The following is a 56776-nucleotide window of genomic DNA, read 5'->3' on the forward strand; positions in this document are numbered from 1 at the left end:
TTAATTATTGTTACTTTTCATCACCAAAGTACCAGTCAAAACTTGTTAACCAGTAGCTTGTTCGCTTGTTTTGATTCATCGCTGCTAATTGCTTCATATCGTCCTCATCCAAACTAAAATCAAAGACATCAGCATTTTGGCGAATATACTCTGGATGAACTGATTTAGGAATTGTCACTAACCCATTTTCCAGATCCCAGCGAATGAGTATCTGTGCAGCCGATTTACCATGTTTATTAGCGATCGCTTGGATCACGGGTTCTTTCATCAAAGAACCGCCGGTACCGCCTAATGGTGACCACGCTTCTTGTTGAATGCCAGTTTCAGCTAAGTACTTTTTCAACTCCGGTTGTTGCAGCCAAGGATGAAATTCCACTTGATCGACCATTGGCGCAATTTCGCTTTGTGCAATTAAAGATTGCATTGTTGCCATTGAAAAATTGCAGACACCAATTGCGCGAACCTTGCCTGCTTTGTACAAATCCTCAAACGCCCGCCATGTTTCAGCCCACTTGCCAGCAACAGGCCAGTGAATTAAATACAAATCCAGGTAATCAAGACCTAAACGTTGTAAGCTAGCGTCGAAATTTTTCAGAGTTGATTCATAACCTTGATCCTCATTAGCTAACTTCGTCGTCACGAATAAATCGGAACGCTTTTTACCAGTTGCTGCCAAGCCCTGTTTGATTCCTTCACCAACTTGTATTTCATTGCCATATGCCTTCGCTGCATCGATCATTGGATAGCCAGCCTGAATTGCCGTACTAACGGCTGTCGCTGTTACTTCTGGGGCGGCTTGCCAGACACCAAGACCGAAGCGAGGCATTAGCACGCCATTCGCTAATTTCACCGTATCGTTAATTCCTGTTATTATTTGCATTTTTATTTCTCCTTTACATTGCCAATTTCCATCATAAGCAACCCGACATAAAAATGCAAAATCCATGCCCTGCAAGGAATTCAGCCGTTTCACTATTCATTATTTTTTGAAACGCGTATACTTAATGGGTAAATATTCCATAACAAAAGAAAGAAAAGAGTCTACTCAATGATTACAATTCAATCACCTCGTGAAATTGAAGGCATGCGCAAAGCTGGCGCTGTGTTAGCCGGTATGCACATCGCCTTACGCGATATCATCAAGCCTGGTATTTCTAGTTGGGACATCGAAAAGTTCGCACTTCGTTATTTCGAAGAAAACAATGCCAAGCCTGAAGAAAAAGGTTTTGAAGGCTATGACTTTGCGACTTGTGTCAGCATTAACGAAGAAGTCTGTCACGCCTTCCCACGTAAGGGCTTGCTACTGAAGAACGGTGACCTGGTTAAAGTTGATACAGTTATCAGCGTTGATGGTTACATGTCAGATTCTTGCTGGGCATTTGCAGTCGGTGACGTCAGCGACGAAGTTAAAAAGTTAATGGATGTCACTAAGAAGTCATTGTACTTAGGCATCGATCAGGCCGTTGTGGGCAATCGCATCGGTGATATCGGTTATGCCATCCAACATTATGTTGAAGATGAAATGGGCTATGGTGATGTGCGTGAATATGTTGGTCACGGTATTCAACCAACGATGCACGAAGATCCAATGGTTCCCGCTTATGGTGAAGCTGGCAAAGGTGTCCGTTTGCGCGAAGGGATGACGATCACCATCGAACCCATGGTCAACATTGGTGACTGGCGCTGTGCACCGGTAGCCGACGACGGCTGGACAGTGCGCACCGCGGATGGCAGCCTAAGTTGCCAGTATGAACACACCTTGGTCATCACGAAAGACGGTCCAAAGATCCTGACAAGCCAAGATCCAGAGTTCGATAAGAAGTACTTGTAAAATAAAAGAGTGCGAGTCGCCCCCAGTTTGGCTTCGAGCAATTGCAGGTGCGGTGTTTATGGGCGCTTTTGGCCCATGAACAGCGAACAGGCAATGCACAGAAGGCAGGGGGCAGCGAACACGTTTCGACAATATAACAGCACAACTCCCGAAACTACCGCGTTTATTGCGGTAGTTTTTTTGATTATTAACTTTAAATAGTTAAAACGTGGAACAACAGTCAACTCGCTGTGCAGACTACTAACGACCTGCCGGGTTAAAGCCCAATCCGTACGGCGATTTTAGGTCTTGCTCGCGACTTTTCGACCGTTATTTCGCTCTCTTTTTTATTCGTTCCACCCTCGGTGTATACTTTAACCAACACTCATCACTCAACCAAAGGGGATCCACACCACTCATGGCAAATCGCGGTTTCGACATCAGCAACATTAAGGTCACTACATCTCAAGCTGAACTTATTGAGCAAGGACATGCACTACGCAAAAAAGTATCTTTTGAAGAATTGGGTACCTTTACGCCTGTGCAACGTGATCCCCTGCTTTTAATTCAGCGAATCGCTGACATGCTCGTACCTGAATTATTACCAGAACGTTTTCGTCGGATGGGTGCTTCTTCGTTTACCTTTTTCCGAGGCACTGCCGAATTGATGGCACATGATTTGAATCATCAGGCCAGCACACACATCCCCGTAGTCATCTCCGGTGACGCTCACCTCGGCAACTTCGGGTTCTTCGCCTCTCCTGAACGACAATTTGTGTTTGATTTGAATGACTTTGACGAGGCTGGTGTCAATTCCTGGGAACGAGATGTCAAACGCTTGGCAGTAAGTGCCATCTTGGCTGGTCAAGAGCATGGTTTCGGCGAGAAAAAGTTACACCACCTCGCACGAGACGTGGCTGCTAGTTACCAGGCCGGCATCAGCGCAAGTATGAAACGGACAACATTAGACCGTTTCTACCCCGCAAATGATGTGGCGTCTTTGCTGAAATCAATTCCCGAAAATGATCCAACCACTGCCCTCGTAAATTACTTTACGGAAAAGGCTAGCAAGCGTAACTCAGAACAAGTCGTTAAAAAATTTACGCAGATGACACCTGATGGGCTACGGTTTGTTGATAATGCAGAAATAACTAAACATACTAACGACGATGTCACTAAACATATCGGCGACTACCTAGCAGCATATCGGGAAACTGCCCGGACGGATATCGCCCTAATGCTGTCACAGTACAGCATCACCGATGTCGCTCGTCATTGTGTTGGTGTTGGTAGTTTTGGTTCACGTTGTTACCTCGTCTTATTGACCAGTATTGATGGCAGTCATTTAGTCCTGCAGATCAAAGAAGCCTTGCCAACGCGTAAATCCGGTGCTGAACATCAGCTGCCGCTCTCCGCAACATTTGAGGAAAATGAAGGTCGCCGAATTATTGATGCACAAAAGATTTTACAATCTGCTTCCGACCCGTTTTTAGGTTATTTTCAAAGTAAGAACCGCAGCTTTTATGTGCGCCAATTCCGTGATATGAAAACGTCTGTCGACTTAACTACCTTAGATTGGTCGCAATTTCAGCTTTACGCTGCTGCTTGTGGGCGTTTACTCGCAATTGATCACTGTCAAACGCCGACTGCACCAATGATTGCCGGCTATCTAGGTGACTCAAAGAAATTTCCAAAAGCAATTGCTGATTGGGCTCAGGCATATATCGAACAAGTCACAACCGATTACGCTGCCTTTTTAGCAGTTCACCCAAAAGACATTTAGACAGTTCACTTTACCAACATGAGTCATTCTAATTCACTAAATCACAGGATCATATTAGAATGGAACCATACCGAGAAAGGAGTTTGTTAACATGACAGAATCGTTTCGGACATATGATTTCCCTAAGACTAAGCACCAGCTGAACCAGTTGGTGGCTGACATCAGCCAGCTGATGGTGAATGTGCGTCAGACCCACTGGTACATGCGCGGACCAGAGTTTTTCCGCCTGCACCCACTGATGGATGACTATTTAGACCAGCTGGATGATGAACTAGATGCAATCGGTGAGCGACTTATCGAATTAGGTGGTTCGCCTTTCGCAACCACCCATCAGTTCGTTGAAAATACTGGTCTTCCTGATGAAGAAACTGACTGGAATAAATTCACCTTGCCGGAATATGTACAACGGCTTGCCAATCAATTTAAATACCTACGTGATCAAATTGAATTAGGCATGGAAGTCTCTGATGCAGAAAAAGACTGGCCAACCCAAGACATGCTAAACGAATTCAAAACCAATGCCGACAAGAATATTTGGATGTTGAATGCCTTTCTTGGCAAAGGTGCACAAGAATAATCCTCAGTTCCACGTGAAACAACGTAAAAGACCGCGGCATCAGGAAGTAAATCCTGATGCCGCGGTCTTATTTTAACTATTCTTCTGGTCCAACCCAAATATCAAAGCTGTTTCCGTCCAGTTCATTTGGTTCTTTGAACAGTTGGTCGACAACCCAATCCATCTTCGGATCATCTAGGTCAATACGTTTGTGGGGCTCGCAAACTTTACTCAAATGGACCACATCCCTTACTAAAAGGCCGAGTTCTTTTCAACAACTATTAGTATACAGAAGATAAGTAAGCGTCGCCATTCATTCAACTCGACCTTAAACAAGTTTTACGCAATTAAATGCTAAGACGCTTTAGTTGCGACGTATACGGCAACGCGGTATCTTGATGTTAGTAAAGCCACTGCACTGTTTGAGAGGAGTTACTCATCATGCCAAGCAATAATATTGAAATCAAATCTGTTAACTTTGCCAACTTGTCAAAAAATGAACTTAGCTTTTTCTTTGCCATTATGACGCGTATGCATCATTTGCGGTCAACTGGCGCTATTTTTAACTTTGATGAACTTCAATGGTTACCTGGGGATGATCGCATTTCATTTGCCGACCATTTAAAAACTGTTGTGACGCACCTGCAGCAAACCAGTGCCACATATGATACTGGGGATGGCGAAGCACAACATGACTTCTTCACCAAAGTACAGATTGTGGATGAGCAACAAATGGTTTCCATTCAGCTTAACCCAGACTTCGAATTCCTGGTTAAGGTGGATGAAGCACACTGGCACGAACAATAACCTTTAAACTTTAACAAAACGTGTTTGGGACATAAGTCATCTTGTTCCAAACACGTTTTTGATCTACGAGCTGAACTAGTAAAACCGTGGGCTATTCATTATTAAGCGAAGTAGCATCGGTATTATCGGTTCGATAAGCCCACAAAACCATAACTAAATTAACCAACACTAAACCAGTCGTCATAAGGAACACATAGCGATAATCTAAAACTCCCGCCACGCCGGCTGCCAACATAGGGCCAATTACTGAGCCAATCGCCTGAGCAGACTGGTTATAACTGAAAATACGGCTAATGGCATCTTCCGGTGTGTTCAATGTCATAACAGTTTGTGTCACCGGCAGTAATGCTGCGTCGGAAATACCCACCAAAAACCGGAATACTCCTAACATCACAACCGTTGTTACGAAAAACATTGGAATAAACATGAGTCCACAAAAAATCAATCCAGCAATCAACACACGTTGTGGCCCGACATGATCTCCCAATGCCCCTAAACGAGGTGCTGCAACCAGTGTCGCAATTCCTGGTAACGCCGCAATTACCCCACTAGCCACCGCGACATTGCCCCGTCCTTGCATCAATTCCTTTACAAATAAACTAATAATCGGATTGATTGAGGTTGTCGCTGCTTGGATCAACATTGAAGACAAAATCATCGCCCACACCACACGAACATGTTTCACATTCGCAAAAGCACTGGTCGCCTTACCAGTCTTGGTCGAGGACAACGGTTTAAAGTCTTCTTTTACATAAAAGAACGTGACCAACGATCCGATTAACATTAATGCCCCAAATATGAAAAATGGCACCCGAAAGCCGAATAAATCAGCGATATAACCACCAATGATGGGACCGACCAGTTGCCCACCAACCGCACCTGTCGTCAACGTTCCCATCGTCTTACCGCTTTTCTCCATGGGTACTTCGCTGGCAATCAGCGCGTAAGCATTATTAATATACCCAGAAAAGGCACCTTGAATTAAACGTAGACCAATCAATACCCATACATTTGGTGAAAACCCCGTCAATGTCGCAGTAATCGTCATTCCAATGGATGCTCGTAACAGCATTGGTTTACGTCCAGTGCGATCCGCTAGTTTCCCCCACAATGGGGAGACAATAGCTTGACTTAAAAAAGTGATTGAAAACGCGAGCCCGGCATATAACGTCAGCTCCCACTTTGGGAAATGCCCCATCGTACTGATAAACAATGGTAAAAAAGGCAAACTCATGCTAGCACCGGCACCTGTTACAAAGTTCCCAATCCATAGTGCATTTAGATTTTTCTGCCACTGCTCTTTTTTCGCCATTTGCTAATTTACTCCAATTAAATTAAATCGTTAAAAACACTATACCACTAAAAAAACCGCACTCGATTTGAGTGCGGTTCATTCATTTAGACTAGTTAGTTCATTTCCAAAGACTTGTTCAACCAATCTTCATCGTTTGGATCAGCTGACCCACGTTGGTTTTTATCAATACCAGCAATGGCTGTCATTTCGGCATCGCTTAAAGTGAAATCAAAGACATCAATATTCTGCGCAATCCGTTCTGCATGAACTGACTTTGGAATCACAATAATGTTGCGTTGTAAGTGCCAACGTAAGATAACTTGCGCAATACTCTTATCGTGGTCAGCAGCAATTTTAGTTAACGTTGCATCTGTGAACACGCCGCTCTTACCTTGTCCCAGTGGACCCCAGGCTTCATGAGCAATGTTCAAGTCAGTTAGGTAGGCGTTTAAATCCTTACGTTGGAAGTAAGGGTGCGTTTCAACCTGGTCAACCATTGGCTTAATCTTCGCACTAGCCAACAACTTATCCATTTGTGGTTGTTCAAAGTTTGATACACCAATCGCCTTAATTAAGCCATCATTGTACAAGCTTTCCATTGCCCGCCATTTTTCTTCATAGCCGTTACTTGGCCAGTGAATTAAATAAAGGTCCAAATAGTCAGTTTGTAACTTCTTCAAACTTTCGTGAAAGGCTGCAATCGTTTCGTCGTAAGTTTGAACACTGTCCCAGACCTTCGAGGTAATGAACAAGTCTTCGCGCTTAACGTCGCTTTCTGCGAGTGCTTCACCAACACCAGCTTCATTATGATAAATCGCAGCGGTATCGAAATGACGGTAGCCATCCTTCAAAGCATCGGCAATCGAATTCTTTAAATCATTTGCATCTTCCACCAAGAATACGCCAAGACCAAGTTGGGGAATTTGTACCCCATTGTTCAATGTTAAATTTTCCATGAGTTTACCTCCTCGTAACTTTCACAATTCATTCTACTAGCTCAAATGAAGCTTTCAAGTCGGCACTTTTAAGTAACCTGGGTACTACGAGGTTCCTAACCCAGCAATTCCTCGCGACTCGGTGCGTCATCACCAAAATGGCGAATCAAGACATGCTCCCCATTGTCTGAGCGGCGTTGTACATCCGCTTCGCCCCACCGACAAATTTGTTGCAGCAATCCGCTCAGCGTCATCCCGTGTTCAGTCAACGCATATTCCACTCGTGGCGGCATTTCATTGTAAACCGTACGGGTAATCACGCCATCACGTTCAAGCTCGCGTAATTGTTCAGTCAACACCTTTTGTGAAATGGACGGAATTGCACGGCGAAGCTCTCCTGTACGCATGGCACCATCATGTAAATCACACATAATGACCGGCTTCCATTTTCCGCTAATAACTTCTAACGTAGCCTCCACACCGACGTTATATACCTTGGTCACAATTACTGCCTCCCTTTTAACTAAATAATTATCACCACTATAACACATACATTTAATTTTAATTGTTTAAAGAACGCGTATCGTATTCGCTATTCAAACAAAAAAAGCTTCCGAATATCAACCTAATGATTTTCGGAAGCCTTATGTTTCACGTGTAACATATTCACTTAATTTCGCTGTACCATAATCGCTGATAATAACGTATAAACAGGATTTTGCGGATTGTTATATCCCTTAGCACTCATTGCTTGGATTAATTCATCCAATGCTTTTTTGCGATCGTTTTCGCCTAACTCTTTTGCGTCTACTTCCTGAAACTGTGTGGCAAAAGCTGCTGCTTCTGGTAAATGATACCGAGTCCAATATTCCGGTGTGAGCAATGTCGCATTTAACTTACCGTGATTTTTCATGGTGGCACCCTCGTTTCAGTATAGGATTAACTTCATTATACCTGAATTTTCATTAATTGGGATACAGAAAGCGCATGGGGTCAAAAGTTGGAAAGTCGTTAGCAAGACCTAGAACTGCCGTATGAGCTGGTCTAAAACCCGGCAGGTAGATTACAGCGGCTTGACTTTTGACCCACATTTTCGCCAGTTAAGCTCGTAAATCTAAAAAGGCGTTTGGGACATGATGATTTATGTCCCAAACGCCTTTGAATTATTATCGATTATTTTTGCTTGTTGATGTAGTTAAATACTTGTTCCCCAGCTTGGCGACCAAAAATCACCGTTTCAGCAATCGAGTTTCCACCAATCCGGTTATTGCCATGTAGTCCACCGACGACTTCACCACCGGCAAATAACCCGTTGATTACTTGACCATCGGTGCCGATAACCTGCGTTAGATGGTTCGCTTTCACACCACCCATCGTGTAATGAACGGCTGGCGCAATGTGAATTGCAAAGAATGGTCCGTTAGCGATATCACGATCCATACCAGTTGTCCGACCAAATTCTTGATCGTTGTGGTCAGCTACTGCTGTGTTCCACGTGGAAACGGTCGCCGTTAGAGTGGCTGCATCCATGTTCAACTTGCCAGCTAATTCATCAACCGTTGCCCCTGTGACAACTAAACCAATGCTGTCGTAGAATTCAATGGCCTTCACCCGTGAACGAATACCCTGGTCAAGAATCAAGTAAGCACCATGTTCAGGTAGATCAGTAATTGCGTTTGAAACAACTTTCCGTGTGTTTAATTCGTTAACAAAACGACTACCCTGTGCATTAACCAAGATGGCACCTTCACCACGAACAGCTTCTCCGATTAAGAATGCATGTGGGTTATCTTGTTGAACAGTTGGATGAACCTGAATTTGATCCATTTGTACTAAAGCGGCGCCTGCATCAGTTGCTAATGACAGCCCGTCCCCGGTTGCACCAGGTTGGTTTGTCGTTTTGTAACCTTTTAAATCAGGACGGTATTCTTCAATCATGGTTGGGTTTGCACCAAAACCACCGGTTGCCAAAATAACTGCGCCACCGTTAATAGTCATTTTATCGCCGTTTGGCAATACTGCCCCTACGCTGGTAACCGTACCACTTGCGTCTTTATTTAACTTCTTAACTGTCACACCAGTAAATAATGGAATCGCTTGTGCCTGAACTTGCTTCAACAATTCAGTCACTAAGAAAGCGCCAATCGGAGCCATGCTAGCAGGCCGGTGGGTCCGCATTTTGCTCATTCCACCAGTGATCGTAATGTCGTCCAAACGAATGTTGTGGTCTGCTAACCAGTCAATGGCCAAAGCAGCATGTGAACTAAAATACCCCAATAGTTCTTTATCATTCATATCACCGCCACCCTTAAGGGTTTCAGCGAAGAATTCTTCATAACTATCAACCACACCATGATGTAGTTGAACATTCGTTTCAGCAGCGTTCATTCCGGATGAAGCACGCATGGTGTTACCACCGGTTTTGTCCATTTTTTCTAAAATAACTGGCTTCAAGCCAAGTTCATGCGCTTGTAACGCACCGACTAAACCAGTGCTACCAGAACCAATGATGATGACATCGTATTGATCCTTTAATTCATTAATATTAGTTGGTTCAAAGCGAAATTTTTCAGGCATATGTCTGCTCCTTTGTAATCTTCATCGAGGATTAATAACGGTTTATTGCGACTTTGTAATCTTTTTCACTTGTTAACAGACAAAATCACAACGCAATCTATACCTGCAGGATAAACGACAAGGAACATCATAGTCAAACGTTTGTGAATTGATTAATTTTATTTATATGAGCAGCAAAATAGAAGCGCGTGGGACAAAAGTCGGGAAGTCGTGAGTAAGACCTAGAACGGCTGTACGGATTATTCTTCAATCCGGCAGGTTGCTCGTAGTCTGCACAGCGGCTTAATTTTTGTCCCACATTTTCACTATTTAAGTTCAAACATCAAAACAGGGAGTTTAGGACAATTGACTCATGTCCCAAACTCCCTTATTTAACTCGTGCTTTTAGATGGCATAACTCAAAGCTAGCGAGTGATACTTATTTATATAATTCAGCAACCTGTTCCTGCACCACTTTATGAGCCAAGAAGTCATCATACTTGGTGTCAGAACGTTCTACAACACCCTTATCACTCACTTCAATGATGTGATTAGCAATCGTTTGAATAAACTCATGGTCATGTGATGTAAAGACAATCGCACCTGTGAAGGCAATTAGACTATCATTCAAAGCAGTAATTGATTCCAAATCCAAGTGGTTGGTTGGATCATCCATCAATAACACGTTGGCTTTACTTAACATCATCTTGGATAACATTGACCGTACTTTTTCACCACCGGAAAGCACGTTAACTTCACGCAGCACATCTTCACCAGAGAATAACATCTTCCCTAAGAAACCGCGAAGGAATGTGTTATCGTCTTCACCCTTCGGTGCAAATTGACGTAACCAGTCCAAAATCGTTAAGTTTGAGTTTTCAAACTCGCCATTAATATCACGTGGCAAGTACGTTTGACTAGTCGTTTGACCCCAAGTAACGGTACCTGAATCGGGCAACATTTCCCCGGAAATAATCTGCATTAATGTTGTCGTTGCTAAATCACTGCGACTAATCAATGCGGTTTTATCTTCTGGACGCAGGGTAAAGGTAATGTTATCTAATACTTTCACACCTTCAATTGTCTTTGAGACGCTATCGACACGCAATAAATCGTTTCCGATTTCCCGATCTGGTGTGAACTGAATAAACGGATATTTCCGTGATGATGGCTTGATGTCATCTAATGTGATCTTCTCTAACTGCTTCTTCCGCGAAGTGGCTTGCTTTGACTTCGACGCATTGGCACTAAACCGAGCGATAAAGTCTTGCAGTTCTTTGATCTGTTCTTCTTTCTTCTCATTAGAACTAGAACGTAACTTAGTGGCCAATGCACTACTTTCCATCCAGAAATCATAGTTCCCGACAAATAGCGTAATTTTACCAAAGTCCACATCACACATATGCGTACATACTTGATTCAAGAAATGCCGGTCATGTGAAACCACAATCACAGTATTTTGATAATCAGCCAGGAAGTTTTCCAGCCAGGCGATTGATTGCACATCTAACCCGTTGGTAGGTTCATCTAATAACAGAATGTCCGGGTTACCGAACAAAGCTTGTCCTAGCAAAACCTTCACCTTTTGAGGTTCTGTTAATTCGCTCATTTTGAGTTGGTGCATGCTTTCATCGATGCCCATTGCTTGCAGCAGTTGGTTCGCCTCAACTTCAGCGTTCCAACCGTCGAGTTCGGCAAATTCGCCTTCTAACTCAGCGGCCTTCATCCCGTCTTCATCAGTAAAGTCAGCCTTGGCATACAAAGCATCCTTTTCCTTCATGATTTCGTACAGTTTTTCATGTCCACGAATCACCGTGTCCATCACTGTTTCATCTTCAAAGGCGAAATGGTTCTGGTTCAAGCTGGACATCCGTTCGTTTGGTCCCAAGCTGACCGTACCAGTTGTTGGTTTTAAGTCGCCTTCGATGATTTTTAGGAACGTTGACTTCCCGGCACCATTAGCGCCAATCACCCCATAACAGTTACCAGGTGTGAATTTTAAGTTGATGTCTTCATACAGTTTTCGTGTCCCAAACTGCATGCTGATATTGTTTACAGTTAACATTGATTACCTCACAAATTTGTCTAATAAAAACCAACCGTGGCAAAACGCGGTTGGCTTTATTTCAGTATTAAGTTGTTTCAGATTACCATATTTTAACCGTTTCGTCTAAGGGGGTCTCGTTTTACATCACGTAAACATATCGTTGACTGGCATCTTGCCAATTCTCTGATGACAATTCGTCAAATGGTAATGTTTGAACAGCTAGCTGAAACGTCCCTGCTGAAATTAGCTGAGCGAGTTTTGGCAGTTCAGTCGCAAAAACCTTACCATTAATACTTCCTTGCCCACTACCTAATAGTCGTAAGTTGACTGATCGTAGATAGGCACTTGGAAGCGTAATATCGCCACCGCTCATACTGCCAATTTCAACCCAGGATAACAACTGACTATGATCATGACGGGCAGGTAAAATTGCTTGCAAGGCTTTCTCTGCAACAGAACCCCATAGGTAATCCAACACCACGTCCACATCCGCTACTGCTGCAAAAGCGGCCTTAACATCTTCATCTGTGCCAGTCAGTGCAATCGTTTGGTCAGCGCCTAACCCACGGACCATCGCTAGTTTCGCTTCATCACGACCAGCCGCAATCACCGTCTTCGCACCTAGGTACTTGCTGATTTGTACAGCCAATTGTCCGGCTGCACCAGTAGCACCCAACACTAATACAGTTTTACCGGTAATATCACCGACACGATCCTTCAGCGCCATCCATGACGACATTGCTGGATTCATCATCGCCGCCACCTGGGCTGCATCGACATCTGCCGGTAATGGAATAAAGCGACGTGCAGACACAACCGTTTGTTCAGCCAATGCCCCTTACGTTTCATCCCCATTTACAAAGTAGCCAACTTGACCCGTGGTCGTTTTCCCCACACCATCTAGTCCAGGAATCAATGGCAACTTCCCTGTACTTGTATAATGCGTTCCATTTGCTTGCGACCGCACCCGTGGATAGACCGCTGCTGCTAATACGTTGATGATCTGCTCATTTTCACCAGCTACAGGTGCTGGAAAGACCTGAAGTGTTGGTGCCTGTTCAAAATTCGTTACAACTGCTGCTTTCATATTAAAGAACCTCCGATTGATTATTCATTACTAGTAATTTATAATTCATTATAATCAAGTCTTCTAAAATAACAATAGATTACCAGTAATTTATTTAAAAGGAGTTTTCATGCCGAACTATTTTCAAGATATTCGAGAAGCCATTTCCCAGTTGGACAAAACCCAGGAACGTTTCAAGGAGTCCTTTTGGCGCTACGCAATCGATAGTGCCCGAGATGCTTTATCACCAGCCGTAGTGACTAAGCTGAGCGCTGTCCATTTAACGCATTCAGAAATGCAGATTCTTAGTCGTGTCGCAGATGCCCCTGAACAAACGTTGGCATACCAAGACTTAGTTGCACAAATAGATTTTTCTCAAGGCATGTTGTCTCGCTATGTAAAACGCTTGGATACGAGTGAACTGATTACCCGGTTTCACCAAGATGATAATAAAAAAGCAGTCTTCTTATCCGTCACTAAGTTAGGTCAGGTGATTGCTGATTTACACGATCAAATGCATGCAGCGGAACGTGCCAAATACAAGGCTGCACTAGACTCCTTTAGCGAACAAGATTTGGCCATTACCGCAAAAGTAATTAATGCACTCGCTGCGTCGCAAGACTAAGAGCACAGCAAGTGCGCCATCTAATGTCCCTTGCGATCGTTGCTGGGATGACAATCATACCTTCGATTAACGGCATAAGGATTGAGCTACAGCAGAGAATGAATCGTAAAAGAGGTGGGGACATAAAATCTTATGTCCCCACCTCTTTTGGCTTACGAGCTTAAATTGTGAAACGTGTGTTAAAAATCAAGTAGCTCTGCTGACAAACCCCAAACTAGCAGATTTGGTTCCCCAAGGCTTTTAAATCAGCCGTTGCTAATGGTTGCTGGTCTGCAAAATGATTAATGGTAACTGCGCCATCCAATAATCCACTATCATTTTTCAGCACTAAGCTGTTGTGTACAAAATCGAGCGTTAGCCCATTACCGAGAAAAGTTGCTTCATTATTACTCGTATAAACAATCTGTCCATCAGACGTCTGTAATTCTACATTAAACTCAGGATCTTTAGCAGACAATTCAACCAGTTGAAATTTATCGCCAATCGCACAAGTACCACCAATTGTTGAATATTTATTAGAACCATCATCCGTTGCCAAAACAAGTACCGCATCTGGTGAAATCTTTGTTGCCAAGTAATCCGCTGCAGCTTCTTTAATGTTAAAGTTCATGCTTTTGGCCTCCATTCTACTGATAGGTTGTGTACAATCTATCTACTTATTTAGAATAGTCGGTTTAACAATATTTCGCAATTAGTTTGCTCATTAGACTTGCAGTGCACGATTTAAATCAATTAATTCTAAAACATCCGCCGCAACATCACTGCCTTTATTGCCGGCCTTACCGCCTGCCCGTTGCTGTGCTTGTTCCAAAGTGTCCGTTGTCAGCACCCCAAACAATACAGGCACATCGCTCGTTAGCGCTAGCTGTCCTACACCTTTAGCAACTTCATTGCAGACATATTCATAATGACTGGTCTCACCACGAATTACTGTGCCAAGCGTCATGATGCCCTGATACTTATTCGATGCAAGCAATCGCCGTGTCATTCCAGGAATTTCAAACGCACCTGGAACCCAAACGATATCAACATCTGCTGGGGAAACTTCATGGCGCGTCAACGTATCCATCGCACCTGCGACCAATTTACTCGTAATTACATCATTAAAGCGGCTGACAACAATAGCGAGCTTTCCGGTTGGTGCCACGTATTGTCCTACATATTCTGTCATTTTAATATTCTCCAATAATTAGTTTATGTGTAACGCATGATGAAATTTTGCTTGTTTCGTTTTGAGATAAGCACGGTCCTCATCATAAATTGGCATTTCAAGTGACACGCGTTCCACCACATCGATCCCATATCGTTCCAAACTGGCCACTTTATCTGGATTGTTGGTCAGTAACCGCACCTGATGAACGCCTTGTGCATGCAACATTGCAGCCGCAATCCCGTAATCACGTTCATCTGGCGCAAAGCCGAGGTGTTCATTGGCCTCAACTGTATCAAAGCCTTGTTCCTGTAACTGATAAGCCTGTAATTTTGCCTTTAGGCCAATACCACGGCCTTCTTGGCGAAGGTACAAAACATAGCCACCTTCAGTTGCGATTTTAGCCATCGCTGCTGTTAACTGTTGCCCACAATCGCACCGTTTGGACCCCAACACATCACCTGTAAAACACTCCGAGTGAAGGCGCACCAATGGGATACCAGTACTGGGGGTAACTGATTTCAATGACAACTGTAACCGCTGATCAGCCACGCTTTCATAATCAGTCAATGTAAATAGTCCGGTCTGAGTCGGTAGCTTTACCGTCACATCAGCATGAACAACATCATCATTAATCAAATAACGATATGAAATAAGCTCATTGATCGTGATTAATGGCACCTGCAATTCTCGTTCTAAGTCTTGAAGATCCTTCCACCGTCGCATTTCTCCTGTAGGGGCAAGCGTTTCACAAATATAAGCAGTGTCAGAAGCTGCGCCAGCCAAACGTGCCAAATCCACCGCTGCCTCTGTGTGGCCGGGACGTACTAGGACACCCCCATTCTTAGCAATCAACGGGAAGATATGCCCAGGCCGTTCAAAGTCAGCTGGCTGTGCGGCCAAATCTGCTAATTGCTTAATCGTGATCGCCCGTTCTTCAGCTGAAATCCCAGTACTCGTATGTGTCTCATCAACGCTAATCGTAAAGGCTGTTTGAAAATGTTCCGTGTTCTGAATTGTCATCAGTGGTAACTGCAGCTTTTTCGCATGCTCTGCCGTCATTGGTACACAAATCAAGCCACGGCCAGCTGTCGTCATCAAATTAACACTGGCTTGCGTCGCAAATTCTGCGATTCCCACTAAGTCACCTTCGGCTTCGCGATCTTCATCGTCAGCAACCAAAATCAACTTGCCAGCTTGTAGCGCAGCAATTGCTGTCGTCATTTTTTCTTTAAGTGTTGTCATTTGTTTGCTCCCGTCATTGCTTGTAAGTAGCGAAAGATCACATCGATTTCTAAATTCACTTTTTCACCAATGTGATAACTGAGTAATTTCGTATCCGTTTGCGTTTGAGGAATCAGGCTGACTGTAAACCAGGTTGGTTGCGCGTCTACGACGGTTAAACTGACACCATCAACCGTAATTGCACCCTTTGTGACCACCTGACCAGTTAACGCCTGTGGCAAATTCACCTTAAGCATGACGGCATTTTCATCACGCCGGCGTTGTGCAATCACACCCACACCATCAACGTGCCCCTGAACCATATGACCTTCAAATCGACCATCAACTGCCAAAGCACGTTCGACATTAACCGTGCTACCGATTTGGAGCTGGCCTAAATTTGTTTTACGAAAGGTTTCTGGCATCACATCGGCCATAAACTCAGTTGTACTTAAGCGAGTACTCGTTAAGCACACGCCATCCACAGATAAACTATCACCTAGCTTTAAATCGCTGAAGCCATTTGTTGGTAGCTGCAAGTTTAGTTGCAGCGTCTGACCGTGGCGTACGATTTGCCTCACTGTTGCTAGGCCACCAACTATTCCGGTAAACATATCAGTTCACCACCCTTTCAAAAACTGACTTACGAGCGTTGCCAATTATCTCTGTGCTCAGCTCATGAAAGGCATACCGCTCACCAGATTGCATTTGAGCAAAGGCTGGCAGAGAATTCCCACCAAACAATTCAGCAACTTGGTAAATGATTAGTTGATCAACTAATCCGGCCTGTAAAAAAGCAGCTTGAATTGTGCTACCGCCTTCGACCAGCAGCGACTGCACACCTGCCTTGGCAAGAACTTCAATCACTGTCTGAATCGTCCATTTACCAACAAAAATCCGTTCGTTTGCTGCCGTAAAACGTGTCTTTAGCTGTGCATTTTCTGTAAAAATCCATAGTGGCGCACCATGCTGCTCATGTAACCGCGAGCTAGTTTGTAACCGACCACGCCGATCCAAAACGATTCGAATTGGCGGATACATCACTGCCTGTTTAACCAATAACTGTGGGTCATCTGCCAGTGCCGTTTCACTGCCGACTAAAATTGCTTGTTGACCAGCTCTGACCTGATCGACATCTGCGTTCGCTAAACCGTCCGTTAGATAAGTCCGCATACCCTCACGTAAGGCGATTTTGCCATCCAAACTTTGTGCCACCTTCACAGTCACCAAAGGACGGCCCTGCTTATAAAAAAGTTATAAGCAGCATTGAGCGCCTGAGCAGCTTCTGTCTCCAAACCCACGTGGACAGTCACACCATGTGCACGTAAATACGCAATGCCACGGCCACTGACAAGTGGATTGGGATCTTGTTGCGCCACATAAACTTCATGTACACCCCAAGTGACGATTTGAGCTGCACATGGCGGTGTTTTACCGTAATGACTACAGGGCTCCAAAGTGACATACATCGTTGAACCAACTACTTCTTCGGGGTGTTCTACATGTTTATAAGCGTCAACTTCGGCATGGGCATGTCCAAAGCCAACATGATGTCCCACAGCTAAGATCCGATCATTTTTAACAATAACCGCACCAACCTGTGGATTTCGATACGTTAAGCCGCTGCCTTTATGCGCTTCTGCTATGGCACGGTTCATATATACGTTTTCCATCATTTAACCACCCCGTTTCTAAAAATTTAGGCAAAAAAAGACCCCGTGAACAAGAAACATTCACGGGGTCGGTAAATTTACCGTAAGCAAAGAGAATTGATCAGTTATCCTGATCAATCAGATGATATTAGGTGTATTACTGATTCGCACACCAAAAAAACTGTGCCAACAACGGCTTGCACCTAATATTATTTCTTCTCCCATCCAGACTATAACTGTCGGTTGCAGATTCACACTGCATCAACCGCTTAACGCGGGTCACGGACTTCAACATCGCTGCTGTTACCGTCGGTCGGGATTTTCACCCTGCCCCGAAGAAATGAGTTATTCAACTGACACTTAAGATATTTGTTTTTATTTTGCTTGTCAACACCCCCTCATAAAGTCAGTTAACGACCAGCGGATACTGCGTTGCTCGTTTAGAATCCTTTATTAACAGTGGTTGACGGAGAATCACTTGCTGACTTTCGCTACCAATTTCTGTCACTGCACTTAAATACAGTGCTCGCTGCCAAACTTTGGTCTGATCAGCTTCAAAGACGCTTGCTGAAATAAATATATTTAATTTTTCAGCAGCTTGTTTTTCCGCCAATCCGTGAAATGCAATCTGTGCTTCAAACCGAATGAACTGGATGTCCAGCGTTTGCGGATAATAAACATAATTGTACGTTTCACGTGAAACAAAAATCCCCGACAACTTCATTAAAGAAGCTGTCGAGGATTTACATTGTATTTATGCTAACGAGCTCAAATCATGTTCGTCAACTGATGCCAAACGGTTCGATAGATCCTTCACAGCAGAACGAGAATCTGCGTAGGTCACGTCATCATATGCTAACAGATCCTGACAATCCGTCACATGTTGGTAAATTTCGTCTCGTTGTTCCTTAGCCTTTGTCGACAAACGAACGATAACTTGTCGTTCATCTGACTTAGAGCGGGTTCGCTTAACCCAACCATTTTGTTCCAAACGACGTAATAGTGGTGTCAAAGTACCACTATCAAGGCTCAACTTTTCACCAATTTCATTAACAGTTTGCTTGTCATTTTCCCACAAAGCGCATAACGCAATGTACTGTGGAAAAGTCAGGTTGTAAGGCTTTAATGTTTCCATGTAAAACCGATTAAACCGCTTATTTGCGTTGTACACGGCAACACAAAGCTGGTCATCTAGTAACCGTGGTTCTGCCATAATCAAATTCTCCTCAAAATGCAATTTCATTTTCGTAACGTGTTTTCGACTTTAGTAAGGGTAGCACAATTATCTTTATATTGCATTACTTATAACACGGGTAAAATTAAATTGCATAGAGACGATTATAAACGCCGTAATTACTTGATGTACGTATACTTATAATTCCATTGTGTTCCGGCCGTATTATGAATAATTCCATGTACATTTTTTTGCTGCAAGTAAGCATAATTAGCCTGATATAACGGTGTAAAACTTTGTACCCGATTCAAATGTTGGCTAGCATCAACCAAATCTTGCCATCTTTTAGCAGCGTCATTTGCATCGGCATTTTGGGCACGATCGATTAAATCATCATAAGTTTTATCAGACCACTTACCATAATTATAAGCTGTGTTACTTTGCGGAATTTGTAAGAAGGTAATGGGATCGTTGAAATCACCACCCCAGCCTGACAAGGACAAGTCAAAATCACCTTTTTGCCCCTGCGTATTGGCAGCTTTACCCGGAATTGCGCGAATATTTAACGTGAACCCTGGTAGTGTCTTTTCCAATTGACTCTTTAGATACTGTGTCACCACCGTGCTAGCTGGATCATCATCAGCCGCCAGTAACGTTAATGAAACCTTGTTTACACCAATTTCTTTTAATCCTGCAGCAAACTTTTGCTTGGCTAATTTAGGATTATACGTCACGGTATTTGCCACCTGCTGCTCGGTTGCAAAGTCTTTGCCATTAGCTGCGTTGGTCGCCAATCCGCCTGGTACAAATCCAGTTGGTACACGTGAACCATCCCCCAGTACCTTTTCAGTCAGCTGACTGCGATCCACCGACAAAGCAACCGCCTGACGAATATTTTGATTATTCGTCGCTAGATTATTGGCGTCATCTGGATCATGAAAATTCCACTTGAGATACGTAATCAGCGAATATGGATACTGTTTAAATTGATCATTCGTACGATAGTTTTTCACTTGCTGATTCGACAGCAACGTTAAGCTAAGTTTCTTTTGCTGATAGATCTCGACACCAGTCGTCGTATTACCGATCACCTGATAAGTGATTTTGTGCAACTTGACGACCTTTTTATCCCAATACTGGTCGTTCTTTGCAAACTGCCAGTGATTACCAGTTCCGTTCCACTTTTCCATCTTAAACGGACCGCTGTAGACCATGTACTTAGCCTGCGTTGCATACTTCTTACCAAATTGCTTCACGACACGTTCATTTTGTGGCGCAAACAACGGGTAGGCCATAAGCAGTTTAAAGTAAGCAATCGGTTTTTCCAGCTGGACGATCACCGTTCGTTTATCTGGCGCAGAAACACCCAATTGGCTTGGCGCGGTCTTCCCCTTATTCACTTGCGTCGCATTTTTGATACCGTCGAATAGATACGCATACTGCGATTTCGTTGCTGGACTCAGTGTGCGCCGCCATGAGTACACAAAGTCTTTGGCAGTCAGTGAATCGCCATTACTCCATTTTAAATTAGATCGCAAATGAAAGGTGTAGGTTTTTCCGTCGGCACTTACGTCAGTCGACTTGGCTAATCCTGGCGTCAGCTTTCCGTGCGCGCCCAGCCGATAAAAACTTTCGTACACATTTCCTGTTTGTCCGTAACCAGTTGCTTTAGCTAAATCGATCGTATCAAGTGGTGCTTGTGCAGATAATTTCAAAGTTTGTTGATCTGATTTGGAGGTTGTTGCTTGTCGACCACATGCAGCCAAGACAAGTCCCAACGTCATGATAGTTCCGATAATCAGTGCAATTTTAGGCCATTTTTTCATTTTGATACGCTCCTTAATTTCTCTGTGTGGTTGCAGATGAAATGCGTCTTTCCCGTGCAAAGACACTTGGAGCATACAAAAAAACGCATTTCATCCACTTCTGGACAAAATACGTTGGTCGCAAATTCAATTAATGATGGCGATATCAGGGAATCGTCCTCATTGAAAAATTTCGTTGCGTCAACAGGCTTCGTTCAGCGTGGTCACTGCTAAATTAGTGAATAAACATGTTGAGCAACAACAAAATTGTTTCAATGATTTCATGACGTAACTCCCCTTCGTTGTTTTAGCACCACCATTCCCGGTTACTAATTGATTGTAAGAATAGCGTACTCCATGGAAACCGTCAAACGATAAATCGTATTTTTCATCGTTTCACACCCACTTCAATTCGAAAGTTCGTTTAGTAAGTTTACCAATTACAATTAGTGAAATTTGGTATTTTTTTGTTCACCGTTTTCAATGAAAGCAAGACGCCAAAGTCATCGGCGCACTCATAACTATGACTATCTTGTGAAAAACAGAACTTTGTATTGATAACTGTAATTTTTAAAGTTATAGTTTACATGTATTTAGTGTTGCAACCGTTTTTATTAATATTTGAAAGAAGGATTTTTCGATTATGGCAGACCGTAGTTATGATTTTTTAATGCCTAGTGTTAACTTTTTTGGAGCTGGTGTCATCAGTAAGATTGGTGACCGTGCTAAGATGCTTGGAATGAAGAAGCCTATCATTGTAACTGATAAGTTCCTTGAAGGTTTGAAAGATGGTGCCGTTCAACAAACCCTCGCTTCATTGGATGAAGCAGGCGTTGATTACGTCATCTACAATGGCGTTGAACCAAACCCTAAAGTTCGTAACATTCAAGAAGTTAAGAAATTATATGAAGCTGAAGGTGCTGACTCAATCATCACTGTCGGTGGTGGTTCTGCACATGATACTGGTAAAGGTGCCGGAATTATCCTGACTAACGGTGACGACATCACTAAGCTTGCCGGAATCGAAACTTTGGACAAAGCTTTGCCTCCATTGATCGCCGTTAACACAACTGCTGGGACTGGGTCAGAATTGACTCGTCACGCTGTTATCACTAACGAAGAAACTCACTTGAAGTTCGTTGTTGTTTCATGGCGGAACATTCCGTTGGTTTCTTTCAACGATCCTACTTTGATGTTGGACGTTCCTAAGGGCTTAACGGCTGCTACTGGGATGGATGCCTTCGTTCAAGCAGTTGAACCTTACGTATCTGTTGACCATAACCCAATCACCGACTCACAATGTATCGAAGCCATCAAGTTGATTGAAACTTCCTTACGTGAAGCCGTTGCTAACGGTCATAACTTAGACGCACGGACTAAGATGGTTGAGGCTGAAATGTTAGCCGGTATGGCCTTCAACAACGCCAACTTAGGTTACGTTCACGCTATGGCTCACCAATTAGGTGGTCAATACGATGCGCCTCATGGTGTATGTTGTGCATTGCTCTTACCTTACGTAGAACAATACAACTTGATTGCCGACCCACAACGTTTTGCTGAATTAGCAGAAATCATGGGCGAAAACACTGAAGGCTTATCAACTCGTGATGCCGCCGAATTGTCCATCAAGGCCATGAAGCAATTATCACAAGATGTTGGTATCCCTGCTTCCATCAAGGAAATCGGTGCAAAGCCTGAAGACTTTGAACTGATGGCTGAAAACGCCTTGAAGGATGGGAACGCCTTCTCCAACCCTCGTAAGGGTACTAAAGAAGATATCATCAAGATCTTCCAAGCAGCTTACGACGCTGAATAATTAAATAATCTTAGATATTAAAACGGTCAATACTCTTTAAAAGCGAGTATTGACCGTTTTAATATTCCCTCAATAATTCAAATTATCCAACTAGTTTTTAAATAATTTTCTGCTCTGCCCAAGCTTTAATTGATTTTTCCTTATTTGATGTAATATCTGTTGTTTTACTTTCACTTCATACTCTGGATGATTAGTACTATCAAATATTTTTTGTGCGCGTATTGCGTAAGCCAACATAGATTTTGCAGGCATTTTCTCCTCCATAGAAAGGTACATCTGAACCGCTTGCTTGTGGACAGTACCGTAAACAGAAGAATCTTTATCCTGCCGTTCTCTCTCTATTCTTTTCAGATACCGTTCCTGTTCCGCAAAGCTTCTATCACGCCATCGCTTCGAACTATGTCTGCTATATTTTAATACTTTGGTTACGACCAATTCAGTACCATGTTGAATATGATACCTATCTCGTTCAATAGTAACTAACTTATTAATAGCTTTTCGTCCTTTGTAAACAAACTTATAAACGCCTTTTGATCTAAGGCGAACATTTTTTCCATCAAATGAGAAACCAAGATAGTCAAATTCTGTACTTGCTCTAACACGAGGTGAAATTTCCTGAACATTTTTTTCATCTCTTACATATTCCAATAGTTTTGTTTTGCTGTCTTCTATTTCCAATCCCAGGTTTCGTTCGCTTTGTTCGATAACAGTATTCTTTAGTTTTTTTACCTCCTCCAGTGAATAATCACCAGGTATAACAATCACAAAATCATCTGAATACCTACGATAAAGCCCATGTTTAGATAAAACCAAGTTTCGTATACTTTCATCAAAAAAAATCATGGACACATTCGCTAAGATTGCACTAATTGCAGTTCCTTGAGGAATCCCGTTATTATTTTCCTTTTTTGAAGGTGTTAAGTTTCCTTGTTTAATCAAATATCCAAGTTGTTTCAAGTTTTTTACGTATGCCCGCTGTTTTCCATGGCGAAATGGCCGTACTATACCAGCTAATTTCAAATTCTTGGTAATATCAGATCTTTTAATCGTCTTCCGATTAATAAGCGAATATAGAACCTTTTCCCAATCTTTACCATAATCATCTGCTAAAACTGTCTTAACACTTTTTTTCAAAACATCGTGACTTATATTATCGAAAAAATGTTTAAAATCCCCTTTTATTATCCACGCTCTATCTTGATTACAGATAAAATCTTCAACTTCTTTGGCACCTGTAATATTTGACATATGTTTTTTACTTCGATATGCAATTGCAATCTCAGATATTTCTTTTCGATTTACATAAGCTTCATAAGCGCTAGCTAACGGAAGTGAATATGCTTTATAAATTAATGCATCATGATGTGCTGGTAAAGAAATTTTTCTGTTTTTATTAGTTAATTTACTTGGATTGTTTTGATATTTTTTGAACTTCATTTCAAAGGAAATAAAGGGTAAAAATCTATGTGTGATTACCTTTTCTCGAGTTAAATTTGCTATTAGTTGTCCCTTTTCATTATCCGAAATAGGAAAATCAAAATGAAGATATCCTTTATCATGATAATCATACAACTGCTGCTTAAACTCATCATTGATCATTTCAATAACTCCTAAAAAATGAAAATCGGGAAGGATCATATGACATAGTAGCGTCAAAACCCATCCCGCCTATCACGATACCTAAGCGGCATATCGCTTAGGTATCTTTATTTTCTGCATTATAAATAATGCCTACTAAACCAAATTACAATGAATCTGTAGATATACTCAACTTAGTGCTGAGTACCATACTGTTCGTAATAACCAAGGGAGGTCAACAAGTTATGCCGATTCCAATGATTCACTTGACGAACTCGAGATTCGTGTGTTACACATCTGTCTCGCCTTTAACGAAATATGCCTCAGGGTTCGGTAATGTAATTATAACATTTTCATTGTTAATTAAGAACTGCTCATAATTTAAGATCCATCACAATTCGTGTTGATACCCAACCTGGCTCCGACCATCAGCACTGGCTGTCACAATCAGTTGGTCTGGAATCTGTTCCTGCAATTCAGTCACATGACTAATGATACCAATCATCCGATGTTGCCCCTCAATCGTCTGCAAAGCTTCCATCGCCGTCTGTAGTGCATCTTCATCCAATGATCCGAACCCTTCATCAATGAACAACGCTTCAATTGCCACCGCGCCAGATTCATTTTGAATAACTTCCCCTAGGCCAAGTGCCAAGGACAAAGCTGCAATAAAGCTTTCACCGCCGGATAGCGTGTGGACACTCCGGACTTTGCCTGCCTGGTCATCGAACACGTTGATTTCCAAACCGGTATCCGTTGCAAATGAGCCGGCACTTGCTTCCAGTTCAAACCGATAACGATTGTTCGTCAACACGCTTAAACGGCTATTGGCTACGGTCAACACCTGTTGTAAGTACGTTTGTAAAACATACCGTTCCAGACTTAAATGTGACTTCGTTCTACCAGCAACTGTGTCGGCCAACTCAGCAATCTGTGCTAATTGTTCGCGTTGTGCTCTACCCTCAACCAATGCAGCAGAGATACTTTCTGCCAGCTTTTGATTACTGGTCAATTGCTGACTTAAGGCATAACTGGCCGCTCTTAACGTCTCCAGCTGCGCTTGCTGTTGATCACGTTTGACAATGGTTTGTTGCACATCTGGCTTCACCTGCTTACCGATTTGGGTAGTCAATGTTGCTAGCTGTCCTTTTACCTGGGCGACTGCTGTTGTAAACACCTGCCAAGATTGCCGCCAAACGGACAGCTTAGCAAGCTGCTGGCGTCGTTCCTTAACGCTCGTCAAAGAATCTTCGCTGTCATGGTTTGTGATCACAGTCGTTAATTGTTCAGTCAGCGATGTCACGTTTGCCGTTGTTTGCGTCTTTTGTGATGCCAATTCCTGCAACTGCGTCTGTAACGTTGTGACCTGCTGTTGCGCTTGATCACGTTCCTTTGTTTGTTGACTCAGTGCTGTCGTAAATTGCGCACTAGCCTCCTGCAAAACAGTTACCTGCGTATCTACTGCCGCTAGGTCAGCAAATCCGTTCGGCAACTGCGCCAACTGATCAGTCAGCTGCGCTTGTTGCGTTGCTAACGTCACTTCAAGCGCATGCTGTTGTTCAGCAACGGCCGCTAATTGTTCAGTAAGTCGATCGATTGTGGTCGTTGTCTCCGTAATTGCGATAGTTGTTTGCTTTTGTTTCGACACCGCCATGGAAACGGCTTGACGGGCCTGCTGAACATCGTTTTGTATTTTTTCGAAGGCAAGCTGGGCGGCTGCTAACGTTGCGGCAGGTGTTTCAGTAAGTTTGTTAACATCTGCACACCAGTCAGCAGCCGTTTCATCATAGCGAACCTGTTGTTCTGTCACACGCTTCGTCGTTTCTGTCAATTGCGCTGTAACTTTTGTTAACTGTTCATGGCTTTGCTCCTGTGTCGCTTGTGCTTGCTTTACTTCATCTTCCGACACTAACGTTGCCACTTGAACCGCTGGTGCAGGATGTTCTGTTGAGCCGCACACTGGACACGGTTCGCCGGGTGCTAATTTAGCACTCAAACGCTGAATTTGTGAGACTGTCCATTCATGATCAATTTTAGCAAACGTCGCAATCGCATCCTGATCTTGCTGTTGCGCCTTCTGAACAGCAGCTTGTAACTGCGTCTCTTGTGTCTGCGTACCAACTAACTGCTCATGTTGCTGCGTTAAAGCTAGTTGTGACTCAGCTAACCCATCTACTTGATGTTGCTGCTCCTGCAGAGTTAACTGCTGATGACTCACATTCCCCAACTCAGTCAAGGTTGCTTGCAACTGACTCAACTGCGTCTGTGCCGTTGTTCGACGCTGATTTAACTCAGCAGCTTGGTCTTGCAGCGTTTTAGCTTGCTGCTGTTGTTTAGTCACCACCAATTTCAGCTGATCAACTTGTGCAAATAAAGGTCGGCGGGCCGTCAAATCTGCAATTTCAGTTTGCCGTTTTTGCTCATCTGCCTGTTGCGCCTGTAACGCTTGTTCCGCCGTTTTAGCGGTTGCTAAGGTCGTCACTGCTGCATCATGATCAGTTTGCGTGTGTTGGATTCGCTGCTCAATTTCAGTTGTCGTTGCTTTTGCACGATCCAATTCATCTAACTGTGATACCAGCGTTTGAACCCATTCCAAATCAGTAATATTTGCCTGCAGGGCATCCATTTCTGGTTGCTGGGCTACTAACTCAGTCTGACGTTGCAAGGCCTGATCACGCTCGCTAAAGTACTGTAACAAGGTCTCCTCAGATTTAACTTGGTCGTTTAACAAATCGAGTTGCTTCTGTGCACTTGTCACCGCTTGCTGTTGCTTGGTAACTTCTGGCTGCATCGCATCATTTTGTACTGTTAGCGCACTTAACACATCTTGGTCATTCGCGTCTTCATCAGGTGCCTGATTATCTTGCCAATAAATTAACTGGCGTAATGCAGCCACTTCATTTTGTTTACCTTGCACACCAGCTTGAGCGGCCTTTAATTGCTCGTTTAACTTTGCTGCCCACCGTGCGTACAGAGACGTTCCAAATAGATTTGCTAATAGCTTTTGCTTGTCATTACTATCCGCCTCTAAAAACTGGCGAAACTGTCCCTGTGGTAGCAACACGATCTGCATAAACTGCGCTGCATTCAGATGGAGTAAATCCGTCACCTTTGCGTCAACATCCCGCCGTTTCGTGAGCGTCGTTTCTTCACCATCTGCCGCAAACATCGTCAGTTCGACACTTGCTTCTTGGTCGTGAACACCAGTGCCACGCTTTTTCGCTAATGTTTGTTTAGGTTTGCGGGTAATCGTATATTGTTGTCCCAAATGCTCAAAAATAAACGTTACGACCGTTTCAGCAGTTGGTTCCGCAAAATCGGAACGCATTTGATCAGGTTGTCGATCACCACCGGAGGAACGCCCAAACAATGCAAAACACATGGCATCAAAAATGGTTGTTTTTCCGGCACCGGTTTTTCCACTAATCAAAAAGACAGGTACGTCATTAAATTCTTCAAAGTCGATTGTTTGATCACGATAAGGGCCAAAATTTTGCAAGGTTAGCTTCAATGGTCGCATCGTTAGTCCTCCTTTCGTGCATCATTTAGGCCAGTCTTTGCCCAATTAGTCTGTTGTTTTGATAACGGTTCATCATTGACATGTTCAAAAAACTTTTCCAGCAGTGTTAGTGGATCCAAGTTTGGGTTCACTTGTACTGCAGTCGGTATATCTTCACGCCCATACTTACGGTCTAAACTGACAATCCGTGGATAAACCGTTCGCAACTGATTCATCACATCAGGAATGATCGCCCGGTCGGTCAACGTTACACCATAATAATTATCGCGATCGAGCTGATCATAATAGGTCGAATCCATCAATGTGGCAAACGCTTCGGTCCGCGTTTCGACATCCCGTAATGGCGTTATTTCCTTGTAAGTCACAGTATGTGCATCAGTATCGACAATCCAAACGCCTTTTTGTTCAGCGGCTTCAGATAGCGAGAACTTGACCGGTGAACCACTGTAACGAATCTTCTCATCATTTAAAGCGTGATGGTTGTGCAAATGTCCTAATGCCACATAATCAAACAGCGCTAACAAATCCAGAGGCACCGCGTTTAACCCACCAACAACTACTTTCGTTTCGGATTCTGTTTGTGAACTACCAGCCGCAAAAAAGTGCGCCACGAGTACATGCTGAAAGTCCGGTTTAAAGGCTGTCTGCATCTTGGCGACAACTCGTTTCATCGCCTGCTCAACCGTGCGAATCTCAGTGTCTTCAAAGACGTTGCGTGCCTGCCATGGTTCAAAGTATGGCAGCAAAAAGAATTGAGTACCGTTCATTTCCACTGGCTCAAAGGCGTTTGCTAACTCCGTATTTAAGAAGTAATTTGTCGCACTATACCATTCACTGCCCGTATGCAATCGAGTCGCGCTATCATGGTTGCCACTGATTGCTAACACTGGGAACTTCCGATCTAGATTCAGGTCAACCAGCATATGATTCAATTGGTGCACGCTGTCCTCACTTGGCATGGCACGATCATATAGGTCACCCGCAATCACGACGGCATCAACCTTTTCATCTGTCGCAATTTGAACAATTTGCTGATAGGCATCATCTTGTTCTTCAGTGAGTTCAAAGCCATGCAATTTCTTACCGATATGCCAGTCGGCGGTATGCAAAAATTTCATTTTCTTCTCCTGCTAGCTACGTCATTACAAATACATACGCAACTAACATTTCTTTTAATTCAGATTAATAGCTTAATTATAGTGAACTACGCAATGATAACCAACCATCACAAATTGTTTCACATGAAACAAAAGAGTTTGGGACATAAGTTATCTTGTCCCAAACTCATTTTTGATTCACGAACTTAAATAGTAAAAACGTGGGATAAAAGTCAAGTCGCTGTGCAGACTACGAACAACCTACCGGATTGAAGACCAATCCGGTAGGCTGTTCTAGGTCTTGCTCACGACTTCCCGACTTTTGTCCCACTCTCTTCAAATTTTTAAATAGATGCCTCGCCAATGTTTCGACTCACATACTTAAGTTCAACAATTGGATACAACATCAACAATCCTAAGAAAATGAAGCCACATTCATAAGCAGTTGCGACGGTAACCACGCGCGTCAGTAATGCGACAATCACCGTGATCAAGGAAACACCCAGCCCTTGCGCCAACGTCATGATGACCGCTGTCAGTGTGTTAGCACTGTTACGTTCATTCAGTGGTACGTCAACGAAATTCAATCCGTTATACGCCGTCAGTGCCAGCGAACGGCCGACTCCAGAGATAAACGCTAAGACCATAATCATGATTGGCCACGTGGTTTGATGCACCATAGCAAAGCTAACTGAGCTCCCTAACACCAATAAAAACGCCAATAAGAGTGCGCCGCGATACCGTAGCTTCGTAATGATTGCTGTCGTGAAAGGCTTGATGCCAATATTTCCTAAGAAAATAAAGATTACATAGCCGCCTGCCTTAACCGGTGACCATTGGAAAATCGTTTGTAGATACACCGTCATCAAATATGGCATCGCCCCAACTGATAGCCACAATACACCACCGCCGGATTGTGCAATCCGAAATGATTCAATTTTAAGGGCTGTAACTGCAAATAATGGTGCCGCAACCGTGCGCAAGTGACGATAAGCAACTGCCACTAGCACGCCGCCGAGGATAATGCATAAACCAGCCCATAGCCATTCGCGCTGACCATGCGTGGCTAACTCTGCTCCGGCTAAAATTAAACCAGAAGCGCCAGCAATTTCAAAAAATCCTAGCAGATCAAATGATTGACTAGCCTTGTCAGTTCCGTCATTTTCAACCAGAAAGATCCCAATTAAAATAATCACAATTCCGATCGGTAAATTAATTAAGAAAATCCACCGCCAGTTCCACCAGGTCACAATCAAACCACCAATAACAGGCGCAATGGCTGGTGCCAACAAAGCCGGCCACACCAGGTAACTAGTCAGCTGCAACAAACGTGACGCAGGGGCCTTCTCCAACACAATCAAACGTGCTGTCGGCGTCATCATTGCACCAGACATCCCCTGTAATACACGCATCGTCAGTAAAACGCCAAAGGAAGGCGCTAATGCACTACCTAATGAACTAACTGTGAATAATGCGACTGCCACCAACCAAATGCGCTTCTTTCCAAATCGATTCGCGAGCCAACCGCTTAATGGAATAAAAATTGCGACTGTAATTAGATAGATACTAACTAACAAAGCTGCAGTAGCCGAGCCAGTTTTAAAGTACTTAGCCATGCTTGGCAGTGCTGTGGTGACAATCGTGCCGTCCATAATTTCCATGAAAAGGCTGGCTGCCATCAACAGTGCCACTTTAATTTCTTTAGTCATATGTTTTAAAATCGACTCCCTTAGTCAGTATTGTTTGAAAGTTTTCTGCCCAGTCTCTGGCAACTTGTGCTTGCTGCAAACGTAATTGCATTTTTTGCGCAGCATACCAGTGATCTTTTGCCACACGTGCTTGCAAGTCAGCAATCTGTGTCTTTGCATCAGCAATTGCCGCCGCCTGCTCTTCAATGTACAAATCCAATTGTGAAAGTTGTTCAGGTAACGTTAAATGTTGCATTGCATCCAACTTGATCTGATAAATATCCTCAGTGTGTGCACCGTCCGGTACTGGTGCTTGCATCAACTCAAGAAAATGCTTAGTCCCGGCTTCAGTAATGGTCGCCATCTTCGTTCGTTTAGCATCATCGCTGTCAGCAAGCTCGATATAGTTTGCCGCCGCCAGCTTATCAAGTAGCGGATAAACGACGCCAAAGCTAATTTTGCGGTGCCGGCCCAACGATAGTTCCATTGATTTGCGCAGGCCATACCCAGACTTAGAGCCTTCCATCAACTCACCGAGTACATACAATTCATTCATCATCGGTCGATTTCCTCTTATATCTTTTAGATGTAATTATCTTATATCTAAAAGATATACTATGCAACCCCATAAATATAAAAAGAAGAGCTTGGGACAAAAGTCAAGTCGCTGTACAGACTACGAACAACCTACCGGATTGAAGACCAATCCGTACGGCAGTTCTAGGTCTTCCTCACGGCTTCCCGACTTTTGTCCCAAACTCTTCTCTTTTAATATCTTACTTTGACTGTGCTTCATACCGTGCAATCACATCATCACAGGCCGCCAACGTTGCTGCTCGTGTCGGCATTTCTGGATAAAAGATTGGTTCATGATCCTGATCGCGTGGCTTCACCTGGTTCACACCATAAGCAACGCTGTTAGCAGGCACGTCTTTCGTAATGATGGCGCCAGTGCCAATGATGCTATTGTCACCAATTACAATTGGTCCAACGACCTTAGCACCATCAGCAATCACAACGTGTTTCCCAATTACGGGATTACCAAGGTTCTCCCATTTCTCAATTGCCTTATTATAAGTTTGATTTGCCCCCACCGTCACATTTTGGAAAATGACAACGCCAGCGCTCACTTTGGCAGCAGCAATCGTACAGCCTTTACCATTGTGAGCAAACTGCACCGTGGGATCAATTTCAACACACACAATTTCGCAGTTATAGAGTTGTTGTAATAAGTCAGCTGCGACCTGCCGTGCATCTGCGTCTTCGGAAAAGCAATTCAGTTTCATTAAAGTTTTAAAATCAGTCATTAATAGTCTCCTTTGATGTAAGTGTGACAAGAACCCGGCCCCGACTATGAGACATCTTCGCGTAACGCTGCGCTTCTTTGACCTGCGTAAACAAAAACTGACGATCTACTGGAATCACTAACTCATGTGCAGCAATTTGACAAATAAACTGCCGGTAACCGGCTGCGTTAAATTCCTCATGGACAAATGTTAAATTATCAATGACATCAGATTCTGTCAGCGCAATCGAAATAACCGGTACTGCCGGCATCCATGTCCTCAATCGTTGTAATAATTCTTCGCTCCCGGCGAGATCAATCACAACAGTCGTCTCCGTTAACACAGGTAGGCTAGTGACGGTGTAGCACACATCAGTTGGGCGTTGCTGCCGAAAGTATGCCTGACTAGCCGACGACACGATTGGCCAAATATGTCCGCTAAAATCGCTCAGTTGCTGCAGGAGAACCAAGCCGATAACTGAATTAGCACCTGTGATCACCACATTATTAACAGCACGTTCGTGAATTGCTTGAACAAGTGTCAGGGCGGTTCCTGGGCCAGCCGTCAATGCCGCGGCCTGCTCGTCGCTAACTGCATCGGGTAATGGAAATACAAACTCCCGCTGGGTCATCACGACATACTCACTGTATGAGCCTTTCGGGTTCATGATTAAAACACGCCGGTTCATCAACGCCTGATCTTGTTGTTCGCCAACCTCAACGACCCGACCAACACCGCCAATTCCAATCGTTCGTGGTAATTTTGCGGCCGCTTCAGCCGTTGCATGTGGATCAAGTTCCCGTTTCCAGTCAGATGGCACAACTGGCAACATGGTCATCTTGATCAAAATCCCATTAACTGGCACTATTGGCCGCGCAATCTCTGCAAGCGCTAAACCATCAATGCCCGAGAAATCCGTTTGATAAATTGTCTTCATTCGTTACTCCTTTAGTTACACGTTGTATTTATGTTAGGAACTATACGCCTCTATTTACAGATTGACAACTTTTTATTTACCGATTGTACTTATAATCAAAGCAAACGGTTCTTTTATGCTATAATGACGGCATTACTTTACTGGAGAAAGCACTCATGACCGAAAAAAAAAGAGCCCCACGGAAGACGACCGCTGAGCTCACTCATAATATTTTTAAAGCTGCTATCGATATTTTAGATAATGACGGCTATGAAAAGGTTACCTTTAATAATATCGCGCGGGCCGCACAAACCGGGCGTCCCGTCCTCTACCGTCGCTGGCAATCTGCTTTTGAATTACTATTAGACGCTGAAGATTACTTCGATGATACTGAAATAAATGACTTTTCAGAACTTGATTTCACTGGCAAATCCTTGCGAGAGAATCTGATTACGAGCCTCGCACACTTTGACAGTTCCCGCCAATTCTTACGGGCTGTCTTAATTGAGCTTGGTAATGATAATCCAGCAGTTCACAATTACTTTGCCGAGTTACATCGGCAACAACTGTACATTATGGAACGCATCATTAGCCAGGCACAATTAGCTGGTGAACTACACCATACAGTGACGGATAACGTTAAGCTGCTGCCATTTAACCTCTTGCTTTATCAAGCAATGGTTGACCAACAGGACGTTTCAGCCGACTTTGTCACCCACATGGTCGACACCATCGTGTTACCTGCCATCATGGCACAACAATAACCTTGCAAGGAGCATTTCATGATTAAATCGATTAACCATAACCTGACAAGCTTAAAGAAGCCATCAACACCGGCGACCAAAGCAGACCTAGCAACAGCCACCAACCTTCTCGATACGCTAAAGGCACACCAAGCGGAATGTGTCGGCATGGCAGCCAACATGATTGGCGTTCACAAACGAATTATCGTCGCACAAATCGGTCCGTTCGCACTCGCCATGATCAACCCAAAGATTACAGCACAACACGATCCGTACCAAACGACAGAGGGGTGCCTATCATTAACTGGTCACCGCCTTACTAACCGTTTTAAAACGATTACCGTATCTTATCTAGATCAAAACTTCAAAACGCACACCGGTGACTTCAGTGACTTTGCGGCACAAATCATTCAGCACGAAATTGATCACTGCAACGGGATCCTCATTTAGTTTATAAAAATAACGGATTTGAGATAAATTTAGCCTTATCTCAAATCCGTTATTTTTATTCTTTAATTCTGGTATGTCCAAGCAACATAATGATGACCAACACCAAGATGTACACTGGTAATACTGTAATCGCACCTGTATGCAAAGCACTCATCAGGTAGGTCAACAAACTGATCAGCAAGTAATAGCCAAAGCTGAACAATCCACTGGCCAGTCCGATGACATCTCCATAACCAACTAAGGCTAACTGTAATGCCATTGGTAACGTGATGTTCAAACCATAGAACACCACAAAGATAAACAATACCATCCACCCAAACTGATTAACGACACTCGCTCCAACCAACAGCACACTCCCAATAACAGCGGTTGTTAAACCAATGCGAGTCACTGCGATTGCTGTATGATTCATAATCAAACGATTAACCGTAATCGCACCGAAAATATTAGCGAATGCCAATGCTAAGCCTAAGGTTCCATACGTAATCGGCGTCAGCTTAAAATGATCGATAAAGATAAACGGCGCTTCTGCATAGTAGCTAAATAAAATACCGTTGATTCCACTGATCAAGATGGCATAGACCCACACCGTTTTATCAGTTAGTAATCGTTTAACAAGTGTCCAAAACTGACCCTTTTTCATTGGTGTTTGGACTGCTGAAATTCGTGTCTCAGGCAATCGGAAGCCTGCATATAAAAGCAAACTAACGGCCATGATAATCAGAAATGAAAAGACACTCTTATAGCCATAGTAGGTTTGTAATAACCCACCAATTAAAGGACCTAGCGCTGGCGACAAAGCCATTGCGGCGGTTACCGCGGCAAATACTTTCGTCGCACGAACCCCATAAAAGGACTCGCGCATGATGGTCTGTGTCACCACTGATCCGCTGCTTGCTCCAAACGATTGAGCCAACCGGAAAAGCAGCAACCAGCCAAACGATGGTGCTAGTAACAAGCCGATATTTCCCAGGAAATACACGGCAATTCCAAGCAGCATCGCAGGTCGTCTCCCAAAACGATCAGACAGCCATCCCCAAAACACGACGCCAATCGCAAAGGCGATGAAATAACTACTCATCGTCAACTGACTTGTTTTAGCTGAAACCATAAGTGCCTGGCTTAACGCAGGTAGTGATGGTGTAAAGATTGACTCACTAATTTGTGGGAAACCCACTAAACAAATAATTATTAAAATAGATGACACACTGTGCCGGACGTTTTTCATGATTAATCTCCTAAATTTAGATTATTGGGAAAAACGTCCTCCATCAATTACGGTCACGCTAGCAATATATGTTACATATAACATACTGGTAACCTCCTCTCGTACAAAGTAATCGCTAGTATAACATGTGGCCATCTGAAAACAACCACCACAATTAAGTGATGGTTGCTGTCTGTTAGCTTCGTAATGGGACTTTGATGACTTCTTCCGAGTCACCATTCAGTAAAATATGTTCTACAGAAATCTGGTCGATTACCGCTGTTAGCTTTAGCTGCATTGCTGTTAACTGTTGGCGAACCTGCTTCTGTCTTTCAGAGTTCACGTGTGCCACAGTAATGTGCGGCTCATAAGGAATATCAGCACGCAAAAAGCTAGTAAATAATGGATTTTGATAGAGTGTTTCATGAAGCTTTCGCAATTCGTTAACCCCTTGCGTTAGTGCTAACCACAAGTAGCCCTGGTCATCTCCACCAAGTTTGGTCGTCTGTATTTCAAATGGCTTATATCCGTTAGTTGCCATCATTATTGCCGCTTTAATATCCGCATCTGTAGCAGAAGATTCAAATGGAAATACTAATGAGATGTGTGGCCGAATATGTGCAGCCAATGGGTCGTATTCATTACGAACTCGTTGAATATCTGAATCATCACTAATCTTTGGAAAGATTAAAATTGATCTTTGCATTGCACTACCTCACCTATTAAAGTCTTCAAGATACGCCTGGGCAACGAGCATCGCTGCTAGTAATGGTCTGGTACGCCGGTCCATCAAGCTATCGACGTCATATTTAGCACGAGCAGTTCTAGTTTTATGAATAATTGAAGCAATCGGCGCTTTGGCTGCCATGACTTGGTCGCCGGTGACAGCAGTTCCATCACCGACAATCAGTTGACGTGCCACCTGCAACGCTTGAATCCGATTCTTCAACAGCGTGGCTTGCGCAGTTCCCTCAGCAAACTTCGGCACCATGCGCTCACATTTTGTAATCGTTTGTTGAATCACTTTAAGTGCGGCTTGTGCTTCTGAATTAAGCGTCATTACTATTTCTCCGTCAGTGCCGTGGTGACCAAATTAATTAGCATTGCAATGGCAGCTGGCAGTAAAACAACGCCTAGTCCAATAACCATTGCACCCGGTGCGTCGCCAAAATCAGCTGCTCGATAAACTAACGGTAAGATGCCAAGTAAGACAACACTCATTTCAATGAATACATTTCGTAGCTGATGTACCTGTTTAACTGCCGCGCTGGTTGGTTTAAGTAAGTGAAAGCCAAGGATTGCCGCCCAAATTGTTAACGCCAAAACAAAGTACCCGGCGACACCAGCTAATACTTGCTGCCAGATCAAGGTACCATCAGCCACTGAATGTTGCAGACCAAATGAAATGACAACCGTTAAGAATGCGACGACAGCAACTGTTGCAATCATCACAGCAGCTGGTAAAATCGTTTTTTTATTAATCATCTGTTTATCCCCCCCGTTGAGCCTTTAGTATACCGATTTCGGTATCTCACAGTGTTGCTCAACCGAATCTTAAGTAAAAGTCCACAATATCCGCTAAACATTAAACAACCGTGCCACTTTCTTCACCGCAGTCTGTACCTCCACTAAATCGGGCAACTGCTTGGTCGCAATCGTATGATTTAAAATTGTCATGACCAAGGCCACATCTACTTCAAGTTGAAATGGCGTCAACGTTTTTGTGCTATCGTACAGTTTGAAAATGTTCGTAATTCGCGTCTGAATCGCCGCATCTAACCCCAGTTGATTCGGTAATACGATTGTCCGTAAAGCACGCACCTCATCATTACGTTGAATGTACAACGCATCAATTAAAGGTAATAAGGATGCACTCGAATCAGCCAAATTCAACTTTGCATCAGCCGTCTGCATACGTTTGGCAAATAACTGATCCATATCTTCGACAAATGCGGCAATCAAGCGCTCGGCTAATTGATATTTATCCGCATAATGTGCGTAAAACGTCTGTCGATTGATCATCGCTGCATCCGCTAAAGTTTGAATTGATACATGTTCAAACCCCACCTGCAAGACTAACTCAATGAATGATTGTTTAATTGCGCGCTCGGTTCGTTTAATTCGTAAGTCTGTCATTGCCGTTGCTCCTTTACCATTAACCAACACTCTAGGATAAAATGTGTGCCTATCTATACATATTTACTAACTCTAATCATATCTTATCCCGAACAAGTGGCTTAAGCTATCACTAATCATCTTTGGAGGCGTTACATAACATGACAAAATACATTATTTTCGGCATTGAACTACTCGCATTTGTACTCTGGGCTGTGTTTGGACCCCGCCAATCGCTACTGTTGTACATCAGCGGCTTCGTTCTGATCGTAATCGTGTCACAACTTTTCCATCACTTTTTAGGAGCCAGATAAATCTCGCTTGACTTAGAGTGACTCTAACGTGTCATACTGCCTATCGAACAAACAATTGGGAGGCAATGACATGACACAAACATGGTTTATTACAGGTAGTTCCCGCGGTCTTGGTCGCGCAATTACAGAAAATGCATTAGCAGCAGGCGATAACGTTGTCGCAACTGCTCGTAACTTAACCGCATTGGCTGACTTAGTTGCCAAATACGGCACTCAGCTCTATCCACTACAGTTAGACGTCAGCGATTCCGCAGCAGTAACTCGCGCAATTACAGCAGCAACACAGCATTTCAATCAAATTGACGTTCTCGTCAACAACGCCGGCTATGCCAACATGGCTGCTATTGAAGAAACTGATCTCGCAGACTTCAAGGCACAAATGGACACCGACTTTTATGGCACGTTATCGACCATTCAAGCAGTCTTACCACAGATGCGTGAACGTCGTGCCGGCCATATTATCAACATCAGTTCAATCGGCGGCCGCACAGGTAGCGCAGGACTAGGCGCTTATCAAAGTGCCAAATTTGCTGTCAATGGCTTGACGGAAGTACTCGGCATTGAGGTTGCACCATTCAATATTCAGGTAACAACCGTTGAGCCTGGTGGGATGAAGACCGACTGGGGTGGAAAATCCATGGCCGTTGCCACTGACTCACATTATCAAGAAACGGTCGGTCAAGCCGTTACTATGATTCATAACGCTTGGGAAACCGACAATACCGTGCGCTATGCCAGTGATCCGACTAAAGTGGCCACAGTAATTTATAAACTAAGTGAGATGACCGCCGCTCCACGACACCTATTGATTGGTAAGGATGCTGCCCAATCAGCAAGCGATAGCGCTAAAAAACTCGCTGAAAGCGATGAAAAATATCGTGCTTTAACGAATGCAACTGGTTTTTAATTACGCATTAACTGAAAAATCGAGAGTGGGACATCTTGTCCCACTCTCGATTTTTTATGAATCACCTTGTAACTTTTCTAACAGCGCAATCAATGTCGTCTGTTCCGTCTCCAACAACTTTCCAGCTAACGCATTCGTTTCATTTTCACGAATGCACTTAAACTGCTGCACAACCTGCTGTCCGGTATCCGTTAAATACAGTTCCTTATTGCGTGTGTTATCACTGGGAATCTTACGACGAACAAGGCCAGCACTATCCAGTCGTTTTAACAGGCTCGATATGGTTGCCGCACGCCGTCCAATGATATTGACCAGGTCGCGCTGAATCATCCCTGGCTGCTGCGCAATGATTGCTAAGATTGTCGTTTGTTGCATCGTTACCCCAGCTTGCTGCACCATCTGCTCAGCAATTCGTTGCTGCTGACGGACATCCAGCTGTCTGAGCAATGTTAAAATCCGCTCACCATTTTCATATTCAGTCATCGTTATATCCTCTGTCCACCATTTTACCAAACAATTAGTATAGCTAACAGTTTGACAAACGGTCATAATCAGCATACAGTATCTAACTGTTAGACATACTAACTAAATGGAGGCTCACGCACATGACCAATAAAACAACCGAACTCACAAACTTGCATCCAGACATCCTAAAATTCCAAAATGACTTACGGAAGCGTTATGCCACAGAAAATAAAGCTGTCAAACCTGATCAAATTCTCTTTGTCGGATCATCACTAATGGAAATTTTCCCAATTGCCCGTTTTCAAGAAGAACAGCAACTTGGTCTCGACAAAGTCATTTACAACCGTGGCATCCGTGCAACAACGACTGCTGATTTACTCGCACATATGGATACACTAATTTTTGATTTGCAGCCCAGCAAGATTTTTATGAATATTGGTACAAACGACATCGGTTTCAATGTCCCGAAGGAAGATTATCTCAACAATTATGCCGAGATTTTAGATGAAATCCATGCCCGACTACCCAAAACAACAGTTTACCTAATGGCCTACTATCCCATTAATGTCACAGCTTCCTTTGGTGAGGACCATCATGAACATCGGGCCTTATATGCACACCGTTCTAACGCATTATACGCTGCTGCCAGTGCTGATGTTGCACAGCTGGCGCGTGAACACGACGCTGAATTTATTAATGTTAATGCTGGTTTAACTGATGCTGACGGAGATTTACGTACTGATCTAACTTTTGACGGCGCGCATATGTTACCGCAAGGATTCCAAATCGTACTTGAGAACATGATGCCCTATTTAAAATAAAGCTTTAGCCGATCACAATTTTTTTGGTGATCGGTTTTTGTTTCACATGAAACATTTCATACTGGTCAGTAAAACATCTGGCAAGCCTTTTTATTGCTATAATTGAGGGGAAAGGACGTGTTCACTCATGAGAAGAACATTTACCGCATTATCACTAATCTCCCTTGCAATCGCAATTATCAAACTGGTCATTGCAGGACTACAGCACGATTTTTGGTCGCTTACGCCAGTCATTGCCTACAATGCACCACAAGGCATCTTCGGCTGGTCACTCACGTTAGCCCTTATCTTCTTCATCATTTCCCGGTTCTTTAACAAACACTCACGCTCATAAAGGCTTACGACCATGAAAATCATCATCTCCCCCGCTAAGAAAATGAAGGTCGACACCGATAGCTTTGACGTCGCCGCCCTACCACAATATTTACCGGAAACACAGCAATTACTGGATCAGCTACTGCAGTTACCCTATCCAAAGTTACAGTCACTGTGGCACTGTAGTGATAAGTTAGCGCAGCAGGCATATCGACAGCTACAGCAAACTGACTTAACGCGCCAACTGACGCCAGCGCTTGTCGCTTACTCTGGTATTCAGTATCAATATATGGCACCAGACGTCTTCACCGACCAAGCCTTTGCATACGTTCAAGCCCACCTGCGAATTCTGTCTGGCTTTTACGGTGCGTTACGTCCATTTGATGGCGTCGTACCCTATCGTCTCGAAATGCAAACGCCGCTGCCAGTTGCTGAGCATCCGAACTTGTATGCATTTTGGGGCAGCAAGCCTAAGCAAGCACTTAATCTCAATCATGAACCACTCATTAATTTGGCGTCACAAGAATATAGCAAGACGATTCGAAATTATCTACAACCTGATGAGCCAATGATCGACATTGTGTTTGGGCATCTTGTTGATGGTAAATTAAAAACCCGAGCCACTTTTGCAAAAATGGCTCGGGGTGAAATGGTCCGGTTTATGGCTGAGAATGACGTTCAGCAGGTAGATGCACTAAAATCATTTGATCGACTCAATTATCACTTCACACCATCGTTATCGACTGCCACCACCCTTGTCTTTTTAACCGACTAACGCGTTGGTTGATAAGTAATGTGGGCCGCATGTGGCACTTGGTCCCAATCTACTGGATAACCAGCACCATGCGCACAAAAAACTGAATCGGGGGTATTATCCAGATCACGCTTAGGTTGATACTGTTGTTCAGCAATAACCGCCGCTGCATTATGACAGGGGCGATAGCCATCCACAATACACTCAAGTTGTCCGGTTCCGTGCGTATACGTCTGCACGATCCGGGCATATTCTTGCATTTCACTAACTGGTGCTGTGCCTTCGAGTCGCGCGTTTGTTCCAACGGTTAATGGTGTGGCAAAGGTCCCACTCATCCGTTGAATATCGTTCATCGCCCGCCCAACATTAGCTTGCGGTACTGTTAACTGAAATTGATACCACGGCTCTAGCAGCTGTGTATTATCAGTTTGTGCAAGCATCATCAAGCCTTGACGAACCGCACGCCACGTTGCTTCGCGAAAATCACCACCCACAGAGTGAACAGTACTGGCACGCCCATTAATCAGTGTCAGTTTCACATCTGTCAATGGCGCACCAATCAACACACCAAGGTGCTCTTTGGCTGTTAGGCTCGTCACGACCTGATGTTGCCAGTTAGCTCCTAACACATCCACTGAACAATCAGTGGCAATGGTCACCCCACTGCCTGGTGCAGCTGGTTCCAGTAGTAAATGCACCTCAGCATAATGTCGTAGCGGCTCAAAATGGCCGACGCCTTCGATTGGCTGCGTAATTGTTTCACGATATAGAATACTGCCTTCGCCAAACGTCACAGCAAGCTCAAAGCGAGTTCTCAACTGCTCTTGCAACACTTCTAACTGAATTGGCCCCATAATTTGAACCCGAATTTCCTGCACCTGTTCAGACCAGGTGACATGAAGTTGCGGATCTTCGTCTTCCAATTGACGTAATGCCGCTAGTACAACGTGCACGTCCTGTCCATCAAGGTTCACAGCATAGTTCAAGGCTGGTTGCAGCAATGGTGATTGACTGTCTTTGACTATACCAAGTCCTTGACCAGGATATGTATCCGTCAAGCCAAGAACGACGCCTACCTCTCCGGCACGTAAGGCTGGCACCATGGTTGCCTTCCCACCGTTATAAACACGCAACTGGTTCGCTTTTTGCTCTGGCAACACCATCGCCTTTGTTTGCAACGTTCCACCGGTAACGCGAACCCAGGTCAGACGTTCACCCTTTTCATCATGCGAAATTTTAAAGACTCGTGCGCCAAAATCCGGTTCCAGCTCTGCAGCAATCGTCCACCGTGCTAGCCCAGCTAATAGTGGTTCAACACCCGTCATTTTTAATCCTGAACCAAAGTAGCAAGGAAACACTTTGCGCTGCTGAATCAAGGTCTGGATGGTTGCCTCTGGTAAGACACCATTCTCCAGATAATCACCAAGGATCGTTTCATCCTGTAGCGCAATTGTTTCTGCCAGATCATCTGGTATCTCAGACGCCCAATCAAATGGCACACAGCCAGCACTTAATGTTGCCTGTAACTGTGCAACGACTGCTTCACGATCCGCACCAATGGCATCCATTTTATTCACAAAAATAAACGTTGGTACATGATAACGATCCAGTAACCGCCAAATTGTCTGTGTGTACCCTTGCACGCCATCAGTGGCCGACACCACCAAAATAGCGTAATCCAACACGGGTAAAATTTGCTCCGTTTGGGCAGCAAAATCCACGTGTCCGGGAGAATCTAACAACGTCAGTGAAAGGTCTTGATACGTTAAGTTGGCTTGATGTGAAAAGATCGTAATCCCACGTTGTTTTTCCAAATCATCTGGATCTAAGAACGCATCCCCGTTATCCACTCGACCTAAAGTCTTCACCGTACCGGTTTGGTATAACATAGCCTCTGATAAAGTTGTTTTTCCTGCATCAACGTGTGCCAGCACGCCAGCGACAATGTGTTTCACAATTCTGCCTCATTTTTTCGTTATTAATGTATCTATCTTACCATGTGCACGAACTAAATAAGGATCACCTCAACTGAGGCGACCCTAGTTCACTAATCATTTTCAGTTAGCCAATGATCCAGCACGGAAATAAATTCATCATGTTGATCCAAAAGTGCCAAGTGGCGACTATTCGCGAACAAATGCCATTTGGAACCAGGAATATGATCATGAACAGATTTCGCAATCAATGGCGTACACAAATCATCTGTCCCATTAGTAACCAACACCGGTACGTGAATCTTGTGCAAGTCATCTGTTAATTCAAAGTCACTGATTGACCCATTTTCCGTAAATTCATTGGGTCCTTCAGCAATCAAGCTAGCCCGCTTTCCGTTCGTTGGCCGGCGCAGCGGTTCTGGTGAATTTTCATCCGGATCATCCCAGCAATAGCGCTCCATGTAGCGGTCGTTAGCAGCTAAATACTTTGGCCCTGAAAAATCACCGGTTCGTTCTGCCTCAGCAATGGCTTCACGATCCTCATAGCTCAAATATGAAATCAATCGATGTTGTTCCTGCGTCCATAACTTAATCGACGCCGGCGAACCATCAATCATGACACTTTTCACGCCTGTTTGATCATAATGCGTCAGGTATAACATTTCGAGCATGCCACCCCATGATTGGCCTAGCATATGCACTTGATCTAAGTGGAGATATTGCCGCAATGCCACGAGCTCCTCAGCCCATGTTTCTTTTACATAAACGGATTCATCTTCAGGTAAAGATGACTTTCCACAGCCAACTTGATCGTACATAATCAGCTGCCGACCAGTCTTCGCATAGTCATCTAATAATTCAAAGTAGTTATGTGAAGAACCAGGACCACCATGTAGTAATAATAGTGGTGCCTTATCTGGGTTCGGTTCGCCCACGATCCGATAGTACGTCTTATAGCCGCGAAATGGCATATAGCCTTCTTCGATTTTCATACGTTACTTCTTTCTTGAGCTTTGTGCCAGCTCATTGTTAGTTCATCAACATCATTGTCTTCGTCACGGCCACGTTTGGCAATGGTAAAACCATGATGTTGATAAAATTTAACGGCGCGCGTATTTGCTTCATATACGGACAATGTGAGCTCATCGTAATCTGCTTGAACAGCGGATAATAGCTGACCGCCAATGCCGTTTCCTTGCATCTTGGCGTCGATAAACACGCCAGCAATATAATTATCCTGCAGGCCACAAAAGCCGTTGATACCGTTTGTGTCACGCGATACATACACAGTTGCCGTTTCGATCAAATGCCGCACAAGTGATGCATTTTCGCGCCAGTAGCTTTCCGACACATAGGCACCATGCGCACGAATATTTTCGTTTAGCCAGATATGCATGATCTGGTCTAATTCTGGCTTTTTCATCATTTTAAGCATAGTAATCATTTACTTTATCCTCGCTAAAAACCGATACAGAAACATAGTCTTAAATGTTACGATTATGATACTAACTATCTAAAGGATCTATAAAATGCTAACACTAAAGGATTACTTAATTCATGTTTTAGAAAATTATCTGATGGAAAGTAAGACACCACATCGTAATAACTCACTTGCAAAGTACATTTCTACTGAAATTCATACAGTCATTCCTACTTCTATATTTCCCACTACCAGGTATCTAACTAAGGCATCCTCTGGACAGGGGAACTGGGCAACAATTCCTTGGGTTGGTATTTTTGATAAAAAAATTTCAACTTCAGCTGAAGGCGGTTACGACATCGTGTATCTATTTAAAAGCGATTATAGTGGCGTTTATCTATCGTTAAACCAAGGATACACATACTTCAAAGAAAATTTTCCAGCCGAAACTCGAGATAAAAACATTATTTTAACTAGTACTTACTGGCAGAACCAATTACAAGGCATAACTAGAGATGAAGATGAACATTTTACGTTTGATGAAATCAATTTGAATTTCCACCAAAAAACAACTTTATTACCAAAAGGCTATGAACTGGGGAATATTTATAGTCGTTATTATAGTCTTGAGGAATTAAAAAGAATTTCAAGTGAACAACTATTTGCTGATCTCGGTAAAATGAAGCTATTGCTTTCCGACATAAGTAACTCACTCCTATTTTCATATAATGAATTCAATGATTTCATAATTAATCACAACGATACTAACTCGCTAAAACAGCAGATTGACGACGAGTCCTCTATTTATAGTACTGACGAGCTCGGAACCCAGTATGATATTCCTACCGGGTTATCTCTTCCCAAGAATGAATCATCTTCCACGCATTACACTCATAAAAACTATGAGAAAAATCATCGCAAAAATGCAAAGTTAGGACTTTTTGCCGAAAAATTAGTTTTAAAGAAAGAGCGTTCACTGCTAAATTCAATTCCTGAATTAAAACATCTGTCTAACAAGATAGAACACACCTCCGTTAAAATTGGAGATGGAACTGGTTATGACATTAAATCATATCGTCTCATTAATAATAGGCCCTCAGAATACTTCATTGAGGTTAAAGCAACTTCGGATACAATAAATACTCCATTTTATATGTCGAAAAATGAAATAAATGTCGCAGCAAACACGAAAAATAAATATGCTATTTTTCGTGTTTTTAAAGACTTTCAAGGAAAATGGGCTTATTACGTAATTGATGGCCCTTTTGTTGGTAGTTCTAAAATTGCTTATATCCCTACTCAGTATAAAGTCGTGCCAAAAGACATTTAATAGTTTAATTATCCAATTCCTCATCAGCACGTTTTTCCATCATTGCCGCTAATTTCAGTGTTGTGTTTCGATTACGGATGCTCACCTCTGGGTAAAATGGTTCGTTTAACATCTTTGCATATAATGCACGTGAGTAATGCACCTTTGATGGTGAGCTCCAAAAGATTACATGCGCTGTCACAAACACTTGGTCATACTCTTCCGTTACTTTATCCAAGATCAACTGATCAAACTCAGTCTGGTAGCCGTGCAGCTTAAACAGCGCGTTATGCCGCCAATCTTCACGTTCACCCCACCAAATTGGTGCGGCCACAATCAACTCAGCAATATCGCCTTGCGACAGTAACGTAAACGGAATTGACCAATCGTACTCCTGAAGTAAAATACGTTCGACTAATGCTTCTACTTCACTGACTGGAGCATCACTAGCAAATAGTAAATTACCACTGTTGATATAACTGGCAACATTCGTAAACCCAGCTTGTTCCAATTGTGCACGCAATTCCGCCATCGGCACACGATGGTTTCCACCAACATTTACGCCGCGCAATAATAGTAAATAGTCCATGACGTACTCCTTATTAGCTTTACTTACAATAATACGATAGTTTTCCGTTCCATATTCGATCCATAAGCCATTATCATCAACAATTTACCGACTACTTTCGTCCTCTCTGGAATCATAGGTTCGTTAAGCAGTATAATATTTACTTGATATCACGCTAAATAACGCCTCAATTAGGAGTAATTCATGAACGAAATTTTAAAGGAACAATTCTTCGTCGATGACCTGGCTGACGATCAAAAACACGTCATCACCAGCATCAACGACTATATCAAGAAAGGCCTCACTGGCAAGCAAGCTTCTGTTGCCATCATTCAAGGCGCCGCTGGAACTGGGAAATCGGTCGTATTGATGGAATTGGTTCGCCAATACATGACAGACAAGCATTATCAAACAGCAATGGTCGTAAATCATCCAGAACTTTACAAAGCTTATCAAGACTTGGCTGAATCGATTCCTAACATGAATCCAAATGCGATTCGCCGCCCAACTGCCTTGATTAACTACGCGCAGAAAAACAATAAGCAGTACGACATTATCTTTGTCGATGAAGCACACTTACTATATTCCAAGTCAGAACCCTACGCGCATTACCGTGGGAATAACCAATTGACTGATTTAATGAACTTGGCCAAAGTTGTTGTCGTCGTTTATGATTTCGACCAAGTCTTCCAGTCAAAGATGTACTGGGATAAGGACTTACTCTTCAAAACGATCGGTGAACATCCCTACAAACAGTTTGACATGAACTTCCAGTACCGCATGGTAGCTAGTGACGAACAAGTTGCGTGGATGGACGATTTGAGCGAAGAAAAACCGATAAGGCCATTCCCAGACAACAGTGACTTTAAGTTTCAAGTTTTTGATACTGCTGGTGAACTGTTTGAAAACATCAAGAAGCGCAACAAAGAAGTCGGTATGAGTCGGGTCGTTGCCACTTCAGGTTTCCCTCGCATCGACGGTCGTCATAACGTCGAAATGGATTCCTTCAGTCTGCCATGGGATGAATGGGATCCCCAACGAACGCACTGGGCCAAACGTGAAGGTTCCATCACGCAAGTTGGAACCATTTATACCCTGCAAGGCTTTGATTTGAACTATGTTGGCATGATCATCGGACCATCATTTGGTTATGATGCGAAAACTGACACAATGACGATCATCCCTGAAAAGTATTCGCATAAAGAAGTATTCAAGAAACGGAAAGACATGACGTTTACGCGAGATGAATACAAAAAGTTCATCGCTAACGTGCTAAATGTGTTGATGAAACGCGGGAAGTACGGTCTGTACTTGACCGCCTATGATGACGCATTGCGTCAGCGATTAGTAGAACTGTATAAGAACGGCAAATAAAAAAATGGCGGTAGCGAGAATTTGTTTTCTCGCTACCGCCATTTTTATGCTATTCAACTAATAAGGACCGTCTCCAACGGATGTGATTTCACAATTTTTAAGCAGCACTATGCCACTGGTGAAGCCTCTCAGCTCACCGGTTACAACGACATCTTTACCCACTTGAACATCTTTATATTCTGGATCATTGAGCACAGCTAATGTATTCGTGTCATGGTTTTGCGTAGGTCCAAACTCAATCGATGGCAAACCAAACATATCTGGTCCCACATAGGTTGTAATGCCCTCAAGCACTATCATATCACCATAGTTTTCCTGTGGATCTGAGCCATTAATATAAGAACCATACAAGTCTTCACTAGAAATAACGTTATCCAAACAATCGCACCCTTTCTTGATTGAGATTGAGGCGATTATAATCTGGAAAAAATAATTTTTCTAATGAAAGGTGTTGCTAATTTAGCGCGTTATAGCTGTAAACCGCATCACTTATGATACGGACTCCCATTATTAATCATAAACGCCCGATAAACCTGCTCCGTCAATACTAACCGCATCAACTGATGAGGCAACGTAAACCGTCCAAACGAAATCTGTGTGTCCGCCCGCTTCAACACAGACGGTGTCAGACCCAATGACCCACCAATGATAAACGTGACGTCAGAATGCCCATACGTACCCAAATCAGCAATTTCCTTGGCGAACTGCTCGGAGGTACGCTCCTTGCCTAGAATAGCTAACGCATAGACGTATTCCTTGTCCTTCACGTGATCCAGAATGCGTTCGCCTTCTTTAGCCATAACCGTATCCATCTCGGCCTGACTCAGTGATTCAGGGGCCTTTTCATCTGGTACTTCGACGATTTCAAACTTACAAAACTTAGATAAACGCTTGGCATATTCTTCAATACCTTGTTTAAAATACTTTTCTTTTAATTTGCCTACACCGATGATTTTAATATTCACGTTTTTCCTCCAGGTGGGCTGGTTTTACACACAACGCACCCACGATAGTTGCTTTTTACTAGTGTACCGCCGTTTATTCACCCAGGAAACGTCAATTTCCTAAAACCCGGATAACACCACCAATTTTTTGGATGCATAAAAGTTATCCACAGTTATCCACAGCCCCATCTTTACCGAACACACTTCTGTAAACCATTGGTACAAAAGGATTTCAAAACCGAACAAACTAAATAACCGTTAGTTATCCACACCGTTTTTTTGTCTTGTGGATAACTTTTCCCCCTGTGGTGAAAGATTGATTTTTCGGGATTTGTCGAATGTTTAACGCTTTTTCCACAGTTATCCACAGGCTTATCCACAGCTGTGCAAAACAAATTCATTGTTGCTTTTTTGTTCCCGAACCACTTTAAATTTTCGGTTTTATTTTGTTCGGCTTTTAAATTATTTTCATGTAGCAACATGTTAAATCGACGTTTCTGTTCGTTTTTTTATTCGGATTTATAATCCAGTCACCAGCTAACTAAACGAATACCCCCGTGATTTGTTTACACACACCAGTACATTGCGCATTCATCTGTTTGTATATTATTTTTACATAGTGCATATTATTGAATCAAAAACATAACGTTCTGATGTGTTACCACACATTCCGTTATGTTTTAACTGCTTGTATAGCGCAGACACTTCAACATTTCCTGGGAAATGAACAAAAAAAACACGCTCATTTTTAACTGAGCGTGTTTTTCAAACTATTATTTAGATTGATCTGCTAGCTGCGTGTTACTTTCGCTAAGCGTGATGTCTCCTGACTTAAGCTCACCATCACGGTAATACTTCACGGAAACTTTATCACCGACCTTATGATCGTACAAGACATCCCGTAAGTCTGCTTGCGAACTAACCTTCTTACCATCAATCTCGGTAATCACATCATACTTCTTTAAATCAGCCTTCTGAGCAGCTGAACCATCATAGATTTTCATCAAAACCACACCGCCGGTTACACTGCTTGGCAGCTTCAATGTATCTTTTTGGCTATTGCTATCAACATTCGATAAATCAACTAAACCAACACCTAATGCTGGACGAACGACTTTACCGTTCGTAATCAATTGATTAATGATGGAAACCACTTCATTAGAAGGAATGGCAAAACCGATACCTTCAACAGAAGTTCCGTTACCAGAGGACGCCAACTTCATCGAGTTAATCCCGATTACTTGTCCGGCCAAGTTAACCAAAGCACCACCAGAGTTCCCAGGGTTAATGGCAGCATCCGTTTGAATGACTGTGGCATCCCCTGTTTGCTTACCTGATTCGTCGTTTACAGGCACGGTCCGTTTCTTCGCGGAGATAATCCCTTGCGTAACCGATGTCGCGTACTCTGATCCTAATGGTGAACCGATGGCCAGGACAGATTGCCCTGCTTGAATGGCTGAGGAATCTCCGAACTGCGCTACGGTCTTAATGTTGTCGGAATCAACGCGAATGACGGCTAAATCTGTCGTCGCATCAGAGCCAACCAGTTTCCCACTAACCTTTTTCCCGTTACTTAAGATGATTTCTAACGCACTGGAACCAGAAACAACGTGATTATTCGTCACGATGTAAGCATCTTTGCCTGACTTCTTATAAACAACACCAGAACCTTCGCTCGCCGTTTGCAAACTGTTGCTATCACTGTCACTCGATTTTTCTGACGACTGACCACCGCCGCCAAAGATACCGTACAAGCCATCACTACCACTACTATTAGATGACTGCTTTTGCATATTCACAACAGATACCACGGCACCTTTTACATTACTAAACGCCTTGGTCGCATCAGAGTTCGTTTTCACGGTCACATTTGATACTTTGGTCGTACCATTTTTATAAGATGTATCACCGTTATTATGGTTTAACGCAGACGCACCACCATAGGCAATACCACCACCAAGTAAACCGGCTACTAAGCCGACTACGGCAACTTTGATCAGACCTTTATTTTTACCTGGGCGCTTTGGTTCCTGCCCTGGCATTTGATTATTCGTATTGTTATAGTCCATAAACACTTGCGGAAAATCCCGCATCCTCCTCGTTGTTTAATCAACTCATTGTTTCCATTATACATGGCGAACTTAAAGTCGGCTTAAACCGTGCCCTTTAACAGACATTTTTTTGAGTAGGCAGTACGTTTCACGTGAAACTAGGCATCCTTTGGCAATTCACGAAAGACTTTCACGTCCATTTCACCATTTAATAATGGGTCAACATCCTTCAAGAAGGTCGTAAAGTGAACTGCCTCATGATGCGCATCTAGACCAGCTTGATCAACATACTGTTCAACAAACATAAATGTTCCGGCTTGTTCAACAGACTGGTACATGTCGTAGCGCAAATTACCGCCTTCCGTTCGTGTACCATCAATCAGTTGCTTGGCGAGTTTTAAATATTCTTGAACCGCCGACTCTTTAACAAATACTGTTGCATTAATCGTAATCATGTTACTTCCTCCTAGTTTGTGGCACCTTCGCCATCAAAGATCATGACATCCATCGGTGCATTTGTGATTGGCGCAAGCGCCCTTAAAAATTCTTGAAAATGCACACTATCACGATGCGCGATAATCGCTGCTTGATCTGCGTAAACTTCAACGAATACAAAGTCACTGGCACAATCTGTACTGTGATATAAATCAAATCGCGCGTTTCCACTTTCAGCACGAGCGGCTGGTATTAAAGCATGCGCAGCAGTCATAAACTGTGCTTCCTGACCAGGTTGTACATGAACGGTTGCATCTACTGTCTTCATTTCCACTTTCCTCCTAGTAATCGCGCTGTGCCGTTGCTCGCAGAATCACTTCATTGATGCCAACATGCGTCGGAGTATCAATACTGTAGATAACTGCTTGAGCAACATCACTAGCTGTGAGTCCTTCATCCTGTTCACTTTTTAAAACAGCGGCTCGTAATGCTGGATCAGAAATGGTCTGCGCTAAACCAGTTTGGGCGTGCCCTGGGGAAATCAACGTTGACTTGATGTTATGACCAACTTCTTCAACACGTAATCCTTCCATGACTGCTCGCATCGCGTATTTAGTTGCCGAATAGACCGCAGAGCCAGCGCCAACGAAATGTCCCGCAACCGAATCCGTTGTGATAATTTGCCCGCCGTCCTGTGCCTCCATCAATGGTAAGACTGCTTTAATTCCATACAGCGCGCCACGCAGATTGATATCAATCATTGCGTCCCACTCACTGACTTTCCCATCACGCAAAGGTGAAACGGGCATTAAACCAGCGTTATTAAAGAGCACATCAATCCGCGTAAATCGTTGTTTCGCAAACGCAATGAGCGCTTCAACTGAACTCAACTTGGTCACATCAGTAACTTTATACGCTACCTCAGCACCAAATGTTTGAGTTAGCTCATCAGCTAGGTCACGCAATGCGTCCTCTCGTCGCGCAGCCAAAACGATCTTTGCTTGGCGCTTGGCCAATTGACGGGCAGTTTCTTTACCAATCCCACTTGATGCTCCGGTAATGACGACGACTTTTCCGTGAATGTTATCCATTGTGTAATGCCTCCTTGTCCTTAATGACAAGACTCAGTTTACAAGGATTTCATCGACAAACAATTACGCACTTTGACCTAACTAACGTACTTTCAAGTAAGTCTTTCGCCATCATTGACGTTACCCGCCCCAATCTTTTTTAATTTATTTTCTCGGGCAGATGGTGTAGCATTCTTTCCAGAACATTAAAGGGGAATCCACCATGAGTGAAACAGAGACAATCTATAAAAACGGTGTCCAAGCGACGTTAGCGGTAATGGGTAACAAATGGAAGCCGCTTATTTTATGTCACTTAGGCCACGGTCCCTTACGGACTGCCGACATTCGCCGGAACGTGACCGGTATTTCGCCCAAGGTCCTCACGGAACAACTGCGCGAACTTGAAACAGATGGAATCATTACCCGAAAAGTCTTTAATGAGGTGCCACCGCACGTTGAATACTCGATTACAGAGTATGGCAAGACGTTAAACGGTGTCTTAATCGCTATGTCCGAATGGGGCGAGGATCGCATCAAGGTTCTAAAAGCACAGGGGCAAAATGCGAGTCTGTTATTTCCCGATCACGAAGGTTATGAAAACTAGCTTAGACACAAAAAGGATTGTCGATTTTGATCGACAATCCTTTTAATTTACGTTAATTATGCCGCCATGTTCCCAATCACAATGCCACCGACAACGACTAATACGAGCCCAATCACAGTCCATACTAATCCGCGTGGTGTCCGTCGTTCATGCAACACGACGATGCCGCCAATCGTTGCTAAAACAACGTTCATTTGTGACAACGTGAAGCCAGTTGCGACTCCATTTCGCTGTGCAGAAATCAGGTACGTTAGCGCAGCAATTGAAAATACTAATCCATCCAGTAAGCTTAGCCAAGTAACTTTTTCACTCAAGACTTTTGGACCAGCCGTGAATAACGCTAACAACAACGCCATTAACGCCATCCCCAAACCTTGTGGTAAAAATCCTTGCCAACCTGAAACATTAGCCAATCGCGGTAGTGCTGAATAAGCAACGTATCCAATCGTCGACAAAACAAAGATGGCAACCGTTGGCCATACCGACTGTGTACGTGCTTCATTACCACGTTTCTTGCCATCTAAAGTTGTCAATACAATACCAACCACGATGATGACCAAAGCGATAAAACCAACTAAGCGTTCAACGGAACCACCCCATTCGCCAAAGGCTAAGACACCAAGTAATGATGTCCCAACTAACTGTAGGCCAGTTGAAATTGGCATCGCCTTTGACACACCAACACGTTGAAAGGCCATGTACTGCAGGTACTGTCCTACTGCCCAGGCAGCACCAGACAATACCGTCAGCCAAAACTGACCAGTCGTCGTAGTTGGCCGCATAAATAACCACACGATAATAGAAACTAAGAACGTCCCAAAAGTCGTTCCTAAAATCTGGTTAACTGGTCGTCCGCCAACTTTGGTCACCACAATGGGTAAAATCCCCCATGCGATGGCCGGAATTAAACCAATAATAATGTTCATTTTAGCCTCCAATGGTTAGTCGATGACTAGCCCTTACCATTTTGGAATGATGGATAAAGCGTCATTCCACCATCAACAAATAACGTTACCCCAGTGACATAACTAGACTGATCAGAAGCCAGCCAAGCAGCGGCAGCAGCCACATCCTCAGGATCACCAATTCGCTTCATTGGGACCATTTCTAGCGTATCGTTGAGCTGTGTTTTATCTGCAAACTTTTCAGCATTGATGGGCGTGTTGATCGCACCAGGCCCAATCGCATTAACACGCACACCACGATTGGCATACTCCATCGCGATCGTTTCATTGAACAACTTCACGCCACCCTTAGATGCCGCATAGTGCGCAAAACCAGGCCATGGAATCTGCTCATGAACAGATGACATGTTGATAATGTTACCTTGCTTATCGTTCTTCACGAAGTAGTCCAGCGCAGCCCGTGAACCTAAGAAGACTCCAGTCAGGTTAATGTTCAAGACCCGCTGCCAATCTGCCAAAGGCATTTCATTAGTGGCAACACGGTTTTCCATACCAGCGTTATTCACCCAGACATCAAGTCCGCCAAAGTTATTCAAGGCAGCATTCAGTAATGTTGTTGCGCCAGCTTCTTCACTAATATCAGCCTGAACTGCAATGGCTTGTCCACCATTAGCTTCAATCATTTTCACAGCTTCGTCTGCCCCGGTCTTATCAGAACGGTAATTGATAACCACTGACATATGTTCCTGACCGAAACGAGCAGCGATTGCCTGTCCGATTCCCTTAGAACCACCTGTAACAACTGCGACTTTGTTCTTTAAATCTGCATACATAATTTTTTCTCCTCTAATTTACATTTTCTTTTCAAAGCCTTCCATTGGCGCCACAGAGTTCGTGTAGTCAACGATTGGCTCAGGATCATCAGTAAAGTGCATCACGGAATAGAAGGCACCCTTCAAGTAGTGTTGCATAGCCACTGGAATGGCGAGTTCGCTCATTTCAAATGGTGAAATCTTGTAGCGAACACTAGCGGCATCGTCACTGGTAACCTTTTGATACCAGTGTGGTTCGCGGATCATTTCACGTCCGATAGCCGCGAAACTAGCGCCTTCGTTCAGGACCTTTTCAGCATCTTCTGGCCGTTCAATTGACCCAACACTGATCAGTGGCTTCCGGTCCGCTAATTGCTTCAAAATCTTAGTCAAAATAGGTTCTGTATCGTTCTTATCGTTTAATGATGTCCGCCATGCGGAACCCATTGACGTGTGTAAGTAATCCACATCCGACGTTGCCAAATTTTCAACGAAAGCTAGCGTATCGGCTAAGCGAATTCCTGGCTCTTCCAGCTCCTCAGGTGAAATCCGGTAACCAAGTAAAAACTCACCGTTCGTTTCCTGGGCAATAACATCATGGACTTTAGCAATAACTGCATTGGCAAACCCCATCCGTGCTTGCTGATCGCCACCCCATTTATCATCACGACGATTTGAATGTGGTGAATAGAACTGTTGCAGCAAGTAAGTGTTGGCACCATGTAATTCAACGCCATCAAAACCAGCTTGAATTGCACGCTTTGTTGCTGCACCAAAGGCTTCAATAATGTCATCGACCTCTGCTGCCGTTAACGCTCGTGGTGTTTCGGCGTCTGCAGGGCGATTTGGTTTCACAGCACTGGCACTCACTGTTTGCTCACCGCGAAGGATCTGCGAATTTGATTTCCGCCCTGCATGGAAAATCTGAAGAATCGCCTTTGTTCCATTGCGCTTAATGCCCCGCGCTAATTCAGCTAAACCTTCAATGTCACTGTCATCTGCAATTGACAGTTCACCTTCAAATCCCTTACCACCATCAACAACATTGGCAACTTCAGCCACGATCATGCCGACGCCACCGGCACGTAAGCGGTAGTAATCAACTTCCTCATTAGTCACGTGACCATCGTAGTAACTCGACATCGTAGTTGTCGGTGCCATCACAATTCTATTTTTAATCGTGACGCCATTGGCAAACGTGTAGGGTGCTTCAAATTTATAAGTCATGGTAAACCTTCCTTTTCTCAGTTGATGAATCATAGTGTACAAGCGGTTGCGCAAACAGAAAATAAGGCACTTTTTTGTTCCCTTACCTTTTCTTTGAGGATTGATGTTCACCCCATTGCGACATGCTGCTGATCACGTCTTGCAATGACCGGCCTAATCCAGTTAGCCGACAGTACACGCCATGAGCACGACAGATACCGACTGATACAACACCCTGCCGCCATAATGTCATGACTCGCCATACAAACTGGCTAGGTGTTTGCACTGGTAAAAGCTGATACATCGTACAAAGACTCTTTGGCCCCGTCAGTAAATCCGCCACAATCAATGGTTTACTCGTATCATTTAAAAGTTGCAGCGTAACCTCTAACCCGGTTGGCTTTGTTTGCATCATTGACCGCCTCCTTAATTGATAAGATGTAGTCTACGAGAGCTGAAGACACAAAAAAAGAAGGCACTTATTTGTGCCTTCTTCGAAACATTCATTAACTTGCCGGACTTAATAGATCGTTATAGCCACTATGATCAGCATTCAAAACAGTCGCAGGTTCCCCCGCTTCATTTAACTGCTCAATGCGCTGTTCACCCCATTCAGACATCTGAACTAGAATCTGCCCCAACGTCCGACCAAACGGTGTCAGCTCATACGTTACACAAAATGGTGCTTTGGTGCCATGAACAGAGCGTGTGATAATGTCATCACTTTCAAGTTCACGTAATTGCTGTGTTAAAACCTTTTGTGTGATGTTCGGAATGTCGCGACGCAGTTCACTACTACGCTGTGTGTGCTTACCTAAATGGCATAGGATAATTGGCTTCCATTTCCCACCAATCACTTCAAGTGTTGCCTCAACGCCAATGTTATACGTCTTTGCCACAATTATGCCCCCTCGATAATTTATGATAACCATCATAATCACCACAACTATCTTTGGCTAGTAGGCACTTTTCGGTAACTGATACGAAACGACCAAAAACGCGGTAATCAGCGAAAGATAAACTTTCGGAGATCACCGCGTCTGGTATGTTTCACATGAAACATTATAGTGTCATCAAATCAGTAGCTGAATCTGGCTCTGTATCAAAGATATGGAAGTCATGCTCCACACCAAAATCATGTTCTTGCATCATTGAGGCCACCGTTAAGTGTGCCAAACTTTGCATGTTATTCTCCTGACTTAAATGCCCCAGGAAAATCCGTTTCGTGTTGTTACCGACAACTTGCATTAAGGCGTTGGCGCCATCCTCGTTCGATAAATGCCCAGTATCGCCTAAGATTCGTTGCTTCAACGACCATGGATAAGCGCCCATCCGCAGCATTTCCATATCATGATTACATTCAAATAAATACGCATCTGCATTTTTAATTACGCCAGCCATGCGTTCAGACACATAGCCAGTATCTGTCAAGACAACGAAGGATTTACCATCATGATGTAATTCATAGAATTGTGGATCAACCGCATCATGCGAAACTGGAAAACTCTGCACATCCAGGTCACCTAACGATTGAATTTCGCCGGCTTCTAACGAAAATTTTTGATCAAGGGGGATTTTACCAACCTTATCGTTGATTGCATCCCAGGTTTTTTCATTGGCGTACACATTGATGCCATACTTACGAGCCAAAACACCGACGCCCTTTGC

The 56776-nt window shown here is 43.6% G+C and carries 64 protein-coding genes and 1 riboswitch (1 of these 65 cut by a window edge); of the genes, 16 read left to right on the forward strand and 48 right to left on the reverse strand.

Going from position 1 to position 56776, the window contains the following annotated elements:
* Positions 1-10 precede the first annotated feature (10 nt).
* Positions 11-880: an aldo/keto reductase gene (locus IV55_RS00785; RefSeq protein ID WP_057808504.1), complete on the reverse strand. Its 870-nt coding sequence runs from the start codon at positions 878-880 to the stop codon at positions 11-13.
* Positions 881-1048: 168 nt separating this feature from the next.
* On the opposite strand from IV55_RS00785, the gene map reads away from it, so the two are divergent.
* The 3 genes from map (at position 1049) to IV55_RS00800 (ending at position 4170) form a co-directional block, all read left to right on the forward strand.
* Positions 1049-1831 carry a type I methionyl aminopeptidase gene (gene map, locus IV55_RS00790; protein ID WP_057808505.1) on the forward strand — a complete coding sequence of 261 codons (783 nt, stop codon included), beginning with the start codon at positions 1049-1051 and terminating at the stop codon, positions 1829-1831.
* Between the two features lie 397 nt (positions 1832-2228).
* Positions 2229-3593, forward strand: coding sequence for a DUF2252 domain-containing protein (locus tag IV55_RS00795; RefSeq protein WP_057808506.1), 1365 nt, complete (start codon positions 2229-2231; stop codon positions 3591-3593).
* Positions 3594-3684: 91 nt separating this feature from the next.
* Positions 3685-4170 (forward strand): Dps family protein, encoded by a 486-nt coding sequence (locus tag IV55_RS00800; protein ID WP_057808507.1) that lies wholly within the window; start codon positions 3685-3687, stop codon positions 4168-4170.
* Between the two features lie 76 nt (positions 4171-4246).
* On the opposite strand, the gene IV55_RS10535 is transcribed toward IV55_RS00800, so the two are convergent.
* Positions 4247-4384, reverse strand: a complete 138-nt coding sequence (locus IV55_RS10535) for a hypothetical protein (RefSeq protein WP_157047449.1) — start codon at positions 4382-4384, stop codon at positions 4247-4249.
* A gap of 206 nt (positions 4385-4590) precedes the next feature.
* Here IV55_RS10535 and IV55_RS00805 point away from each other — a divergent pair, with 206 nt between their 5' ends.
* Positions 4591-4956 carry a RepB family plasmid replication initiator protein gene (locus tag IV55_RS00805; RefSeq protein ID WP_057808508.1) on the forward strand — a complete coding sequence of 122 codons (366 nt, stop codon included), beginning with the start codon at positions 4591-4593 and terminating at the stop codon, positions 4954-4956.
* A 91-nt stretch (positions 4957-5047) separates the two neighbouring features.
* On the opposite strand, the gene IV55_RS00810 is transcribed toward IV55_RS00805, so the two are convergent.
* The 8 genes from IV55_RS00810 to IV55_RS10530 all read right to left on the reverse strand — a co-directional run bounded on the left by IV55_RS00810 (position 5048) and on the right by IV55_RS10530 (position 12875).
* Positions 5048-6268 (reverse strand): MFS transporter, encoded by a 1221-nt coding sequence (locus tag IV55_RS00810; protein ID WP_057808509.1) that lies wholly within the window; start codon positions 6266-6268, stop codon positions 5048-5050.
* 95 nt (positions 6269-6363) lie between these two features.
* Entirely contained in the window at positions 6364-7206 is an 843-nt protein-coding gene (locus IV55_RS00815; protein WP_057808510.1) for an aldo/keto reductase, read from the reverse strand.
* Between the two features lie 95 nt (positions 7207-7301).
* A complete protein-coding gene (locus tag IV55_RS00820; protein WP_057808511.1) occupies positions 7302-7688 on the reverse strand; it encodes a winged helix-turn-helix transcriptional regulator in 387 nt (128 codons plus the stop codon).
* 167 nt (positions 7689-7855) lie between these two features.
* Positions 7856-8098 carry a hypothetical protein gene (locus IV55_RS00825; RefSeq protein WP_057808512.1) on the reverse strand — a complete coding sequence of 81 codons (243 nt, stop codon included), beginning with the start codon at positions 8096-8098 and terminating at the stop codon, positions 7856-7858.
* Positions 8099-8358: 260 nt separating this feature from the next.
* Positions 8359-9762, reverse strand: a complete 1404-nt coding sequence (locus tag IV55_RS00830; RefSeq protein WP_057808513.1) for a flavocytochrome c — start codon at positions 9760-9762, stop codon at positions 8359-8361.
* Positions 9763-10180: 418 nt separating this feature from the next.
* Positions 10181-11806: an ABC-F family ATP-binding cassette domain-containing protein gene (locus IV55_RS00835; RefSeq protein ID WP_057808514.1), complete on the reverse strand. Its 1626-nt coding sequence runs from the start codon at positions 11804-11806 to the stop codon at positions 10181-10183.
* Positions 11807-11927: 121 nt separating this feature from the next.
* A complete protein-coding gene (locus IV55_RS00840; RefSeq protein ID WP_057808515.1) occupies positions 11928-12620 on the reverse strand; it encodes a quinone oxidoreductase family protein in 693 nt (230 codons plus the stop codon).
* Between the two features lie 6 nt (positions 12621-12626).
* A complete protein-coding gene (locus IV55_RS10530; RefSeq protein WP_057808516.1) occupies positions 12627-12875 on the reverse strand; it encodes a hypothetical protein in 249 nt (82 codons plus the stop codon).
* A 109-nt stretch (positions 12876-12984) separates the two neighbouring features.
* Here IV55_RS10530 and IV55_RS00850 point away from each other — a divergent pair, with 109 nt between their 5' ends.
* On the forward strand, positions 12985-13479 hold the full coding sequence (locus tag IV55_RS00850) for a MarR family winged helix-turn-helix transcriptional regulator (protein ID WP_057808517.1): 495 nt from the start codon (positions 12985-12987) through the stop codon (positions 13477-13479).
* Between the two features lie 214 nt (positions 13480-13693).
* Here the strand turns inward: IV55_RS00850 and IV55_RS00855 are convergent, their stop codons facing one another.
* From IV55_RS00855 to IV55_RS00895, 9 genes are all read right to left on the reverse strand, one after another.
* Positions 13694-14089 (reverse strand): iron-sulfur cluster biosynthesis family protein, encoded by a 396-nt coding sequence (locus IV55_RS00855; protein ID WP_057808518.1) that lies wholly within the window; start codon positions 14087-14089, stop codon positions 13694-13696.
* Between the two features lie 93 nt (positions 14090-14182).
* Positions 14183-14650, reverse strand: coding sequence for a 6,7-dimethyl-8-ribityllumazine synthase (gene ribH, locus IV55_RS00860; RefSeq protein WP_057808519.1), 468 nt, complete (start codon positions 14648-14650; stop codon positions 14183-14185).
* Positions 14651-14668: 18 nt separating this feature from the next.
* Entirely contained in the window at positions 14669-15874 is a 1206-nt protein-coding gene (locus IV55_RS00865) for a bifunctional 3,4-dihydroxy-2-butanone-4-phosphate synthase/GTP cyclohydrolase II (RefSeq protein WP_057808520.1), read from the reverse strand.
* A complete protein-coding gene (locus IV55_RS00870) occupies positions 15871-16467 on the reverse strand; it encodes a riboflavin synthase (RefSeq protein WP_057808521.1) in 597 nt (198 codons plus the stop codon). Before IV55_RS00870 ends, IV55_RS00865 begins: the two co-directional genes overlap by 4 nt.
* A gap of 1 nt (position 16468) precedes the next feature.
* Positions 16469-17080, reverse strand: coding sequence for a RibD family protein (locus tag IV55_RS00875; RefSeq protein WP_186808488.1), 612 nt, complete (start codon positions 17078-17080; stop codon positions 16469-16471).
* Positions 17077-17529, reverse strand: coding sequence for a bifunctional diaminohydroxyphosphoribosylaminopyrimidine deaminase/5-amino-6-(5-phosphoribosylamino)uracil reductase RibD (gene ribD, locus IV55_RS00880; protein ID WP_057808523.1), 453 nt, complete (start codon positions 17527-17529; stop codon positions 17077-17079). Before ribD ends, IV55_RS00875 begins: the two co-directional genes overlap by 4 nt.
* Positions 17530-17714: 185 nt before the next feature.
* Positions 17715-17849, reverse strand: a riboswitch (FMN riboswitch).
* 62 nt (positions 17850-17911) lie between these two features.
* Positions 17912-18229, reverse strand: a complete 318-nt coding sequence (locus IV55_RS00885; RefSeq protein ID WP_057808524.1) for a hypothetical protein — start codon at positions 18227-18229, stop codon at positions 17912-17914.
* Positions 18230-18259: 30 nt separating this feature from the next.
* Positions 18260-18718 (reverse strand): MarR family winged helix-turn-helix transcriptional regulator, encoded by a 459-nt coding sequence (locus tag IV55_RS00890; protein WP_057808525.1) that lies wholly within the window; start codon positions 18716-18718, stop codon positions 18260-18262.
* A gap of 140 nt (positions 18719-18858) precedes the next feature.
* Positions 18859-20505 (reverse strand): peptide ABC transporter substrate-binding protein, encoded by a 1647-nt coding sequence (locus IV55_RS00895; protein ID WP_057808526.1) that lies wholly within the window; start codon positions 20503-20505, stop codon positions 18859-18861.
* 622 nt (positions 20506-21127) lie between these two features.
* On the opposite strand from IV55_RS00895, the gene IV55_RS00900 reads away from it, so the two are divergent.
* Positions 21128-22300: an iron-containing alcohol dehydrogenase gene (locus IV55_RS00900; RefSeq protein WP_057808527.1), complete on the forward strand. Its 1173-nt coding sequence runs from the start codon at positions 21128-21130 to the stop codon at positions 22298-22300.
* 90 nt (positions 22301-22390) lie between these two features.
* On the opposite strand, the gene IV55_RS00905 is transcribed toward IV55_RS00900, so the two are convergent.
* From IV55_RS00905 to IV55_RS00935, 7 genes are all read right to left on the reverse strand, one after another.
* Positions 22391-23899: a reverse transcriptase/maturase family protein gene (locus tag IV55_RS00905; protein ID WP_057808528.1), complete on the reverse strand. Its 1509-nt coding sequence runs from the start codon at positions 23897-23899 to the stop codon at positions 22391-22393.
* A 370-nt stretch (positions 23900-24269) separates the two neighbouring features.
* On the reverse strand, positions 24270-27398 hold the full coding sequence (locus IV55_RS00910) for an AAA family ATPase (RefSeq protein ID WP_057808529.1): 3129 nt from the start codon (positions 27396-27398) through the stop codon (positions 24270-24272).
* Between the two features lie 2 nt (positions 27399-27400).
* Positions 27401-28516, reverse strand: a complete 1116-nt coding sequence (locus IV55_RS00915; protein WP_057808530.1) for an exonuclease SbcCD subunit D — start codon at positions 28514-28516, stop codon at positions 27401-27403.
* Positions 28517-28839: 323 nt separating this feature from the next.
* The gene (locus IV55_RS00920) at positions 28840-30204 is read right to left on the reverse strand and encodes an MFS transporter (protein WP_057808531.1); all 1365 of its coding nucleotides are present in this window, start codon (positions 30202-30204) and stop codon (positions 28840-28842) included.
* On the reverse strand, positions 30197-30742 hold the full coding sequence (locus tag IV55_RS00925; protein ID WP_057808532.1) for a PadR family transcriptional regulator: 546 nt from the start codon (positions 30740-30742) through the stop codon (positions 30197-30199). Before IV55_RS00925 ends, IV55_RS00920 begins: the two co-directional genes overlap by 8 nt.
* A gap of 217 nt (positions 30743-30959) precedes the next feature.
* The gene (locus IV55_RS00930) at positions 30960-31490 is read right to left on the reverse strand and encodes an LbetaH domain-containing protein (protein WP_057808533.1); all 531 of its coding nucleotides are present in this window, start codon (positions 31488-31490) and stop codon (positions 30960-30962) included.
* Positions 31483-32406: an alcohol dehydrogenase catalytic domain-containing protein gene (locus IV55_RS00935; RefSeq protein WP_057808534.1), complete on the reverse strand. Its 924-nt coding sequence runs from the start codon at positions 32404-32406 to the stop codon at positions 31483-31485. The genes IV55_RS00930 and IV55_RS00935 overlap by 8 nt, the downstream gene beginning before the upstream one ends.
* A 155-nt stretch (positions 32407-32561) precedes the next feature.
* Between IV55_RS00935 and IV55_RS00940 the strand changes: the two genes are divergently transcribed.
* Together IV55_RS00940 and IV55_RS00945 are read left to right on the forward strand one after the other, a co-directional pair.
* Complete coding sequence (locus IV55_RS00940; RefSeq protein ID WP_057808535.1) at positions 32562-33149, forward strand: TetR/AcrR family transcriptional regulator; 588 nt, start codon at positions 32562-32564, stop codon at positions 33147-33149.
* Between the two features lie 18 nt (positions 33150-33167).
* Positions 33168-33578, forward strand: coding sequence for a peptide deformylase (locus tag IV55_RS00945; protein WP_057808536.1), 411 nt, complete (start codon positions 33168-33170; stop codon positions 33576-33578).
* A 55-nt stretch (positions 33579-33633) separates the two neighbouring features.
* Here the strand turns inward: IV55_RS00945 and IV55_RS00950 are convergent, their stop codons facing one another.
* The 5 genes from IV55_RS00950 to IV55_RS00970 all read right to left on the reverse strand — a co-directional run bounded on the left by IV55_RS00950 (position 33634) and on the right by IV55_RS00970 (position 36921).
* Entirely contained in the window at positions 33634-34806 is a 1173-nt protein-coding gene (locus tag IV55_RS00950; protein WP_057808537.1) for a multidrug effflux MFS transporter, read from the reverse strand.
* A 175-nt stretch (positions 34807-34981) separates the two neighbouring features.
* A complete protein-coding gene (locus IV55_RS00955; protein ID WP_057808538.1) occupies positions 34982-35491 on the reverse strand; it encodes a 2'-5' RNA ligase family protein in 510 nt (169 codons plus the stop codon).
* A gap of 9 nt (positions 35492-35500) precedes the next feature.
* Positions 35501-35845: a hypothetical protein gene (locus tag IV55_RS00960; RefSeq protein ID WP_057808539.1), complete on the reverse strand. Its 345-nt coding sequence runs from the start codon at positions 35843-35845 to the stop codon at positions 35501-35503.
* Between the two features lie 2 nt (positions 35846-35847).
* Positions 35848-36270, reverse strand: coding sequence for a hypothetical protein (locus tag IV55_RS00965; RefSeq protein WP_057808540.1), 423 nt, complete (start codon positions 36268-36270; stop codon positions 35848-35850).
* Between the two features lie 93 nt (positions 36271-36363).
* The gene (locus IV55_RS00970; RefSeq protein WP_057808541.1) at positions 36364-36921 is read right to left on the reverse strand and encodes a TetR/AcrR family transcriptional regulator; all 558 of its coding nucleotides are present in this window, start codon (positions 36919-36921) and stop codon (positions 36364-36366) included.
* A 140-nt stretch (positions 36922-37061) separates the two neighbouring features.
* On the opposite strand from IV55_RS00970, the gene IV55_RS10550 reads away from it, so the two are divergent.
* On the forward strand, positions 37062-37214 hold the full coding sequence (locus tag IV55_RS10550; protein ID WP_186808475.1) for a hypothetical protein: 153 nt from the start codon (positions 37062-37064) through the stop codon (positions 37212-37214).
* Positions 37215-37284: 70 nt separating this feature from the next.
* On the forward strand, positions 37285-38121 hold the full coding sequence (locus IV55_RS00975) for an SDR family NAD(P)-dependent oxidoreductase (protein WP_057808542.1): 837 nt from the start codon (positions 37285-37287) through the stop codon (positions 38119-38121).
* 54 nt (positions 38122-38175) lie between these two features.
* Here the strand turns inward: IV55_RS00975 and IV55_RS00980 are convergent, their stop codons facing one another.
* Complete coding sequence (locus IV55_RS00980; RefSeq protein WP_057808543.1) at positions 38176-38604, reverse strand: MarR family winged helix-turn-helix transcriptional regulator; 429 nt, start codon at positions 38602-38604, stop codon at positions 38176-38178.
* Between the two features lie 122 nt (positions 38605-38726).
* Between IV55_RS00980 and IV55_RS00985 the strand changes: the two genes are divergently transcribed.
* From IV55_RS00985 to yaaA, 3 genes are all read left to right on the forward strand, one after another.
* Positions 38727-39407, forward strand: coding sequence for a GDSL-type esterase/lipase family protein (locus IV55_RS00985; protein WP_057808544.1), 681 nt, complete (start codon positions 38727-38729; stop codon positions 39405-39407).
* 127 nt (positions 39408-39534) lie between these two features.
* Positions 39535-39741, forward strand: a complete 207-nt coding sequence (locus IV55_RS10260; RefSeq protein ID WP_146993618.1) for a hypothetical protein — start codon at positions 39535-39537, stop codon at positions 39739-39741.
* A 12-nt stretch (positions 39742-39753) separates the two neighbouring features.
* Positions 39754-40497, forward strand: a complete 744-nt coding sequence (gene yaaA / locus IV55_RS00990) for a peroxide stress protein YaaA (protein ID WP_057808545.1) — start codon at positions 39754-39756, stop codon at positions 40495-40497.
* On the opposite strand, the gene IV55_RS00995 is transcribed toward yaaA, so the two are convergent.
* The 3 genes from IV55_RS00995 to IV55_RS01005 form a co-directional block, all read right to left on the reverse strand.
* Positions 40494-42431 (reverse strand): GTP-binding protein, encoded by a 1938-nt coding sequence (locus IV55_RS00995; protein ID WP_057808546.1) that lies wholly within the window; start codon positions 42429-42431, stop codon positions 40494-40496. The genes yaaA and IV55_RS00995 overlap by 4 nt on opposite strands.
* A 92-nt stretch (positions 42432-42523) precedes the next feature.
* Positions 42524-43402, reverse strand: coding sequence for a proline iminopeptidase (gene pepI / locus IV55_RS01000; protein ID WP_057808547.1), 879 nt, complete (start codon positions 43400-43402; stop codon positions 42524-42526).
* The gene (locus IV55_RS01005; protein WP_057808548.1) at positions 43399-43854 is read right to left on the reverse strand and encodes a GNAT family N-acetyltransferase; all 456 of its coding nucleotides are present in this window, start codon (positions 43852-43854) and stop codon (positions 43399-43401) included. Before IV55_RS01005 ends, pepI begins: the two co-directional genes overlap by 4 nt.
* An 85-nt stretch (positions 43855-43939) precedes the next feature.
* Here IV55_RS01005 and IV55_RS01010 point away from each other — a divergent pair, with 85 nt between their 5' ends.
* Positions 43940-45160 carry an MrcB family domain-containing protein gene (locus IV55_RS01010; RefSeq protein WP_057808549.1) on the forward strand — a complete coding sequence of 407 codons (1221 nt, stop codon included), beginning with the start codon at positions 43940-43942 and terminating at the stop codon, positions 45158-45160.
* Between the two features lie 4 nt (positions 45161-45164).
* Here the strand turns inward: IV55_RS01010 and IV55_RS01015 are convergent, their stop codons facing one another.
* Positions 45165-45728 carry a DUF1697 domain-containing protein gene (locus IV55_RS01015; RefSeq protein WP_057808550.1) on the reverse strand — a complete coding sequence of 188 codons (564 nt, stop codon included), beginning with the start codon at positions 45726-45728 and terminating at the stop codon, positions 45165-45167.
* A gap of 183 nt (positions 45729-45911) precedes the next feature.
* On the opposite strand from IV55_RS01015, the gene IV55_RS01020 reads away from it, so the two are divergent.
* Positions 45912-47081, forward strand: a complete 1170-nt coding sequence (locus IV55_RS01020) for a DUF2075 domain-containing protein (RefSeq protein ID WP_057808551.1) — start codon at positions 45912-45914, stop codon at positions 47079-47081.
* 57 nt (positions 47082-47138) lie between these two features.
* Here IV55_RS01020 and IV55_RS01025 read toward each other — a convergent pair whose 3' ends face one another.
* The 6 genes from IV55_RS01025 to IV55_RS01050 all read right to left on the reverse strand — a co-directional run bounded on the left by IV55_RS01025 (position 47139) and on the right by IV55_RS01050 (position 51602).
* Complete coding sequence (locus IV55_RS01025) at positions 47139-47459, reverse strand: hypothetical protein (RefSeq protein ID WP_057808552.1); 321 nt, start codon at positions 47457-47459, stop codon at positions 47139-47141.
* Positions 47460-47566: 107 nt separating this feature from the next.
* Positions 47567-48046, reverse strand: coding sequence for a 23S rRNA (pseudouridine(1915)-N(3))-methyltransferase RlmH (rlmH, locus tag IV55_RS01030; protein WP_057808553.1), 480 nt, complete (start codon positions 48044-48046; stop codon positions 47567-47569).
* A gap of 752 nt (positions 48047-48798) precedes the next feature.
* Positions 48799-50094: a S1C family serine protease gene (locus IV55_RS01035; RefSeq protein ID WP_083483889.1), complete on the reverse strand. Its 1296-nt coding sequence runs from the start codon at positions 50092-50094 to the stop codon at positions 48799-48801.
* A gap of 140 nt (positions 50095-50234) precedes the next feature.
* Entirely contained in the window at positions 50235-50531 is a 297-nt protein-coding gene (locus IV55_RS01040) for a putative quinol monooxygenase (RefSeq protein WP_057808554.1), read from the reverse strand.
* A gap of 11 nt (positions 50532-50542) precedes the next feature.
* Entirely contained in the window at positions 50543-50839 is a 297-nt protein-coding gene (locus tag IV55_RS01045; protein WP_057808555.1) for a putative quinol monooxygenase, read from the reverse strand.
* A 13-nt stretch (positions 50840-50852) separates the two neighbouring features.
* Complete coding sequence (locus tag IV55_RS01050) at positions 50853-51602, reverse strand: SDR family oxidoreductase (RefSeq protein WP_057808556.1); 750 nt, start codon at positions 51600-51602, stop codon at positions 50853-50855.
* A gap of 202 nt (positions 51603-51804) precedes the next feature.
* On the opposite strand from IV55_RS01050, the gene IV55_RS01055 reads away from it, so the two are divergent.
* Complete coding sequence (locus IV55_RS01055) at positions 51805-52185, forward strand: winged helix-turn-helix transcriptional regulator (protein ID WP_057808557.1); 381 nt, start codon at positions 51805-51807, stop codon at positions 52183-52185.
* 56 nt (positions 52186-52241) lie between these two features.
* On the opposite strand, the gene IV55_RS01060 is transcribed toward IV55_RS01055, so the two are convergent.
* The 6 genes from IV55_RS01060 to IV55_RS01085 all read right to left on the reverse strand — a co-directional run.
* Complete coding sequence (locus IV55_RS01060; RefSeq protein ID WP_057808558.1) at positions 52242-53111, reverse strand: GRP family sugar transporter; 870 nt, start codon at positions 53109-53111, stop codon at positions 52242-52244.
* A gap of 26 nt (positions 53112-53137) precedes the next feature.
* Positions 53138-53923: a glucose-1-dehydrogenase gene (locus tag IV55_RS01065; RefSeq protein WP_057808559.1), complete on the reverse strand. Its 786-nt coding sequence runs from the start codon at positions 53921-53923 to the stop codon at positions 53138-53140.
* 18 nt (positions 53924-53941) lie between these two features.
* Positions 53942-55129 carry an NADH-dependent flavin oxidoreductase gene (locus IV55_RS01070; protein WP_057808560.1) on the reverse strand — a complete coding sequence of 396 codons (1188 nt, stop codon included), beginning with the start codon at positions 55127-55129 and terminating at the stop codon, positions 53942-53944.
* An 82-nt stretch (positions 55130-55211) separates the two neighbouring features.
* Positions 55212-55523 (reverse strand): winged helix-turn-helix transcriptional regulator, encoded by a 312-nt coding sequence (locus tag IV55_RS01075; protein WP_057808561.1) that lies wholly within the window; start codon positions 55521-55523, stop codon positions 55212-55214.
* A gap of 91 nt (positions 55524-55614) precedes the next feature.
* On the reverse strand, positions 55615-56007 hold the full coding sequence (locus IV55_RS01080; RefSeq protein WP_057808562.1) for a winged helix-turn-helix transcriptional regulator: 393 nt from the start codon (positions 56005-56007) through the stop codon (positions 55615-55617).
* Positions 56008-56170: 163 nt separating this feature from the next.
* Positions 56171-56776: the 3' portion of an MBL fold metallo-hydrolase gene (locus tag IV55_RS01085; protein ID WP_057808611.1), read on the reverse strand. It continues 183 nt past the right edge of the window; 606 of the gene's 789 nt are visible here — the last part of the coding sequence; the start codon falls outside the window, past its right edge — the gene reads right to left on this strand; the stop codon is at positions 56171-56173.

The sequence above is a fragment of the Furfurilactobacillus siliginis genome, assembly GCF_001437435.1.
In the GTDB taxonomy this organism is placed as follows: domain Bacteria; phylum Bacillota; class Bacilli; order Lactobacillales; family Lactobacillaceae; genus Furfurilactobacillus; species Furfurilactobacillus siliginis.

What these genes read in the sequence shown, in the direction of transcription:
- IV55_RS01070 (WP_057808560.1), bottom strand. Translation starts at nt 55,129, where the DNA reads ATGACTTATAAATTTGAAGCACCCTACACGTTTGCCAATGGCGTCACG.
- IV55_RS10530 (WP_057808516.1), bottom strand. Translation starts at nt 12,875, where the DNA reads ATGAAAGCAGCAGTTGTAACGAATTTTGAACAGGCACCAACACTTCAG.
- IV55_RS00950 (WP_057808537.1), bottom strand. Translation starts at nt 34,806, where the DNA reads ATGAAAAACGTCCGGCACAGTGTGTCATCTATTTTAATAATTATTTGT.
- IV55_RS00905 (WP_057808528.1), bottom strand. Translation starts at nt 23,899, where the DNA reads ATGATCAATGATGAGTTTAAGCAGCAGTTGTATGATTATCATGATAAA.
- map (WP_057808505.1), top strand. Translation starts at nt 1,049, where the DNA reads ATGATTACAATTCAATCACCTCGTGAAATTGAAGGCATGCGCAAAGCT.
- IV55_RS01065 (WP_057808559.1), bottom strand. Translation starts at nt 53,923, where the DNA reads ATGTATGCAGATTTAAAGAACAAAGTCGCAGTTGTTACAGGTGGTTCT.
- IV55_RS01050 (WP_057808556.1), bottom strand. Translation starts at nt 51,602, where the DNA reads ATGGATAACATTCACGGAAAAGTCGTCGTCATTACCGGAGCATCAAGT.
- IV55_RS01060 (WP_057808558.1), bottom strand. Translation starts at nt 53,111, where the DNA reads ATGAACATTATTATTGGTTTAATTCCGGCCATCGCATGGGGGATTTTA.
- IV55_RS00900 (WP_057808527.1), top strand. Translation starts at nt 21,128, where the DNA reads ATGGCAGACCGTAGTTATGATTTTTTAATGCCTAGTGTTAACTTTTTT.
- IV55_RS00805 (WP_057808508.1), top strand. Translation starts at nt 4,591, where the DNA reads ATGCCAAGCAATAATATTGAAATCAAATCTGTTAACTTTGCCAACTTG.
- IV55_RS00930 (WP_057808533.1), bottom strand. Translation starts at nt 31,490, where the DNA reads ATGACTGATTTTAAAACTTTAATGAAACTGAATTGCTTTTCCGAAGAC.
- IV55_RS00795 (WP_057808506.1), top strand. Translation starts at nt 2,229, where the DNA reads ATGGCAAATCGCGGTTTCGACATCAGCAACATTAAGGTCACTACATCT.
- IV55_RS00855 (WP_057808518.1), bottom strand. Translation starts at nt 14,089, where the DNA reads ATGAACTTTAACATTAAAGAAGCTGCAGCGGATTACTTGGCAACAAAG.
- IV55_RS01045 (WP_057808555.1), bottom strand. Translation starts at nt 50,839, where the DNA reads ATGAAGACAGTAGATGCAACCGTTCATGTACAACCTGGTCAGGAAGCA.
- IV55_RS00955 (WP_057808538.1), bottom strand. Translation starts at nt 35,491, where the DNA reads ATGCAAAGATCAATTTTAATCTTTCCAAAGATTAGTGATGATTCAGAT.
- IV55_RS00810 (WP_057808509.1), bottom strand. Translation starts at nt 6,268, where the DNA reads ATGGCGAAAAAAGAGCAGTGGCAGAAAAATCTAAATGCACTATGGATT.
- IV55_RS01020 (WP_057808551.1), top strand. Translation starts at nt 45,912, where the DNA reads ATGAACGAAATTTTAAAGGAACAATTCTTCGTCGATGACCTGGCTGAC.
- IV55_RS10550 (WP_186808475.1), top strand. Translation starts at nt 37,062, where the DNA reads ATGACAAAATACATTATTTTCGGCATTGAACTACTCGCATTTGTACTC.
- IV55_RS00785 (WP_057808504.1), bottom strand. Translation starts at nt 880, where the DNA reads ATGCAAATAATAACAGGAATTAACGATACGGTGAAATTAGCGAATGGC.
- IV55_RS00870 (WP_057808521.1), bottom strand. Translation starts at nt 16,467, where the DNA reads ATGTTTACCGGAATAGTTGGTGGCCTAGCAACAGTGAGGCAAATCGTA.
- IV55_RS01005 (WP_057808548.1), bottom strand. Translation starts at nt 43,854, where the DNA reads ATGATTACTATGCTTAAAATGATGAAAAAGCCAGAATTAGACCAGATC.
- IV55_RS00910 (WP_057808529.1), bottom strand. Translation starts at nt 27,398, where the DNA reads ATGCGACCATTGAAGCTAACCTTGCAAAATTTTGGCCCTTATCGTGAT.
- IV55_RS01035 (WP_083483889.1), bottom strand. Translation starts at nt 50,094, where the DNA reads ATGGACTATAACAATACGAATAATCAAATGCCAGGGCAGGAACCAAAG.
- ribH (WP_057808519.1), bottom strand. Translation starts at nt 14,650, where the DNA reads ATGACAGAATATGTAGGACAATACGTGGCACCAACCGGAAAGCTCGCT.
- IV55_RS00975 (WP_057808542.1), top strand. Translation starts at nt 37,285, where the DNA reads ATGACACAAACATGGTTTATTACAGGTAGTTCCCGCGGTCTTGGTCGC.
- IV55_RS00830 (WP_057808513.1), bottom strand. Translation starts at nt 9,762, where the DNA reads ATGCCTGAAAAATTTCGCTTTGAACCAACTAATATTAATGAATTAAAG.
- pepI (WP_057808547.1), bottom strand. Translation starts at nt 43,402, where the DNA reads ATGAAAATCGAAGAAGGCTATATGCCATTTCGCGGCTATAAGACGTAC.
- IV55_RS00960 (WP_057808539.1), bottom strand. Translation starts at nt 35,845, where the DNA reads ATGACGCTTAATTCAGAAGCACAAGCCGCACTTAAAGTGATTCAACAA.
- IV55_RS01010 (WP_057808549.1), top strand. Translation starts at nt 43,940, where the DNA reads ATGCTAACACTAAAGGATTACTTAATTCATGTTTTAGAAAATTATCTG.
- yaaA (WP_057808545.1), top strand. Translation starts at nt 39,754, where the DNA reads ATGAAAATCATCATCTCCCCCGCTAAGAAAATGAAGGTCGACACCGAT.
- IV55_RS00920 (WP_057808531.1), bottom strand. Translation starts at nt 30,204, where the DNA reads ATGACTAAAGAAATTAAAGTGGCACTGTTGATGGCAGCCAGCCTTTTC.
- IV55_RS00925 (WP_057808532.1), bottom strand. Translation starts at nt 30,742, where the DNA reads ATGATGAATGAATTGTATGTACTCGGTGAGTTGATGGAAGGCTCTAAG.
- IV55_RS00895 (WP_057808526.1), bottom strand. Translation starts at nt 20,505, where the DNA reads ATGAAAAAATGGCCTAAAATTGCACTGATTATCGGAACTATCATGACG.
- IV55_RS00965 (WP_057808540.1), bottom strand. Translation starts at nt 36,270, where the DNA reads ATGATTAATAAAAAAACGATTTTACCAGCTGCTGTGATGATTGCAACA.
- IV55_RS01055 (WP_057808557.1), top strand. Translation starts at nt 51,805, where the DNA reads ATGAGTGAAACAGAGACAATCTATAAAAACGGTGTCCAAGCGACGTTA.
- IV55_RS01040 (WP_057808554.1), bottom strand. Translation starts at nt 50,531, where the DNA reads ATGATTACGATTAATGCAACAGTATTTGTTAAAGAGTCGGCGGTTCAA.
- IV55_RS00815 (WP_057808510.1), bottom strand. Translation starts at nt 7,206, where the DNA reads ATGGAAAATTTAACATTGAACAATGGGGTACAAATTCCCCAACTTGGT.
- IV55_RS00985 (WP_057808544.1), top strand. Translation starts at nt 38,727, where the DNA reads ATGACCAATAAAACAACCGAACTCACAAACTTGCATCCAGACATCCTA.
- IV55_RS00980 (WP_057808543.1), bottom strand. Translation starts at nt 38,604, where the DNA reads ATGACTGAATATGAAAATGGTGAGCGGATTTTAACATTGCTCAGACAG.
- IV55_RS00970 (WP_057808541.1), bottom strand. Translation starts at nt 36,921, where the DNA reads ATGACAGACTTACGAATTAAACGAACCGAGCGCGCAATTAAACAATCA.
- IV55_RS00935 (WP_057808534.1), bottom strand. Translation starts at nt 32,406, where the DNA reads ATGAAGACAATTTATCAAACGGATTTCTCGGGCATTGATGGTTTAGCG.
- IV55_RS10260 (WP_146993618.1), top strand. Translation starts at nt 39,535, where the DNA reads ATGAGAAGAACATTTACCGCATTATCACTAATCTCCCTTGCAATCGCA.
- IV55_RS00940 (WP_057808535.1), top strand. Translation starts at nt 32,562, where the DNA reads ATGACCGAAAAAAAAAGAGCCCCACGGAAGACGACCGCTGAGCTCACT.
- IV55_RS01075 (WP_057808561.1), bottom strand. Translation starts at nt 55,523, where the DNA reads ATGATGCAAACAAAGCCAACCGGGTTAGAGGTTACGCTGCAACTTTTA.
- IV55_RS00890 (WP_057808525.1), bottom strand. Translation starts at nt 18,718, where the DNA reads ATGGCAGAACCACGGTTACTAGATGACCAGCTTTGTGTTGCCGTGTAC.
- IV55_RS00945 (WP_057808536.1), top strand. Translation starts at nt 33,168, where the DNA reads ATGATTAAATCGATTAACCATAACCTGACAAGCTTAAAGAAGCCATCA.
- IV55_RS00835 (WP_057808514.1), bottom strand. Translation starts at nt 11,806, where the DNA reads ATGTTAACTGTAAACAATATCAGCATGCAGTTTGGGACACGAAAACTG.
- IV55_RS01015 (WP_057808550.1), bottom strand. Translation starts at nt 45,728, where the DNA reads ATGGACTATTTACTATTATTGCGCGGCGTAAATGTTGGTGGAAACCAT.
- IV55_RS00885 (WP_057808524.1), bottom strand. Translation starts at nt 18,229, where the DNA reads ATGAAGTTGTCGGGGATTTTTGTTTCACGTGAAACGTACAATTATGTT.
- ribD (WP_057808523.1), bottom strand. Translation starts at nt 17,529, where the DNA reads ATGATGGAAAACGTATATATGAACCGTGCCATAGCAGAAGCGCATAAA.
- IV55_RS00850 (WP_057808517.1), top strand. Translation starts at nt 12,985, where the DNA reads ATGCCGAACTATTTTCAAGATATTCGAGAAGCCATTTCCCAGTTGGAC.
- IV55_RS00915 (WP_057808530.1), bottom strand. Translation starts at nt 28,516, where the DNA reads ATGAAATTTTTGCATACCGCCGACTGGCATATCGGTAAGAAATTGCAT.
- IV55_RS00800 (WP_057808507.1), top strand. Translation starts at nt 3,685, where the DNA reads ATGACAGAATCGTTTCGGACATATGATTTCCCTAAGACTAAGCACCAG.
- IV55_RS00825 (WP_057808512.1), bottom strand. Translation starts at nt 8,098, where the DNA reads ATGAAAAATCACGGTAAGTTAAATGCGACATTGCTCACACCGGAATAT.
- IV55_RS00865 (WP_057808520.1), bottom strand. Translation starts at nt 15,874, where the DNA reads ATGACAACACTTAAAGAAAAAATGACGACAGCAATTGCTGCGCTACAA.